At 71.4% G+C, this 57671-nt stretch carries 52 protein-coding genes (1 of these 52 running past the window's edge); 38 read left to right on the top strand and 14 right to left on the bottom strand.

Annotated features, from left to right (window positions below; translation table 11 throughout):
- Together ABTY56_RS20435 and ABTY56_RS20430 are read left to right on the top strand one after the other, a co-directional pair.
- A protein-coding gene (locus ABTY56_RS20435) for a cytochrome P450 family protein (protein WP_350630347.1) crosses the window boundary here: on the top strand, positions 1 to 1033 show its 3' portion. Its footprint begins 161 nt before the window's first position; only the last 1033 of its 1194 coding nucleotides appear in the window; the start codon falls outside the window, past its left edge; the stop codon is at positions 1031 to 1033.
- The gene (locus ABTY56_RS20430) at positions 1033 to 1929 is read left to right on the top strand and encodes an NAD-dependent epimerase/dehydratase family protein (RefSeq protein WP_350630346.1); all 897 of its coding nucleotides are present in this window, start codon (positions 1033 to 1035) and stop codon (positions 1927 to 1929) included. The genes ABTY56_RS20435 and ABTY56_RS20430 overlap by 1 nt, the downstream gene beginning before the upstream one ends.
- 52 nt (positions 1930 to 1981) lie before the next feature.
- Here ABTY56_RS20430 and ABTY56_RS20425 read toward each other — a convergent pair whose 3' ends face one another.
- Positions 1982 to 3325, bottom strand: coding sequence for a helix-turn-helix domain-containing protein (locus ABTY56_RS20425; protein WP_350630345.1), 1344 nt, complete (start codon positions 3323 to 3325; stop codon positions 1982 to 1984).
- Between the two features lie 260 nt (positions 3326 to 3585).
- Here ABTY56_RS20425 and ABTY56_RS20420 point away from each other — a divergent pair, with 260 nt between their 5' ends.
- The gene (locus ABTY56_RS20420) at positions 3586 to 4830 is read left to right on the top strand and encodes a L,D-transpeptidase (RefSeq protein WP_350630344.1); all 1245 of its coding nucleotides are present in this window, start codon (positions 3586 to 3588) and stop codon (positions 4828 to 4830) included.
- Between the two features lie 112 nt (positions 4831 to 4942).
- On the opposite strand, the gene ABTY56_RS20415 is transcribed toward ABTY56_RS20420, so the two are convergent.
- Entirely contained in the window at positions 4943 to 5398 is a 456-nt protein-coding gene (locus tag ABTY56_RS20415) for a MarR family winged helix-turn-helix transcriptional regulator (RefSeq protein ID WP_350630343.1), read from the bottom strand.
- 118 nt (positions 5399 to 5516) lie between these two features.
- On the opposite strand from ABTY56_RS20415, the gene ABTY56_RS20410 reads away from it, so the two are divergent.
- The 5 genes from ABTY56_RS20410 to ABTY56_RS20390 all read left to right on the top strand — a co-directional run bounded on the left by ABTY56_RS20410 (position 5517) and on the right by ABTY56_RS20390 (position 8957).
- On the top strand, positions 5517 to 5909 hold the full coding sequence (locus ABTY56_RS20410) for a nuclear transport factor 2 family protein (RefSeq protein ID WP_350630342.1): 393 nt from the start codon (positions 5517 to 5519) through the stop codon (positions 5907 to 5909).
- Positions 5910 to 6181: 272 nt separating this feature from the next.
- Positions 6182 to 6994 carry a hypothetical protein gene (locus ABTY56_RS20405; protein WP_350630341.1) on the top strand — a complete coding sequence of 271 codons (813 nt, stop codon included), beginning with the start codon at positions 6182 to 6184 and terminating at the stop codon, positions 6992 to 6994.
- Positions 6995 to 7252: 258 nt separating this feature from the next.
- A complete protein-coding gene (locus tag ABTY56_RS20400; protein WP_350630340.1) occupies positions 7253 to 7711 on the top strand; it encodes a hypothetical protein in 459 nt (152 codons plus the stop codon).
- Positions 7712 to 7919: 208 nt separating this feature from the next.
- Positions 7920 to 8492, top strand: coding sequence for a MarR family winged helix-turn-helix transcriptional regulator (locus ABTY56_RS20395; protein WP_350630339.1), 573 nt, complete (start codon positions 7920 to 7922; stop codon positions 8490 to 8492).
- A 246-nt stretch (positions 8493 to 8738) separates the two neighbouring features.
- Positions 8739 to 8957 (top strand): nuclear transport factor 2-like protein, encoded by a 219-nt coding sequence (locus ABTY56_RS20390; RefSeq protein ID WP_350630338.1) that lies wholly within the window; start codon positions 8739 to 8741, stop codon positions 8955 to 8957.
- A 378-nt stretch (positions 8958 to 9335) separates the two neighbouring features.
- Here the strand turns inward: ABTY56_RS20390 and ABTY56_RS20385 are convergent, their stop codons facing one another.
- From ABTY56_RS20385 to ABTY56_RS20370, 4 genes are all read right to left on the bottom strand, one after another.
- Positions 9336 to 9632 (bottom strand): DUF4365 domain-containing protein, encoded by a 297-nt coding sequence (locus ABTY56_RS20385; protein ID WP_350630337.1) that lies wholly within the window; start codon positions 9630 to 9632, stop codon positions 9336 to 9338.
- A gap of 184 nt (positions 9633 to 9816) precedes the next feature.
- Entirely contained in the window at positions 9817 to 10257 is a 441-nt protein-coding gene (locus ABTY56_RS20380) for a peptide deformylase (RefSeq protein WP_350630336.1), read from the bottom strand.
- Between the two features lie 200 nt (positions 10258 to 10457).
- Positions 10458 to 11672, bottom strand: coding sequence for a hypothetical protein (locus tag ABTY56_RS20375; protein WP_350630335.1), 1215 nt, complete (start codon positions 11670 to 11672; stop codon positions 10458 to 10460).
- Between the two features lie 36 nt (positions 11673 to 11708).
- Entirely contained in the window at positions 11709 to 13205 is a 1497-nt protein-coding gene (locus ABTY56_RS20370; protein ID WP_350630334.1) for a helix-turn-helix domain-containing protein, read from the bottom strand.
- A 648-nt stretch (positions 13206 to 13853) separates the two neighbouring features.
- Between ABTY56_RS20370 and ABTY56_RS20365 the strand changes: the two genes are divergently transcribed.
- The 5 genes from ABTY56_RS20365 to ABTY56_RS20345 all read left to right on the top strand — a co-directional run bounded on the left by ABTY56_RS20365 (position 13854) and on the right by ABTY56_RS20345 (position 18818).
- Positions 13854 to 14324: a hypothetical protein gene (locus ABTY56_RS20365; RefSeq protein ID WP_350630333.1), complete on the top strand. Its 471-nt coding sequence runs from the start codon at positions 13854 to 13856 to the stop codon at positions 14322 to 14324.
- Positions 14325 to 14338: 14 nt separating this feature from the next.
- On the top strand, positions 14339 to 16480 hold the full coding sequence (locus tag ABTY56_RS20360; RefSeq protein WP_350630383.1) for a B12-binding domain-containing radical SAM protein: 2142 nt from the start codon (positions 14339 to 14341) through the stop codon (positions 16478 to 16480).
- An 11-nt stretch (positions 16481 to 16491) separates the two neighbouring features.
- A complete protein-coding gene (locus ABTY56_RS20355) occupies positions 16492 to 17580 on the top strand; it encodes an aldo/keto reductase (RefSeq protein ID WP_350630332.1) in 1089 nt (362 codons plus the stop codon).
- Entirely contained in the window at positions 17577 to 18143 is a 567-nt protein-coding gene (cyaB, locus tag ABTY56_RS20350) for a class IV adenylate cyclase (protein WP_350630331.1), read from the top strand. Before ABTY56_RS20355 ends, cyaB begins: the two co-directional genes overlap by 4 nt.
- A 345-nt stretch (positions 18144 to 18488) precedes the next feature.
- Entirely contained in the window at positions 18489 to 18818 is a 330-nt protein-coding gene (locus tag ABTY56_RS20345; RefSeq protein WP_350630330.1) for an aldo/keto reductase, read from the top strand.
- Between the two features lie 72 nt (positions 18819 to 18890).
- Here ABTY56_RS20345 and ABTY56_RS20340 read toward each other — a convergent pair whose 3' ends face one another.
- Positions 18891 to 20162 carry an ATP-binding protein gene (locus tag ABTY56_RS20340; protein ID WP_350630329.1) on the bottom strand — a complete coding sequence of 424 codons (1272 nt, stop codon included), beginning with the start codon at positions 20160 to 20162 and terminating at the stop codon, positions 18891 to 18893.
- A 570-nt stretch (positions 20163 to 20732) separates the two neighbouring features.
- Between ABTY56_RS20340 and ABTY56_RS20335 the strand changes: the two genes are divergently transcribed.
- The 12 genes from ABTY56_RS20335 (at position 20733) to ABTY56_RS20280 (ending at position 36488) form a co-directional block, all read left to right on the top strand.
- Positions 20733 to 22007, top strand: coding sequence for an MFS transporter (locus ABTY56_RS20335; protein WP_350630328.1), 1275 nt, complete (start codon positions 20733 to 20735; stop codon positions 22005 to 22007).
- Positions 22004 to 24124, top strand: coding sequence for an HAD-IIIC family phosphatase (locus ABTY56_RS20330; protein ID WP_350630327.1), 2121 nt, complete (start codon positions 22004 to 22006; stop codon positions 24122 to 24124). Before ABTY56_RS20335 ends, ABTY56_RS20330 begins: the two co-directional genes overlap by 4 nt.
- A gap of 159 nt (positions 24125 to 24283) precedes the next feature.
- Positions 24284 to 25285 (top strand): UDP-glucuronic acid decarboxylase family protein, encoded by a 1002-nt coding sequence (locus tag ABTY56_RS20325; RefSeq protein ID WP_350630326.1) that lies wholly within the window; start codon positions 24284 to 24286, stop codon positions 25283 to 25285.
- Positions 25282 to 26508 carry an aldehyde dehydrogenase family protein gene (locus ABTY56_RS20320; protein ID WP_350630325.1) on the top strand — a complete coding sequence of 409 codons (1227 nt, stop codon included), beginning with the start codon at positions 25282 to 25284 and terminating at the stop codon, positions 26506 to 26508. The genes ABTY56_RS20325 and ABTY56_RS20320 overlap by 4 nt, the downstream gene beginning before the upstream one ends.
- Positions 26505 to 27200 carry a hypothetical protein gene (locus ABTY56_RS20315; protein ID WP_350630324.1) on the top strand — a complete coding sequence of 232 codons (696 nt, stop codon included), beginning with the start codon at positions 26505 to 26507 and terminating at the stop codon, positions 27198 to 27200. Before ABTY56_RS20320 ends, ABTY56_RS20315 begins: the two co-directional genes overlap by 4 nt.
- Positions 27193 to 28971 (top strand): thiamine pyrophosphate-binding protein, encoded by a 1779-nt coding sequence (locus tag ABTY56_RS20310; protein WP_350630323.1) that lies wholly within the window; start codon positions 27193 to 27195, stop codon positions 28969 to 28971. Before ABTY56_RS20315 ends, ABTY56_RS20310 begins: the two co-directional genes overlap by 8 nt.
- Positions 28971 to 30320, top strand: a complete 1350-nt coding sequence (locus tag ABTY56_RS20305; RefSeq protein ID WP_350630322.1) for a class I adenylate-forming enzyme family protein — start codon at positions 28971 to 28973, stop codon at positions 30318 to 30320. Before ABTY56_RS20310 ends, ABTY56_RS20305 begins: the two co-directional genes overlap by 1 nt.
- Positions 30317 to 31549, top strand: coding sequence for a beta-ketoacyl synthase N-terminal-like domain-containing protein (locus ABTY56_RS20300; RefSeq protein WP_350630321.1), 1233 nt, complete (start codon positions 30317 to 30319; stop codon positions 31547 to 31549). The genes ABTY56_RS20305 and ABTY56_RS20300 overlap by 4 nt, the downstream gene beginning before the upstream one ends.
- Positions 31546 to 32529: a ribonucleotide-diphosphate reductase subunit beta gene (locus ABTY56_RS20295; RefSeq protein ID WP_350630320.1), complete on the top strand. Its 984-nt coding sequence runs from the start codon at positions 31546 to 31548 to the stop codon at positions 32527 to 32529. The genes ABTY56_RS20300 and ABTY56_RS20295 overlap by 4 nt, the downstream gene beginning before the upstream one ends.
- Positions 32530 to 32539: 10 nt before the next feature.
- Positions 32540 to 33334 carry a glycosyltransferase gene (locus tag ABTY56_RS20290; protein WP_350630319.1) on the top strand — a complete coding sequence of 265 codons (795 nt, stop codon included), beginning with the start codon at positions 32540 to 32542 and terminating at the stop codon, positions 33332 to 33334.
- Positions 33335 to 33357: 23 nt separating this feature from the next.
- Entirely contained in the window at positions 33358 to 35049 is a 1692-nt protein-coding gene (locus ABTY56_RS20285) for a carbamoyltransferase C-terminal domain-containing protein (RefSeq protein WP_350630318.1), read from the top strand.
- Positions 35050 to 35150: 101 nt separating this feature from the next.
- Complete coding sequence (locus ABTY56_RS20280) at positions 35151 to 36488, top strand: condensation domain-containing protein (protein ID WP_350630317.1); 1338 nt, start codon at positions 35151 to 35153, stop codon at positions 36486 to 36488.
- A 95-nt stretch (positions 36489 to 36583) separates the two neighbouring features.
- On the opposite strand, the gene ABTY56_RS20275 is transcribed toward ABTY56_RS20280, so the two are convergent.
- Positions 36584 to 37747 (bottom strand): agmatine deiminase family protein, encoded by a 1164-nt coding sequence (locus ABTY56_RS20275; RefSeq protein ID WP_350630316.1) that lies wholly within the window; start codon positions 37745 to 37747, stop codon positions 36584 to 36586.
- Between the two features lie 353 nt (positions 37748 to 38100).
- Positions 38101 to 38988, bottom strand: coding sequence for an NAD(P)-dependent oxidoreductase (locus tag ABTY56_RS20270; protein WP_350630315.1), 888 nt, complete (start codon positions 38986 to 38988; stop codon positions 38101 to 38103).
- A gap of 53 nt (positions 38989 to 39041) precedes the next feature.
- Here ABTY56_RS20270 and ABTY56_RS20265 point away from each other — a divergent pair, with 53 nt between their 5' ends.
- A complete protein-coding gene (locus ABTY56_RS20265) occupies positions 39042 to 39410 on the top strand; it encodes a winged helix-turn-helix transcriptional regulator (RefSeq protein ID WP_350630314.1) in 369 nt (122 codons plus the stop codon).
- Between the two features lie 287 nt (positions 39411 to 39697).
- Here the strand turns inward: ABTY56_RS20265 and ABTY56_RS20260 are convergent, their stop codons facing one another.
- Positions 39698 to 40642, bottom strand: a complete 945-nt coding sequence (locus tag ABTY56_RS20260) for a LysR family transcriptional regulator (protein WP_350630313.1) — start codon at positions 40640 to 40642, stop codon at positions 39698 to 39700.
- Between the two features lie 71 nt (positions 40643 to 40713).
- Here ABTY56_RS20260 and ABTY56_RS20255 point away from each other — a divergent pair, with 71 nt between their 5' ends.
- On the top strand, positions 40714 to 41448 hold the full coding sequence (locus tag ABTY56_RS20255; protein WP_350630312.1) for an SDR family oxidoreductase: 735 nt from the start codon (positions 40714 to 40716) through the stop codon (positions 41446 to 41448).
- A gap of 73 nt (positions 41449 to 41521) precedes the next feature.
- Here the strand turns inward: ABTY56_RS20255 and ABTY56_RS20250 are convergent, their stop codons facing one another.
- Complete coding sequence (locus tag ABTY56_RS20250) at positions 41522 to 42109, bottom strand: TetR/AcrR family transcriptional regulator (protein ID WP_350630311.1); 588 nt, start codon at positions 42107 to 42109, stop codon at positions 41522 to 41524.
- 104 nt (positions 42110 to 42213) lie between these two features.
- Between ABTY56_RS20250 and ABTY56_RS20245 the strand changes: the two genes are divergently transcribed.
- From ABTY56_RS20245 to ABTY56_RS20235, 3 genes are all read left to right on the top strand, one after another.
- On the top strand, positions 42214 to 43290 hold the full coding sequence (locus ABTY56_RS20245) for a Gfo/Idh/MocA family protein (RefSeq protein ID WP_350630310.1): 1077 nt from the start codon (positions 42214 to 42216) through the stop codon (positions 43288 to 43290).
- Positions 43291 to 43407: 117 nt separating this feature from the next.
- Positions 43408 to 44106, top strand: a complete 699-nt coding sequence (locus tag ABTY56_RS20240) for a class I SAM-dependent methyltransferase (RefSeq protein ID WP_350630309.1) — start codon at positions 43408 to 43410, stop codon at positions 44104 to 44106.
- A 124-nt stretch (positions 44107 to 44230) separates the two neighbouring features.
- Positions 44231 to 44851: an L-threonylcarbamoyladenylate synthase gene (locus ABTY56_RS20235; RefSeq protein WP_350630308.1), complete on the top strand. Its 621-nt coding sequence runs from the start codon at positions 44231 to 44233 to the stop codon at positions 44849 to 44851.
- Positions 44852 to 44949: 98 nt separating this feature from the next.
- On the opposite strand, the gene ABTY56_RS20230 is transcribed toward ABTY56_RS20235, so the two are convergent.
- Together ABTY56_RS20230 and ABTY56_RS20225 are read right to left on the bottom strand one after the other, a co-directional pair.
- Entirely contained in the window at positions 44950 to 45138 is a 189-nt protein-coding gene (locus ABTY56_RS20230) for a hypothetical protein (protein ID WP_350630307.1), read from the bottom strand.
- Between the two features lie 439 nt (positions 45139 to 45577).
- Positions 45578 to 46309 carry a DUF7873 family protein gene (locus ABTY56_RS20225; protein WP_350630306.1) on the bottom strand — a complete coding sequence of 244 codons (732 nt, stop codon included), beginning with the start codon at positions 46307 to 46309 and terminating at the stop codon, positions 45578 to 45580.
- A gap of 225 nt (positions 46310 to 46534) precedes the next feature.
- Between ABTY56_RS20225 and ABTY56_RS20220 the strand changes: the two genes are divergently transcribed.
- A complete protein-coding gene (locus ABTY56_RS20220) occupies positions 46535 to 46852 on the top strand; it encodes a MazG-like family protein (protein ID WP_350630305.1) in 318 nt (105 codons plus the stop codon).
- Between the two features lie 115 nt (positions 46853 to 46967).
- On the opposite strand, the gene ABTY56_RS20215 is transcribed toward ABTY56_RS20220, so the two are convergent.
- Entirely contained in the window at positions 46968 to 47267 is a 300-nt protein-coding gene (locus ABTY56_RS20215) for a hypothetical protein (protein WP_350630304.1), read from the bottom strand.
- On the opposite strand from ABTY56_RS20215, the gene ABTY56_RS20210 reads away from it, so the two are divergent.
- From ABTY56_RS20210 to ABTY56_RS20180, 7 genes are all read left to right on the top strand, one after another.
- Positions 47245 to 47565: a hypothetical protein gene (locus tag ABTY56_RS20210; protein ID WP_350630303.1), complete on the top strand. Its 321-nt coding sequence runs from the start codon at positions 47245 to 47247 to the stop codon at positions 47563 to 47565. The two genes, ABTY56_RS20215 and ABTY56_RS20210, sit on opposite strands and share 23 nt — an antisense overlap.
- A 336-nt stretch (positions 47566 to 47901) precedes the next feature.
- Positions 47902 to 48099, top strand: coding sequence for a hypothetical protein (locus tag ABTY56_RS20205; protein ID WP_350630302.1), 198 nt, complete (start codon positions 47902 to 47904; stop codon positions 48097 to 48099).
- A 281-nt stretch (positions 48100 to 48380) separates the two neighbouring features.
- Entirely contained in the window at positions 48381 to 49679 is a 1299-nt protein-coding gene (locus ABTY56_RS20200) for an MFS transporter (RefSeq protein ID WP_350630301.1), read from the top strand.
- A gap of 328 nt (positions 49680 to 50007) precedes the next feature.
- Positions 50008 to 51159 carry a tyrosine-type recombinase/integrase gene (locus ABTY56_RS20195; RefSeq protein WP_350630382.1) on the top strand — a complete coding sequence of 384 codons (1152 nt, stop codon included), beginning with the start codon at positions 50008 to 50010 and terminating at the stop codon, positions 51157 to 51159.
- A gap of 35 nt (positions 51160 to 51194) precedes the next feature.
- Positions 51195 to 52742: a hypothetical protein gene (locus ABTY56_RS20190; RefSeq protein ID WP_350630300.1), complete on the top strand. Its 1548-nt coding sequence runs from the start codon at positions 51195 to 51197 to the stop codon at positions 52740 to 52742.
- Between the two features lie 413 nt (positions 52743 to 53155).
- Positions 53156 to 53485, top strand: coding sequence for a trypco2 family protein (locus tag ABTY56_RS20185; protein WP_350630299.1), 330 nt, complete (start codon positions 53156 to 53158; stop codon positions 53483 to 53485).
- A gap of 189 nt (positions 53486 to 53674) precedes the next feature.
- Positions 53675 to 57280 carry a DUF7779 domain-containing protein gene (locus ABTY56_RS20180; RefSeq protein ID WP_350630298.1) on the top strand — a complete coding sequence of 1202 codons (3606 nt, stop codon included), beginning with the start codon at positions 53675 to 53677 and terminating at the stop codon, positions 57278 to 57280.
- Positions 57281 to 57671: the final 391 nt, after the last annotated feature.

Here is a 57671-nt window from a genome sequence, read left to right as displayed (position 1 = left end):
TCGGCGCGACCGGCGGGTCTACTCGGGCAGCCACCCGGTGCTCTTCGCCCTCCTCTGCGCCACCCGCCGCCGCCCGGTGGTCCGGCTCGGCCGCACCGTGCTGGTGCACGACACCGCGGCCTACCGCGAGGCGCTCACCCGGGTGCCACTGGACCGCCGCGCCCCCGGCACCACCGGCGGCGCGGCGGTCGAACTCCTCGACAACGGGCTGCTGTTCGACCAGGAGGGTGCCGAACACCGCAGCGCCCGCCGCGCCCTGGCCGGCGGCCTCGACGCCGCCGCGCAGGAGCGGATCCGCCCGCACTGGCAGGCCGTACTCGACCGGCGGATCCCGGCCGCCCTCGCCCACGGCGGTCTCGAAACCGTCGCACTGGCACGCGAGTTGGCCGGCGTCACGGCCGCCGCCCTGACCGGTGCGACCGGCTGCCCGCACCGGCTCGCCCACGCCGCGGCCGAGGCCGCCGCCCACGCCGCCCGTGACCACCTCCCCGGTCCCCGGCGTCGCGGGCCGGGCGCGGCCGACGCCGCGGCCCGGCTCACCGCCCTGCTGCCCGAGGCGCGCGACGCCATGGTGGCCGTCGCCGCCGTGAACACCACCGTGGCCGCCCTGCCCCGGGCCGTCGCCTGGTGCGCCGACGCCGGGCTCTGGTCGGCCGTCAGCGAGGCGACCGCCCCCGCCCTGGCGGCCGAACTGCTGCGCCTGACCGCACCGGCCCCGCTGCTGCCCAGGGCCGCCGCCGCCGACACGACCCTCGCCGGGCACCCCGTACGGGCCGGCGACCGGCTGATCCTGGTCGCCCGGCACGCCGCCCGGGCCCACCGCCGCACCCCCGCCGACGACCCGGCCGCCACCCAGGCCGTCTTCGGCGCCGGACCGCACGCCTGCCCCGGCGCCGGCCTGGCCCGCGCCCAACTCGCCGCCGTGCTCCTCGCGTTGGCCCCCCACCGGCCGGTCGTCGCCCGCGCCCGGGTCGACCGCCGGTCCGCCCTGCCCGGCTACGCCGAACTCACCCTGCGCCGGAGGCCGTCCTGATGCGCATCGCGATCACCGGAGCCGCCGGCTTCTGCGGAGCCCACCTCGCCCGCACCGCGGCCGCCATGGGCCTGGACGTCACCTGCCACGGCCGGCGCCCCGGCCCGGTCGGCCGCCACTCCCCCTGGGACGCGACCGCGGGCGATCCCGACCTCACCGGCGCCGATCTCGTCGTCCACTGCGCCGCCGCCGTCGCCGACCTGCCCCCGGGCCACCCCGCCGAGACCCACCAGCACGCCGTCAACGTCACGGGCACCGAGCGCGTCCTGCGCGCCGCCGCCGGCCGGCCGCTCGTCCACGTCAGCAGCGCCAGCGTCTACGACCCGCGCCCGACAGCGCGAAGGTCGTCCACCATCACCGAGTCCCACCCCACCGCCGCCGGCCACCTCAACGCCTACGGCCGCACCAAAGCCGCCGCCGAACGGCTCGCCCTCGCGGCCGGCGCCGTCGTCCTGCGCCCCCGAGCCGTCTACGGCCCCGGCGACCCGCACCTCCTCCCACAGCTCCTCGCCCGCGTCCGGCACGGCCTGCTGCCACTGCCCGGCCGCGACGTCCCGCTCAGCCTCACCGCCGTCGCCAACATCACCGACGCCTGCCTGGCCGCTCTCGGCCTCACCGGCACCCCGCCCTGGCCGCCCGGCGCCTACAACATCGCCGACGCCACCCCCTACCGCCGCGACGACGCCCTGCGCCACGTCCTCGCCGCCCACCGCGTCGGCGCCCGCATCGTCCACGTCCCCGCGCCACTCGCCCGCGCCGCCGCCCGCACCGCCCGCGTCCCCGGCCTCACCCCCTACACGGTCGACCTCCTCACCCGCAGCGTCGTCCTCGACCTCACCCGCGCCCGCACCCAGGGCTGGCACCCCACCCACACCCTCGCCGACTACACGCCATGACACCGCGGACCAGGCGCGGCCGAGCTGCCCGCGGTTCGCGCCCGAGGTGCCGTCACTCCTTGTACGGGCCCGGCTCCCAGGCGTGCCCGCCGATCGGGTAGACGAACAGCGGCCGGCCCTTCAGCGCGCTGGTGCGGAACGGCGTGCCGTGGCCGAGATCGACGGGCAGCGTGCCCTTGCGGTTGCCGCTGGACCATTCCAGTTCCAGGTACCAGCTCACGTCGTGGGAGACGGTCTCGGCATTGACCTGGATGACCTCCGGGTCGGTCTCGCTCACCTTGACCGGCAGGCCGGTGCTGCCCTCGCTGACGACCGGTCGGGGGCGGGGCGCGTCGAGGTCGAGGTCGTAGGACTGCTTGTCCACTCCCCCGCCGCAGCCCTCGCCCATGGAGTAGGCGTTCCAGGCGAGGGGGGCCGCGATCCGGGTGACCCGGACGTTGAGGGCCGTCAGCACGACGGTGTCCTTGCCGGTGCCCTGCACGGTCAGCTCGATCGACTGGTAGCGGCCGGGAACGGCGCCGACCTGGGCCGTCCAGGCCGGCACGTCCGCGATGGCGGGCGGTCGGGGGACCTCGGACGGCGGCCGGTTCACGACGTACCGGTCGCAGGCGGTGGTCCATCCGGCCGGGTGGACCGCGACGGTGATCGGGGCGCTCGTGCTCGTGTCCGTCCCTCCGTTGCCGGCTGCGGCGAGGGGTGGGGAGGACTGGGGGGACGGGGAGAGCGAGGAGAGCGGGGAGGACGGGGAGGACGGGGCGTCGTGGACGCCCGGAGCCGGGGATCCGACGGACGACCTGGCGTCCGTGGCCCGGGCGGGGCCGGTGTCGCCGCCCGCTTGTGAGCCCAGGCCGGTGGCGACGACCCCGACGGTCGCCAGGACCACGGTGGCCGTCACCGCCGCGAGGGCGCCCCGGCGTCGGGCACGGCGCTGGGGCGGCACCACGGGGGCGCGGTCCGGGTCGGCGGAGGCGTCAGCGGCAGCTCCCGTGTCCGGTGTCGCTTCCGGTGTCGCTTCTGCTTCCGGTTCCGGTTCCGGGGACGCAGGTGCCGCAGGTGCCGCAGGTGCCGCAGGTGCCGCAGGTGTGGCCGGAACAGCCGGTGCCGTCGGAGCAGCCGGCGGCGCCATCGGTTCGGGTGCGGCCGGCGGCTTGTTCCCCCGCGTCGCGCGGGCGACGATCCACAGCCGGTGCAGCTCGATGCGTTCCTCCGGAGTCGCCTCGCACAGCCGCGCGAAGTGTTCCAGCGGGGCGAACTCCAGCGGCGTCACATCGCCGTTGCAGTAGCGGTGGAGGGCCGACGTGCTCAGGTGCAGCCGCTTCGCCAGCGCGCCGTAACTGAGCCCCGACCGGTTCTTCAGCTCCTGCAGCAGCTGCGCGACCTCGCTCGTCTCCCTCAACTCCCCGATCCCCTCCGGCGCTGTTCCGCCACCCGCGCGTGAGCCCTCCGAGCTGACACGAGCTGACGCGGGCTTCGGCTGACAAGCACGCCGCACGCCGTCCCCGCGGTTCCGCAGTCCCGTGAACGCGTCCCAGGGAGGTTACATCTTCCCAGGTCACAGCGGGTACGACCGTCCCCGCGTCCCTGATCGCACGCTTACCGTTGTGGCTGGGACGAACCGTCGGACAGGCTTTCGGTGAACACCGAGAGGGAGCAACCGTGAGCACTGTTCAGGCGGCCCGCGCCGCGATACGCACCACCGACCGTTTCCACCGTGGTGCGTTGGCACTGACGATGGGTGGGGTCCTGCTGCTGACCGCCGCCTGCAGCGACGGCCAGGGCAAGGGCGGCGACGCAGCCTCGACGGCGGGAGCCGCCGCCTCCGACGGGTCGGCGGCCCCGGCGGCGCCGAAGACGTCGGCCGCCGTGCTGGACGTCCAGCCGAAGGACGGGGCCCAGGGCGTCGCGCCGAACGCGCTCCAGGTCTCCGTCTCCCAGGGCAAGCTCACCGCGGTCGACGTGACCGACAAGAACGGCAAGCCGGTCCAGGGCTCGATCACCCCGGACGGCACCGGCTGGAAGCCCGCCGCCGCGCTCGCACCCGGCACGGCGTACACGGTGAACGCCCGGGCGGCGGACGCCGCCGGCCTCGTGGCCGCGTCCACCACGGCCTTCACCACGCTCACGCCCGGCAAGCAGGTGTCGACCAACGACAACATCGGCGACGGCCAGACCTACGGGGTGGGCATGATCGTCAAGGTGGACTTCAGCACGAAGATCGTGAACAAGGACGCCGTCGCCAAGGCGATCACCTTCGAGACGGACAACGGCACCGAGGTGAAGGGCCACTGGTTCGGCGACGACCGGCTGGACTTCCGCCCGGCCGAGTACTGGAAGCCGGGCACCAAGGTCACCATCCACTACCGGCTGAAGAACGTCGAGGTCGCCCCGGGCGTCTGGGGCGATGTCGACAAGGACGAGCCGTTCACCATCGGCCGCTCCCAGGTCTCCACCGCGGACGCCGCCGCGCACCAGCTCACGATCGTCCGGGACGGCAAGTCCACCACCGTGCCCGCCACGCTCGGGGACGACAAGCACGCGTCGTGGGGCGGCACCATGGTGATCATGTCCAAGGAGAAGGTCGCCCACATGAACTCCCAGACCGTCGGCCTGGGCAACGAGTACGACATCCCGGCCGTCCCGCACGCGATGCGGCTGACCAGGAGCGGCACCTACCTCCACGGCAACTACTGGTACAAGGGCGACCCGTTCGGCAAGGCGAACACCAGCCACGGCTGTGTCGCGCTCAAGGACGTGGAGGGCGGCAGCGACACCTCCGCCGCAGGGGCGTTCTTCAACAGCTCGCTGATCGGGGACGTCGTCACGGTCGTGAACTCGAAGGAGAAGACCGTCGCCCCCGACAACGGCCTCGGCGGCTGGAACCTCCCCTGGGCGAGCTGGTAGGGCGCAGCCGCTCCGAACCGTTCCGCCCGCCGGGTCGGTGACGGTCGGTCGCGGCCGGCGGTCAGCTGTGATCGGCGGCCAGGCGTGGCCGGCGGCCAGGCGCGGCCGCCGGTCAGTCGTGGTCGCCGGCGAAGGGCCCCTCGTCGACGAAGCGGCGCAGGAGGCGCCCGAAGGCCCGGGCGTCGTCCTGCGGCCAGGTGGCGAGGGCGTCCTCGATGCCGGCGGCGAGCCGCTGCCTCGTCGCCTCGATGACGGCGCGGCCGTCGTCGGTGAGGGCGAGCAGGGTGGCGCGGCCGTCGGCCGGGTCGGGGCGGCGCTGGAGCAGGCCGGCCTGTTCCAGGCGGTCGGCGCGGCGGGTGACGGTGGTGCGGTCGAGTCCGATCTCGCGGCCGAGGTCGGCGGCGCTGCACGCGCCGGTGCGGGCCAGGCCGCTGAGGACGGGGTAGGTGAGGTCGTCGATCGCCTCCCCCAGCCCCTCGGTCAGGCGGGTGTAGAGGCGGGCGCGGGTGCTGCGCCGCAGGAGCAGCCCGAGGGCGTCGGCGATGTCGTGTCCGGTCGATTGCGTCACCCCTCCAGATTAGCGTGCGCGGCACACGCTTTTCCGCTACAGTCATAAGCGTGCTTCAGGCACGCATCTCCGCTCGATCCGCAGCGGAACGCTCCCGCACGCAACCGGAGGAATCCCCGTGACCCACACCGACGTCCGCGCCGCCCTCACCGACCTGCTCCTCACCCCGGGCCTCGACCTGGACGAGGCCGCCGACCGGCACTTCGCCCCCGACTACCGCCAGCGCACCGACGGCGAGTGGGCCGACCGCACCGAGTTCCTCACCCACATCGCCCACCTGCGCACCGTCGTCGCCGACGGCACCGTCGAGGTCCACGACGAGCTCGCGGTCGGCGACCGCTACGCCGACCGCCACACCATGACCGTCGTCAAGACCGACGGATCCACCGTCCGCATGGAGGTCTACCTCTTCGGCGAGTTCGCCCCCGACGGCCGCTTCCGCCGCATCGAGGAGACCACCCTCATGCTCGAAGGCACCGACGGCGACCGGAACCTCGGCAGCGCCCGCTGAGCCGCCCCGCCCTCCTCGGTGCGCCTACCGGTCGTCACGGCCGACGAGCACACCGTGGAGGGCGCCACGCCCACGCCGTGGCCGTCACCGCCCGGACAGCCAGGGCACCACAGCACCTTGGGGCCCCGGGGCCGGCCGTCAACGAAGCATCGTCCTGAGAAGCACGTCCCGCCGCCGAAATGATCACTTCCCGGAAAACCTCCTCGTGTCGGGCGGGATCGGCCCGATATGGTCATGCGCGGGCCGGTCGAGCGTGGGGTACGGGGGCGGAGATGGCGGGAATCCGGGTCGTGGCCTGTCTGCCCGCGGCTGCGCGGGATGACCTCGTCACGGCGCTCGGGCAGGCATTGGCACCGTTCGAGATGTACGCCAACCCGCAGTGGCGGTCCATCTGGGACTGGTGGGCGATCCGCGGAGGCAGTGACGGCAGCGGATTCTCGGCACGCCCCGGGTTCCACGACAGCACGGAGCTGATCCACGACGACCCCCGCCATGACGGCACATCACTTCCGAGCCTGCCCGGGATGTGCGCGGGCGGGCCACGGGGGCTACTGGACCTGAGCGACTTCCGCGCACTCTCGAAGCGGGTGACGACCATCCGAGCCCGAGCGGGTGATCCCTGGGATCTGTGGCACCGCCTCGCCCCCGAACATCCACCGATGCTGCCGTGGTCGACGTTCCGCGCCCGTCACCTGGAGGATCCGCGGGGCTATCCGACGGAGCGGATGTGGGCCGACTACACGACACAGCCGCTGCTTCAGGCCTTCGTCGCGGATCCGTTCAGCCAGATCCCCGAGCTCGGTGACATCTCGTGGCTGAACCACCAGATCGGCCTCGTCGCCGCACTCGACGGTGACCGGACGGACTTCGTGCGCCGGGTGACCGCCCGCATCCGGCAACCCGACCTTCTCACGCTCGACGGCTGGTGGATCGAGGACGGAGTTTCGCCCGTCCACGCCCTCTGCGAGGACGGGGAGACCTGCCCACACATGGATGACGGGTGGCACTACCAAGACGACATCGGCGGGTACCTGGACGCGCTTGCCGACGACGTCCTGCTGATCAAGCTCAAGTGCCATGGGTGACCGACCCCTGCCGGTCGCACCGACGGGGCAGGACCGCCCGGCCTCGGACGGCTGACAGCGCTACGGCCACCGCTCGTCGTCGAGCTCGCGGTCGGCACACCGTCCGGGGCGACGGTTCCCCGGTGCCGGATCGGCCCGACCACTCGAACGAGTGGCGGTGAATCGTTCACTCCTACGGCGTTCGTGTGAACGCGGGGATGAAGGGCCTCCGGCGCGGCAATGGAGCCTCGCGACGCATCAGCCGTACGGGAGGTCTTCGTGAAACGCAATCACGCCATCGCCGTCTCGGTCGCAGCGGCGCTCGCCGCCGGATCGGGCATCGCCTACGCGCAGCAGGCCGAGCCCGCTCGGGTCGCCGCCGATCCGATCGAGATCCACGTGGTGGGCGGCTACGTCGTCCTGCAGCCGGGGCAGGAGGCCACGGTCAGGACCGGTCGGTGTCCCTCCGGTGAGCTGGCCGTCAGCGGCGGCGCGTCCGCGGGTGGCGGTCCCGGCGCGTTCACCCTGACCGCCACCACCCCGTGGTGGGACCAGGGCCCCAGGGGGTGGTTCGTCGGCGGGCGGAACAACGGCTCGGAGCCGATCAACATGTACGCGTACGGGTTCTGCACCGCAGCCACGATGCCGAACCCCCTCGCCGTGGGCCAGGACGGTCTCCTGCCCATGCTCCCCCCTGGCCCCGACGCCCTCCCGGGCCGGGCGACGCCCGGGGAATGAAGGGTGCAGCCGCGCCGGCCGGCCCACCGCCGGCCGGACCTGCCGGTTCCGAGTCGCAGGGGTAGCCGGGTCCCGGGTCAAGGAATGCCGGCCGGATCCGGCAGCAGACGCAGCGTCAGAACGGCGACACCGCCTGCGTCTGGTCCCGCGCGGGGGTGAGCCGCCCCCTGGCGCTACCGCCACCGCCGAAGTAGAGTACTGCTTCATTATGAAGCACGTATATAATTCTGGTCTGGCCCACGACGCCGACGGCTTCCGCTACGACCCCGGCGTCAGGGACTCCATGCAGGCGTTCGCGGCGGGCGGCGACACCTTCGCGCTGGAGACCGCCGCAGCCATCCGGTCGGCCTCGCAGGCGGTCGACCGGCTGCGTTCGCAAGGTGCGGAGGGACGCGGGCTGAGCGCGGGGGCGCTCGACGTCCTCGCGCGACTGAGTGCGGCCACGGACGAGGGGCTGAGCATCGGCGAACTGGCCCGCGCGGCGGGGGTGAGTTCCCGCAACGTCACCGGCCTGGTCGACACGCTTGAGCGTGACGGGCTGGCGCAGCGGGTCCAGGACCAGCGCGACCGCCGGTCGGTACGAGCCAGGATCACACCGGCCGGCCGCGACTGGCTGGACTCCTTCCGGCAGCCGACTCAGCGCGCCATGTCCGCCGTCTTCCGGGACTTCACCGAGGACGAACTCGCCCGGTTCCGCGACCTGTGCCTGCGTGTGGTCGAGAACCAGCAACGCATCGACCAGTACCTGCACACGGCCGGGCCCGACCAGCCGACTCCCTGAACCGACGACGACGGAGCACCGCATGACCACCGATACAGCCGACTCGGCGCCGACTCAGCCGACTCGGCCACCGCAGCCGCCCGACGTACGGTCAGGGCCTACCACGAGGCAAGGTTCCGTGGAGACGTCACCACGGCCGCGGCCCGGATCGGCGAGGGCTTCCGCTTCTGCAGCCCGTTCATCACCTCCGACAGCCCGACCGGCCACCTCGACGGCCTGGACGGGCTCCTGAGTGTCGTCACCGGCGTGGAGCTGATCAGCGAGCTGTACGGCGAGACCGAGGCCACCCTGGTGTACGACGTCCACACCGCCCCTGCCGTCGGCATCACCCAGCACACGGCCGAGCACTTCCGGCTCCGCGACGGCCGGATCACCTCGATCACGCTCGTCTTCGACTCCGCCCCGTGGCAGGCCGTCATGGCCGCCGCCGGCCCGACCCGCGACGAGGCCGCCACCGGGGCGTGACCGGCCGCGGGTGGGCGTCGCACGAGGGCGTTTGTCGACTGCGCCGACTGCGCCGCCGAGGACGGCCTCGCCAGTCAGGGGCCGGAGTCCGCCGAAGGCGCTGAGCATCGAGGCGACGGTGGAGGCCGGGCCTGCGGTGTTCAGCGGGTCCTGCCGGCTCGGACCAATCTCGATGACCTTGGCCCACGTCCCGGTGAGCACCGGGTCGGCGCTGGGCGCGATGGGCGTCAGGACCGCGCCCGGCAGGTGGGCGAGCAGCAAGCGCTGGAACGCCCGTACACGCCCCGGCTGCCCACCGGGTTCTGACCACGAGGTCAGGGCACGCGCCCCGGACGCGAGGGAACCGGGCCGGAGGCCGCCGCCCCCCCGGCCGGGGGATCACAGGCGGGCGTGGGTGCCGATGTCGGTGTGGAAGTCCTCGATCATGGCGGCCGTGACCGTCGGGCGGCTGGCGCCGATCGCGGCGAGGTGGTCGGCGGTGGTCGCCCTCTTCACCTGCACGGCGAAGTAGTGGCCGGTCCGTCGACCTCCCCGCGTCACGTTGATGAAGAGATCTTCGCCGTGGTCGTTGCCGCCGTCGATCTCCTGCACGATGTGCTCGTGATCCTCAAGCAGCGTGCGGACGGCGTTGACGCCCGCCCTCTCAATGCGGCGGCTGGGACGAATGGTCGCCACGACTCTCCTTCTCGCACTTGGCCCAACGAACGATAGCGATAGCCACTGACACACATGGCGCGTCCCCAGAGAAACTGGCTGCGTGATGACGTGGGCCGGCTTGCTTTGACGGAAAATCGTTCGTGCGCTCGGTTCCTCGTCCAGGTACGCCTACACCGGCTCGCACAGGGTGACGCTACGGTCATCAGTACGTCCAGGACGTCCCGGCGCCCCGGTACTCCTCCACGGGGATCGGGTGGACGCCCTGGCGCATCCGGTCGGTGTACAGCAGGCCGTCGAGGTGGTCGATCTCATGGGCGATGAGGCGAGCCAGGCCAAACTCGTAGGTCACCGTGGTGACGGTGCCATCGAGAACAGCGGCAGTGACATCCATTCGCAGCGGCCGCGGGACCATGCCGCGAACGTCGAAGAAGCTCAAGCAGCCCTCGTACTGCTCATCCGTCTCGTCCGAGACGGCGGTGACCTTGGGGTTGAGCAGGATGATCGGGTCGGCGCCGGCCGTCGGCGGCAGCACGATGGCGGCGGCCCGCGGGATGCCGATCTGCGGGGCGGCGATGCCCATGCCCTTCGCGAAGGAGTGAACGCGTCCGATTCGCTCAATGGCGCCGAACAGCTCGTCGATCACAGCCTGAGCGGCGGCGGCTTCCGCTGGCAGATCGAACGGCTAGGCGGGCCGATTGAGGATGGGGGTGCCCTGCTGGATGACGCCGAGCGACTGCATCTGCTGGCTGGGCCGCACGAGGGTCACCTGATCTCCTGGGTCTGCTGCGGGTTGGGGCAGCGGCGCGGAAGCGCCACTTGAGGCGGTAGCGGGGGTGCAGCGGTTCAGGCGCCGAGCGTGCCGACAGCTCCGTCGAGGATCACCTTGCGGTGCTGCCAGGCGAGCTGAAGCAGTGCCGCCCCGGCCGGCTGCATCGGTTCGCGACTGGTCAGGCGCTCGATCTGATCGGCGGTGAAGGGAATCCCCACGGCCTGCCCGGTGCCGTCTTCGAGCTGCACCCGGTGGCCTTCGTCGTTGGTCGAGACGATCCGCGCGAAGGTGGCGTCGAACAGCTCGGCGTCGAATACCGCGACGGTCAGCATGTCGGTGACGAACGTGAGCGGGTCCATGCCCAGCCCCAGCCAGTACACCCGCAGCGTCCCAGCTACTCGGGCTGCGCTCAGGGCCTGATTGAACGGCCAGGCGTCGTAGGCGATGGGGGCGGTGTCGCTGCCGTAGTCCTCGCTGCTGCCGAGCAGTTCCTCGCTCAGCTCGCGGGCGATCGCCCGCCACAGGTCGAAGTCGTTGGCCTCGTTCCATGGCGCGTCGTGGGAGGCCTGGAACATCCCCACCGGCATGACCTGGAAGAGCCCGCCGCCGCTCGCGACCTTGGCCGGGTCGCGCCAGTGTAGGACGAACTCGGCTGACCCCGTCCGTCGGTCATAGCGGATGGCGAGCGTGCTGACAGCTGTCATGACCGGTCGGCGATCGAGGTCTGTCGGGTCGTCGATGACAGCCCGAAACGGCGTGGCGCCCGGGTCCGTCACAGGTTGGCCGGACGCGGCCAGGGCTGCGGCAGCGTACTCGTGAGCTGCGGCTTCACAGACGTTGATGACGTCGAAGTAGTGACCGCGGCCGAAGGTCAGCGTTGGCTCAGCCGCGTCTTCCGCCACCTCCAGCAGCCGGTAGCAGCCGCGGTTCTCGAACAACCGCGGCTTGGCCAGGTTGCGGACAGCGTCGGCGTAGAAGGTGTACGGGGTGCCGTCGGTCCGCCGGGCGCGGGTGGCGTCCAGCTCCGCGCCGCTGCCGTCGATCGGGGCCGGAGGCGTTTGCTCCTGCCACCGCAACCTGACCTGCTCCAGGGGCACTGGTGTCTCGGGAATCCAGTGTTTGCGCGCCAGCACCCGCCCACCGGGAGCGAACTCATGGGCGGGCCGACCAGCCATGGCCGTCTGGGTCAGCTCAAACCGACTGCGGTTCAAGTAGTCCCGGACCTGTCGCCACGCGGCCTGACTCGCTTCCGACGTGATGGCCGACTCCGGACGGGGGGTGGTGGACACTGCGCTCCTTCGAGGGTACGGCGGCTTGTCAGCGGCCTACGAGCCGAGCAACAAGGCGCGGTGCTTCCAGGCCAAAGCCAAGCATGCCGCGCCCGGAGGAGCCATGGGTTCGCTCGTCAGGAACCGAGTGATGTTCTGCTCGGTGAACGGGATCCCGGCGGTGGTGTCTTGACCATTCCAGCGGGTGACCGTCACGCCTTCGGCGTTGGTCTGCACCACCTCGCCGAACAGCTCGTCGAAGACGTCGTCGGCGATGACCATGGCGCTGGGGATCGTGGCGGCCAGCGTCAAGGCGTCGCAGCCGACCCCGAAGCAGTACGCCCGCAAGCGCCCTGCCGCACGAGCTCGTTGGAGCGACCGGTACAAGGGCCAGCGCTCGTAGTCCAGCGGCCGGCTGCCAGAGCCGTCGTACTCCGGTGCGCCCAGGAGCTCCTCGTTCAGCTCGCGGACAATGTTGCGCCACAGGTCGAAGTCGGGGCCGGCAGGATCACCCATGACCGTGCTGGGCTGGAACTCGCCGGCAGGGATGGTGTCGTACAGGCCCCCGGCGGTCGCGACCTTGCCAGGGTCGCGCCAGTGGAGCAGGAACGTGGCCTCGCCGGACGGCCGGACGCGAAGCAGCAGCGTGGTGATGGCCGGCACCACGGCCCGCAGGTCCAGATCAAACGGGTCGTTGATCAGCCGGCGCAGCGGGAGCGCGCCCCAACTCACCGCCGACTCGGTGCACTGGGCGGCCGCCGCAAACTCGTGCCCAATGGCTTCGGAGACGTCGAGCTTGTCGAAGTAGGTGGCCAGGCCGAAGGACAACTCTCCGCTGCCGTCCGCCCTCCATTCGATGCCGGTTAGCCGGTAACTGGGGCGGTTCTCGAACAGGGACGGGGCGGCGATGTAGCGCACGGCCTGGGTGTAGCGGTCGAAGCGGCGGCTGGGTGCGCGCAGCGGCAGGGCCTGGCCAGCCTCGGGCTCGCTGCCATCGAACAGCGGGAGCTTGGGACTGCCGGTCCACGTCAGCCGAACCTGGTCAAGCAACACTGGTTCGGGTGGACACCACAGGGCCGTGGTCAGCAGTGGCGCGCTCGCCAGACGCGCGTTCGCTGGGTAGAGCTGGCTCGCAACGGCCGCCAGTTGGGCGCGGTGGGTGTTGAGGTATCGGCGGGTGGTCCGCCAGGCGGCCTGGCTGCGGTGCACGTCGGGCGAAACAGCCCGCCGTTCGTCGTCAACCGTCCCTGCCTGCACCTGCGGCGCGGGCAGGGCCTCCGGCAAGCTGAACCACAGCCACCCGGCCGGCATCCCCAGAACACGAGCGTAGTGGACCAGGTTGACCAGGTCAGTCACCGGTGGTCCGGTCTCAATGCGGCTGATCTGCGCCTGAGTTAGCCCCAGCCACTGGCCGAGCAGGCTCTGAGGGACGCCCCGCGGACCGTGACGTCCTGTGTGGTGTGAGTGGGCGCGGTAATGGCGCAACACGCGTCCCATGTGGCGGGCTGCGAAGGCGTCGCGCAGGGGCTCGGTGTTCCAGAACTCGGCCGTCACAACGGGTGGCTGAGGAGCCGGGGTTGACCGGCCCAGGGACTGGCACGGCGAACACAGATGGCCTGCGTGATCGGCCGCGAGCCGGGCTCCGCACCGGTGACACTGCCGCACCGCTGCTGTGTTCGCCGTCGCCACTGTCGGCCGCCCGATCCCCGCCATGTCGGTCCCGAAGTCACTCTTGACCAGCAGTATATGAACCATTGCGGACCGTGTCCGCCGATCCATACATCCCGTGTATATGAGGCACCTCCTTTCGACATGGCCCTACCCGGATGCTCCCGACCAAAGTTGTTCCGCTCACCACGGACGCGGTCGCGATGCCGTGGGTGAGCCCAGCTCCCTCCTGCCGTCTCAGGGAGGCACCCCCGTGCCCATGCCACTTAGCTCCAGGCTCTGCCAGCTTGCGCTGGCCGACACCCCCAACTCCGTGCCGTGGGCCCGGCAGCACGTGGTTGACGTGCTTCGCCCCCCCGAGCACATCGACACCGCCGAGTTGCTGGTGTCCGAGCTGACCACCAACACGGCATCTTCTTGGTCGCCGCCATGAGCACGCGCTGGGGTCACTACTACCCCCAGCTGGCGGACGGCAAGGTCGTCTGGGTCGCGCCGGTGTTGTGGCCCGGACCCTTGTTGGGTGCGGGGCTGTAGATGATCACTGCGGTCGCCGCGCCGGTAACCCGGGTTCGCCTGACACAGCCGGGCTACCTCTGCCACTTCGAGCTGACCCGCGCCAGCGGCGAGCTCGTCGTGGGTGGCCGCCCGCGGCACGCCGTGCCGGAGACACCGGGCCAGGCCGTGCGGTGGCTGCGCCGGGCGGCTCGTCGGCTGGCCCCGGTGCTGGATCAGACGGTGGCACCGCTTGTCGCCGCGTGGCTGGACGACGCCCCCGGCTACCACCTGGCTGTTGGAGGACTGCGGCGAGGCGAGGCCTTCCTGCTCGCGGTGTCCTCGCCCGGCCTGATCTTTCGGCTTGAAGCCCGACCGGTGATGCGGCTGAAGGTGAAGGTGCAGCCGCTCCACCAGATCCAACCCTCTGGGCCCACCCCACCCGTCCCACACCGTCGCCGCGGTGACTTCGCCGGCGTCGACGCGCGCATCCGACCTGACCACCAGAAATGAGGGTCCCCTTGAGCATGTGCACTGCCCGTCCCGCCTCACCCGCGGCTGACCGGCTTCAGGAAGCCCTGCGCACCAACTGGCACCACGCGCGGACCACCGCTGCCGAGCTGGACCGGCTGCTCGTCTCGCCGCCGGCCTTGCGGACCTACCTCGAACAGCGCCTCGCCGGCGCCGCCGGCCGGATCCGCGTCACCGGCACGCTGGACCGGCGACTGGTCCTCATCGAGCGGCCGGACAATCGCTGGCTGGCAGCCGACCTGTCGGGCCTGGCCCACGATTCGCGGCAGTGGCCGGCCTGGACGAACGGCCACGTCGAGGTGGAAGCGCCGGAGAGCTGGCTGTCGCTGGCCAGGCTGGACGACCACGCCAGCGAGCGGTTCAGCCGGCCTCACCTGCTGCTGGCAGCGCTGTACCACCCGGAGTACTTCCCGCTGCCCCGGTTTCCCCTGGGCATCTCCGATGTCGCTCGGGCCGCCCGGTCGACGCTCATCGGCGAGGTGACGTTGGCCGACATGCAGCTGGGCGTCACGTTGCCGGACCTGGTCCGCCGCGTTGGCGATGAGCCGCCGGACATCTTGGGGATCTCGGCCACCTTTGGTCAGCACGACCTCATGACCGAGCTGTTGGACGCCGCCTTCTCCCTGCCAGAGCCACCGCTGGTGGTGGCTGGCGGCAGCCTGACCGCCCGCAACGAGAGCCTGCTGCTGGAGCAGTACCCGCAGCTGCTCATCGCCCGCGGGGCCGGTGAGGCGACCATCCAGCAGGTGCTGGCCTTCTGGCATGGCGACGTCGGCCGCGAACAGATCCCGGGGCTGGGCTACAACGGCGGCGCGCGCGGTGCCGGCACCCTGACCATCCGGCGGCATACGGCTAGGCCGGTCACCAGTGCTCAGAGCGACATCTTGCCCGAGCTCGACCTGCTGCCGGCGACCTTCGCCCACCGCGGTGTCGCCCAACTGGAAGCCTCTCGGGGCTGCACCAACTTCTGTTCCTTCTGCCCCCGCGGGCACAAGGGCCAGTGGTCGGGCGCGGGCCCGGACGGCTTCCCCTGGATCCTGGCCGAGATGGGCCGGGTGTTCGACCAACACCCGACCATCTCCCGGACGCTCTACCTGGTGGACGAGGAGTTCATCGGGCGGGGCCAGGACGCCGTGCCGCGGGCGCTGGCGATGGCCGACACCCTTCATGCGGCCGGGTTCACCTGGGAGACCAGCTGCCGCATCGACCAGGTGACCCGGCCCGACCACGACCGTGACTGGCACCACCAGCGGGCGGCCATGTGGCGCGGGCTGGTCGAGCGGGGTTTACGCCGCTGCTTGTTCGGCGTCGAGTCGGGCGTCGACTCGGTCCTGGAGCGGTTCAACAAGGAGACGCTGGGCGAGCAGAACGCCGTGGCCATCCGCACGCTGTCCGCACTCGGGGTACCGACCCGGTTCACCTACATCACCTTCGACCAGCTCATGACGTTCGAGGAGTTGGAGGCGACGTACGCCTACCAGGGCCGCACCGACCTGTTGCTGCAGCCGCTGCCCGAGGTGCCGGTGGCTGAGATCGTGGCCGGTGTACAAGATCCGGACTGGGTAGCTGCTCACAGCACCGGCCGCCCGTTTCACTCAGGCATCTCCTACATGCTCGTCTCAATGGAGTGCCTGATCGGGGCGGCCTACACCAAGCGCGTTCAGGCCGCCGGGCTCACCGGCGACGCTCAGCCGTCCATGGGCCGGGTCGACGCCCGCTTCGCCGACTGGCGCATCGGGGTGGCCAGTCGCTGGGCGCAGCTGTGGGTAGACCGCAACTTCGCGCTCGACTACATGTTCAAGTCGCTGGAGAAGATCCTGGACGGCGAGCCGCGCCGGGCCGTGCGGGCCGCCCGGGTGGTGCTCAAAGACGCCGCCTACACCGTCTTCGGGCACATGATCGGAGCCATTGCGGCGACGCCGGCCGCCGTGGAGCAGACCGAGCACCTGGATGCGCAGCTGCGCCGCACGCTGGACGCCGAGCTGGCCGTCCTGACCGACCGCATGGGCGGCGTGGCCCGCGAGGTCAGCCGGGCCCTGCCCGCCGATCACCAGCAGCTGCTGCGCCGTGAGTACGGCCGCTGGACCCAGACCGACGGCTGGCGGTCGATTAACGCCGCCGACCCCTGTGGCACATGATGAGGAGCCGCGTGGAACAGCGACGGTTGCCCGGCCTGAACCGGGAAGTCTCCGCCCTGGGGGCGGGGTGCTGGACAATTGGCGGCCTGGCGATCAACCGGGGCGTCCCGATCGGCTGGGCGGGGGTGGACGCCGACGCGGCCTTCGCCGGTCTGGTTCGGGCCCACGACCTCGGCGTCACCTTGTACGACACGGCCGACGTCTACGGCCTCGGCCGATCGGAGCGGCTGGTCGGCCGCCTGCTCGGGGAGGTCAACCGCAGCCGACTGACGATCTCCAGCAAGGTTGGCTACTTCGCCGGCACGGCGGCCCACCCCTACCAGGCGGCTCAGATCCGGCGGCAGTTCGAGACCACCCTGGACAACCTGGGTACCGACTACCTGGACATCTACTTCCTGCACGTCAGCGACTTCGGGCCGGGCGACCGGTACCTGGAGGAAGCAGTTGAGACGGTCCAGCAGCTCAAGCGCCGCGGTCTGATCCGCGCCATTGGGATGCGGGCACCGCACGAGTTCGCCCGCGAGTGGGCGACGGACCTTGGCCACCCGCGGGCGGCGGAAGCCGCCCGCTTCCTGACGCTCTTGGCCCGGGTCCAGCCCGACGTCCTGACCGCCCGCTACAACCTGCTGAGTCCGATTTACGCGCCCGATGAGACGGACATCTTCGACCTGGCCCGCGACCGGGGCATCGGGATGCTGGTCAAGCAGGTACTCGGCAAAGGCCTGCTCATCGGTACCCATGATCCACTGGCGGCGCCCAGCTTCCCGTCAGGCGACCACCGCGGCCAGGACCACCGCTTTACGGCCCCCGCCCTCCAGGCCATCCAGTCGGGCTTGAGCGTCCTACGGCAGCGCTTTGGCCCCACGCGCGCTGATCTGACCCGGGTGGCGCTGCGGTACGCGCTCCAGCGCGACCCGGCGGTGGCTGTCCTGGTGGGCTTTCGCACTTCCCAACAGATCACGAGCAACCTCACCTGTCTGGGTGAGCCCTTGAGTTCGGACGACATTGGCGCGATTGGGCTCACCATGTCGTCCGTCCGGGACATGCTTACCGCGTCCCGACCCGCCAACCCCAACTCCCAACAGGAGCACAGCGCATGAAGTACATCGAAGTCGAGCAGAAGTTCCAGCTGCTCAGCTCGCCGGAGGACCTCAAGGCCACCCTGACGGCCCGCGGGGCCAAGTCGGGCGCGGCCTCCCGTCAGGTCGACACCTACTACAACGCCCCGCACCGGGACTTCCTGGCGGGCTCGGTCATCTCCGAGTGGCTGCGGGTCCGAATCGAGGACGAGGCGGCCTCGCTGAACTTCAAGCGGTGGTACCCGCTGGAGGAGCCGGTCAAGACGCACTGCGACGAGTTCGAGACGACCGTCGCCGACGCCGAGGCGGTCACGCGCCTCCTGGGGGCGCTCGACTTCACCCACCTGACCACGGTCGACAAGGTGCGCGAGGAGTGGATCGTGGACGGCGTCGCGGTGGCGTTCGACAACGTCGCCGGCCTGGGCGAGTTCATCGAGTTCGAGTTCAAGGGCGAGGCCGACACCATCCAGGAGGCCACGACCAAGATCGAGGAGTTCATCGCCGGGCTGGGCATCCAGCTGGGTGACCGAATCCACGCCGGTTACCCGCACCTGACGCTGGGGATTGCGTCGGCGAGCGCCTGACCGGCGGCTGGTCCGGGCAGGTGCCTGCCTGCCCGGACCAGCCAAACCATGAATCGGCCCGGCGGCGCAGGCGGCGTTCGGCCAGGTCGGGCAGCATGAGGCGTCGGCGGACTTGGACCGCGGAAGCAGTGCGCGTGCCGCCGGTGGAGAGAGTGCCGTAGGCGCTGCGGAGCCGGCTGAGCAGGCGGTCGGGCCTGCTGCTCGCGACGGCGATGCGGCCCACGGCGTGCCACCGCGGTTCGCTGGTTTTCCGGTCGGCTATGGCCATGTTGACCGGCTTGGCGTCGTAGATCACCCACTGGTTGAGGAGGCCCTCACCGACCAGGGGGTGGGCAGCCTGGTGTGGTGCCCGCTCGCCTCCGGGCGGCTCGCCCGCCCGTACGGGCGGGCGACGGTCCGCTCGGCGGGGATCCGGTCGCCGGGCGGTTCTTCGGGGGCACCGACCGGCCGATCGTGAACGCCGTGCAGGCCGTCGCGCAGGGCCGGGGTCTGCCGATGGCGCAGGTCGCACTCGGCTGGGTGCTGGGCAACCCGGTCGTCACCGCCCCGGTCGCCGGCGCGACCCGCCCGGGCCACCTCGACGACGCGGCGGCCGCGCTGGACGCCCGGGTGACCGGCGACGAACGCGCGGCGCTGGAACGCCCGTACACGCCCCGGCTGCCCACCGGGTTCTGACCACGAGGTCAGGGCACGCGCCCCGGACGCGAGGGAACCGGGCCGGAGGCCGCCGCCCCCCCGGCCGGGGGATCACAGGCGGGCGTGGGTGCCGATGTCGGTGTGGAAGTCCTCGATCATGGCGGCCGTGACCGTCGGGCGGCTGGCGCCGATCGCGGCGAGGTGGTCGGCGGTGGTCGCCCCCGGGACGGCGTCGTCGCGCTCGAAGGCGGTCTGGGCCGCCAGGCGTGCGGCGTGCTCGATGTCGGCGGGCGAGAAGCGCTCGCTCGCGGCCACCAGGGCGGGGATGTCCACGTCGACGCGGTCGGTGTCGAGGGCGTAGCGCGACCAGATCGCGGCGCGGGCGTCCGGGTCGGGGGTGCCGATCGGGATGACGTAGTCGAACCGGCCGGTGCGCAGGAACGCCGGGTCGAGCGAGCGGACGGAGTTGGTCGCGCAGACCAGCAGCCGGCCGTCCCGCTCGCGGAAGCCGGGGATCAGCTTGAGCAGTTCGTTGGTCACCCCGTGCATCGCGCCGGTGCGACCGGCCTCGCCGCGCACGGGGGCGATCTCCTCCACCTCGTCGATGAAGACCAGCACCCGCTCCAGCTCGCCGATCCGGGCGAACGCGCTGCGCAGCGCGGCGGCGAGGTTGCCCTCGTCGGCGAGGCGGGAGGGCAGCAGCTCGACGAACGGCCAGCCGAGGCGGGAGGCGATGGCGCGGGCGAAGGTCGTCTTGCCGGTGCCGGGCGGACCGAACAGGGTGATCGCGCGCGGCGGCCGGACGCCGTGCCGGGCCGCCCGTTCGGGCTGCGCGAGCGGCAGCACGACCCGCCGTTCGATCAGCTCCTTCTCGGCGGTCATCCCGGCCACCCCGTCCCACAGGTCTCCGCTCAGCACACGCCCGCCGAGTTCGTCCAGCGTGCCGGCGGCGGGCCCGGCGGCGGGCTCGGTCTTCTCGAAGTACGCGGCGGCGGGCCGCCGTTCGTAGCCGGCGTTGCGCAGCCCCTCGCCGAGCAGTTCCTCCTCCGGCAGCACGTAGGCGATTCGCCGCACCCGGGCCTCGACCAGCCGTCGCTCCAGTTCCCGCAGCAGCGCGCTGGCCAGGCCGCGCCCGCGCCAGGCCGGGGCGATGGCCACGCGCATCACCCACGCCCGTTCGCCCGCCGCCGCGACCTGCGCGAGCGCCGCCCCGATCGGCGCGCCGTCGTGCACCGCGACGACCGCGGGCTGGCGCGCGGTGAGCGCGGCGATGCACTCGGCGAGCGAGAACACGGACTCCTGCCCGAGGTCGGCGGTGCTGTCGATCAGATGGACGACGGCGGCCAGGTCGTCCTCGCGGTAGTCGTGGATCAGCCAGTTCACGTGCATCGCTCCTGAGGTCGCCGGTCGTGCGGATTGCGGTGGACGGTGAACCTAGGCGCGCCGGGCCGGGCCCGGCATGCGCCGTTCAGGACAACGCGGCGTGGACGAACCGTACGCGACAGCGACTTGCCTCCGAGCGCGGCGGCCCGCACCCGGCCCGCACCCGGCCCCCCACCCGGCCCCCACGCCTGACCTCCGGCACGCGACCGCCGGCCGCTCGCTCGGTCGCTCGCTCGCACCCGATGTCGCAGCTTGTCCGATTCTGACGAAATGTCAGTCGTGGTGCCGCAGGATGGAGATGGCCACGTCACAGGGCGAACCCCGTTGCAAACGATCATTGCTGAGCCCATGTCAGCCGTCAAGCGATCCGATGGTGTCGCCGGATCGCTGCTTCGGTTTTCGTCGTTTCAGCCCTTCTGCACTGCCGATCTCGTCAGTTGACGGCTCGTCGAGGCCGATCATGGAGATCCATACCCGGAAAGTTCTTGACTGAAATTTCAGATAGGGACATGCTCGCCACCATCGCAATGGGGCCGAGACGAAGGCAGGGTTTCGATGAACGGCGGCGCTGTGTCCGCACAACCACGGTCGCGGGGGCTCGCGGCGCTCGTCGGCAGCCTGTTCCTGGTCGACCTGGGCGCCGCGATGTGCAACATCGCGCTGCCGCTGTTACTGGTCCAGGACTACGGCTTCTCCGTGGCGGTGGGCCTGACACTGGCGCTCCAGGTGGTGCCGAGCGTCCTGTTCGGGCCCATCGCGGGCAGCATGATCGACCGGTTCGAACCACGGCGACTCGCCGTCGTGAGCGCGGTGGGCTCCGGGCTCCTGGTCGCCGTCATCCCGTTCGCCGACGCGCTCTGGCAGCTGCAGGTGCTGGGCGTCGCCGTCGGCATCGCGAACATGATCGAGGGCCCGGTCCGGCTGGTGCTGCGGTCGTCGGTGATCGAGGAGGGCGACGAACTGCGCGGCAACGGCCTGATCGTGACCGCGGAACGGGTCCCCTCCGTGCTGGGCCCGCTGCTGGTCGCCCTGGTCTTCGCCCTCGGCGAGGTCCGCGTCGTGTTCTTCGTCGGCGCGCTCCTCGGGCTGCTGGCCGGCGCCCTGATGTACTTCGTGCCCGGTCCCGGCGCGCAACCGGACGCACAACCGGGCGCGGACCCCGACGCACGAGCGGGCGCAAACCCCGACGCCGCACCGGAGAGCGACCCGGAGCGCCCCACCGGATGGCGGGCCCTCGCCCGCGAGGCGTACGTCGACAACACCCGGAGCCTGCTGCGCACCATCGGCAAGGACCGCTTCATGCGCGGCCTCACCCTCACCGCCTTCACCTACGTCTGCGCGGTGTCCGTGGGCCGGTTCGCCCTGATCCAGCTCGGCGCGGTGGAGTTCCACGCCGTTCCCGGCTTCTACGGCTACCTCGCCGGGGCGATGGCGCTCGGCGGCGTCGTCGGCGGGCTGGTCGCCGGGCGCCTGACCCGGTTCCGCAACGGCTCCCTCTACATCGCCGGGAACATCCTCGAAGCCGTCGCCTGGATCGCGGTCGCCACCACCGGCTCCACCGTCCTGGCCCTGCTGATGATGTGCGCGGCCGGCGTCCTGGAGTCGATCGCGACGACGGTGTTCTTCGCCGAGGCGCAGACCAGGGTGCCCGAGGAGGTCGCCGGCTACTACTACGCGGCGCTGATCCCGCTCACCGAGGCCTTCGGCTTCGCCGGGGCCGGCCTGGGTGCGGCGGTCGCCGCCTGGTCCGGGTCCGCCGCGGCGGTCTGCGCCGCGGCCCTCATCGCCGTCCCGGTGCTGCTCACCGCGCGCTGGTACCTGGCTCCCGCGAGGGCAGCCCTGTGAACAAGCTCAGCAGCTACGCGACCTTCAGCCGCTTCGCCGGGCTCACGGTCGTCTCCCACGCGGTCAGCGCCGCCCGGATCTCGCTGCCGGGGCCGGTCGCGGAGCGGCTCCACGCCTTCGCGGGCCGGGAGTTCACCGACGACGAGTTCATCCGTACCGACGAGTTCGCCCATGCCGACGAGTCCAGCCGTGCCCGCGAGTCCGGCCGTGCCGACGAGTTCGGCCGGGACGACGAGCGCGCCGGGCTGCTGCGGCTCCTGCGTTCCCGCCACCTCGTCGTCGACGCGGACGAGGACGAGCACGGCCGCTGGGAGCTCTTCCTCCGGGACGGCCTCCCCGAGGAGGGCCCGTACGACCGGTCGACGTTCTGGAGCGCACGCCCGCTCGACGCGCCGACGCTGGCCCGGCTGGGGCGTACGGACTCCCGTGCCGTCCGCCCCGTGCGGGTGGTCGGCCTCGGCGGCTGCGTGCTCGACTTCGCACGCGACGAACTCCTCCACGAGGGGTACGCCCGCGGGCTCGACATCTCCTTCGAGACGGTCTGGCCGGACAGCACGGCCCGGCTGCGGAGCGTCGAAGCCGATCTCGTGATCCTGCAGTTGGGGATCTTCCCGCACCTCACCCGGCTCTGGGACGCGGCGCCGGCCCAGGACGCGGCGCAGCGCGGGATCGCGCTCACCCGGATCAAGAAGCTGTTCACCCGCTGGGTGACGTCGCTCGCCGAGAGCCTTCCCGACTCGGGCCTCGCCGTCGTGCACAACGTCGGCCCGTCGGCGCTGTCCCCCTACGGCAGGTTCGAGCACGCGGTCGACCTCAACACCCGCCAGGTGCTGGCGGAGCTCAACGGGCATGTGGACGAGCTGGTGCGCGCCGATCCCCGGCTGCTGCTGCTGGACGAGGAGCGGCTCGTCGCCCGGCACGGCGCGCTGACGCTGTTCGACGACCACCTGGTGCCGTTCGGGCACCACGGCGGGGATCAGGACCCGCGGATCGAGATCGCCAATCAACGCCCGGCGCTGGGGCGGGTGTTGGCGGCCGAGTACCTGGACCTGTACGAGGCGGCGACCCGGCAGGGCGAGATCAAGTGCGTGGTGACCGACCTCGACGGCACGCTGTGGCCCGGGATCGCGGCCGACGACGGGTTCGGCTGGACGGACTCCGACTCGACGAGCAGCTGGGTCCACTTCGGACTGCACCAGGCCCTGCGGCTGCTCAAGTCCCGGGGGCTGCTGCTGGCGACGTGCAGCAAGGGCACCGAGCGGTACACCCTCGATGCGTGGCGGGCCGCGGAGCACCCGATGCTGCTCGGCCCGGACGACTTCGTCACGCACCGCATCAACTGGAGCCGCAAGTCGGCGAACGTCGCCGACATCGCGGCGGAGCTCGGGTTCGCCCCCGGTGCGCTGCTGTTCCTGGACGACAATCCGGTGGAGCGCTGGGAGGTGGCACGCGCCCTGCCGGACGTCCGGATCCTCGACGGCGAGCCGCACACCTTCCGCCGGCGGCTCCTCGACTCGCCGCTGCTGGACCGTCCCCCGGCCGGCGCGGAGGCGCGGAACCGTTCGGAGACCACCCGGGCGATGCTCGCCCGCCGCAGCGTCGAGGCCGCCGACCCGGTCGAGTTCATCCGGGAGCTGGACGTGGAGGTCGAGGTGCGGGAGGCGGTCGCCGCCGACCTGCCCCGGCTGGCCGAGCTGTTCAACCGCACCAACCAGTACACGACGACGGCCTGGCGGCCGGGTGCGCGGGAGTTGGAGGCGCTGCTCGGCGGCCCGGACGGCGCGCTGTTCGTCTGCCGGGTACGGGACCGCTTCGCCGACTACGGGCTGACCGGCGTGCTGGCCCTCACCGGTGACGACGTCACCTGCCTGGCGGTGAGCTGCCGGGTCATCGGGCTCGACATCGGACCGGTGTTCCTGGCCGCGGCCCTGCACCGGTCGGGCCGCGCACGCCCCGGGGTCGGCGGCCGGTTCGTCCCGACCGGGCGGAACGCGGCGGCCGGTGACGTCTTCCTGCGTGCGGGCCTGCGACCGGGGCCCGACGGCCGGTTCGCCCTGGTCGAGGGCGGCGACCTGGTGGAGACGGACGCCTTCCCGCACCGGCTCTCCCGTCCGTAGGACGACCCCGGCAGCCGCCGCAACGACAGCCGCCGCAACGAAAGCCCGTGCGACAAGAGCCACGGCAAGACCCACTGCAGGACCCACTGCAACGACCACAGCAACGGCCAGGTCCGGTGCCGCCGAGGCACACGGTCCGAACTGGAGACAAGGAGGATCATGCGTACACGTATCGTCGTGCTCGGCGGTGCCGGTTTCCTCGGTTCCCATCTGTGTGACCGCCTGGTCGGTGACCGGCACGAGGTGGTCTGCGTCGACAACCTCTCCACCGGCTCCCCGACCAACATCGAACACCTGCTGGGAGCCGCCGACTTCACCTTCGTCGAGGCCGACGTCGCCCTTCCGCTGGAGATCGCCGGCCGGGTCGACGCCGTCCTGCACCTCGCCTCGCCCGCGTCCCCCGCCGACTACCTGCGACTCCCGCTGGAGACGCTGCGGGCGGGATCGCTCGGCACCTTCCACGGCCTGGAGCTGGCGCTGCGGAAGGACGCGCGGTTCGTCCTCGCGTCGACCTCCGAGGTCTACGGGGACCCGACGGAGCATCCGCAGCCGGAGTCCTACTGGGGGAACGTCAACCCCGTCGGCCCCCGGTCCTGCTACGACGAGGCGAAACGGTTCGCCGAGGCCGCCACCACGGCGTACCGGGGGGCGCTCGGCGGCAACACCTGCATCGTGCGGATCTTCAACACCTACGGCCCGCGGATGCGCCCCGGCGACGGCCGGGCGATCCCCAACTTCATCCACCAGGCGCTGCGCGGCGAACCGCTCACCGTGGCGGGGGACGGCCGGCAGACCCGCTCGTTCTGCTACGTCGACGACCTGGTCGACGGGCTCGTCCGGGCCGTGCACGGCACCACCGCCGGGCCGGTCAACCTCGGCAACCCCGTCGAGACCACGATCATCGAACTCGCCGAGCTCGTCCGCCGGATCACCGGAACGGCCTCGGGGATCGCGTTCGTCCCCCGGCCCCAGGACGACCCGTACGTCCGACGGCCCGACATCTCCCGGGCCCGGGCGGAGTTCGGCTGGCAGCCCGGGGTGGACCTCGAAGCGGGACTGGCCGCGACGGTCGCCTGGGTCGAGCAGTCCCTGGCTCGGGCCGCCGTCCCGGCCGGGGCGCCCGACCGGCCGACCACACCCCGGGGAGGGGAGCTCCGTTGACCGCGACCGCCGCGACCACCACGGCCTGCACGGCCCGCACGGCCCGCACGGCCCGCACGGCCCGCACGGCCGATGTCGCCGCATTCACCCACGCCTTCCTCGGCGCCCGCCACGAACTGGCGGACGTGCTGACGGACCTCGCGGTCCGGCAGAGCGCCGAGGACGAGATCTTCCGCTCGGTGCGGGCGCTGTCCGGCGCCGCCTGGGAACTCCAGCAGTACGCGCCCCGGCGGCTGAACCGGCTGGCGACCTTCCTGCCATCCAACAACGTGCTCTACTCCTACGTCCTCTTCGGGATCATTCCGTCCCTCTACACCGACGAGGTACTCATCCGGCCGTCGGCCCGGACCGGCGAGACCGCCGCGGCCGTCCACGAGATCCTGCGCCCCCACCTGGCGCGGCTCGCCGGCCGGGTCGAGCTCACCGGGGCGTCCCAGCGGGCGTTCACCGGCGAATGCGCCCGGTCGGACCTGGTGGTCTTCACCGGGCAGCCGGACAACGCCGAGGCGGTGGGCTCCGCGCTGGGCCCCGGCACGACCCTGCTGGCCTTCGGCTCGGGCCCCAATCCGATCGTCCTCGGCCCGCGGGCCGACCTCGAACGCGGATGCCGCGCGGTGCTGGAGGCCAGGACGTACAACTCCGGGCAGGACTGCCTCGCCCCCGACCTGGTCTTCGTGCACCGGTCGATCGCCCGGGAGGTGACGGAGCGGCTCGGCACCGCCCTGGCCGAACTGCCGTTCGGCGACCGCCGGGATCCGGCGGTGGCCGTCGCCCCGCTGGTGTACCCCGACGCCGTCGCCGGAGCCGCGGAGTTCCTCGACGCCCACCGGGAGCACGTCCTGCGCGGCGGCCGCGTCGACACCGCCACCGGTACGGTCGAGCCGACGCTGGTGCACCTGCCGTGGCAGGACGCCTTCCACCCGCCGGAGCTGTTCTCCCCGGTCCTGGTCCTCATGGAGTACGACCGGGCCGAGCAGGTCGAGGCCTGGCTGAACTCGCCCGTCGAACTGGCCCGGGGCATGTACGTGTCCGTCTTCGGGGAACCCGGGCTGCGCGGGGAGCGCATCGGGACCTCGGTGACCTGCCACGAGCGGACGACCTTCGACATCGAGGACGGCAACCAGCCGTTCGGCGGGTACGGCCGGCAGGCCAACAGCGTCCGGCGCGGGGGCCGGGTCGAGACGAGGCCGCTCCTGGTGTCGGCGGAAACGGGCCGACGATGACCCTCCGCGCGACCTCCCTGTTCACCGCCGCTCCGGGCCACGCGTGCGCGACCGGCCCGTTCGAGGTGCCCGCGGCCGTCCGGCTCGGCATCGTCGACCCGGCCGCCGCCCGGACCCTGGCCTGCGCACTGACCCGCGCGTTCCACGGCACGGCCGACAGCGCGGTGCCCGTCATCGTGGCCCTGACCGAGTACGCCCGGTCCTCGGCCGACCGCTTCACCGGCCGGCACGACGACCCCGGGCACCGGATGCGGCCCTCCGACTCCACCGGGCTCGAACCGTCCGGAGTGCTCCAGCCGTTCCTGACGGCCTCCGGCTGGCAGGGCCGCTGCCACCTGGTCACCAGTCCGGACGACGCCGCCGGGCAGGCGCTGCGCTGGGCGACCGCCCTGGTCGGGTCCGGACGGGCACCCTCGGTCGTCGTCTGCGACCTGCCCCGGAACGAGCACGGGGCCTACTGGGCGGTCGCGCTCCGGCTGTGGGGCGCCGCAGCCGCAGCGGCGCCTCCCACGACGCTTCCCACGGCGCCGGACTCCTGCGCGACCGCCTGCGCGCCGGACTCCTGCGCCCCGGGCGCAGAGCCCCCGGACAGCGCGCTGACGGCATTCGCCGCCACAGCCGGCACCCCGACGGCACCCGCCGCCGATCCACACCTGACGACCCGAACGATGAAGGAGGCCGGTCATGGCTGACCGCAGCCAGTGGGACACGGTCGCCGCCGTGCTGGCCGACGCGGGCTGCTCGCTGGTGACGGGACTGCCGTCCGACGAACCCGGCCTGCTGGACGCCGCCGGGCGCCGACCGGGGCTGACCGCCCTGCCCGTACGGGACCAGCGGGTCGCCGCGTGCGCCGCGATCGGCCATGCGACGGCCTCCGGCCGCCCGGCCGTCGTCGCCGTGGACTCGGGGCCGAGCTTCAGCAACGCGCTCACCGGGCTGCTCGAAGCCTCGTCCCTGTGCTGTCCGGTCGTCGTGGTGACGACGCGGATCCCCGTCGCCGGGCTCGGCCGGGGCGGGTTCCAGCAGCTCGACCAGGCCACCATGGCGGGCCCGCTGGTCAAGTGGTCGGTCCTCGTGGAGAGCGCGGAACAGCTGCGCTGGGCGCTGCGGCGGGCCGTCCACCTGTCGGTCAACGGGACGCCGGGCGTCGTCCTGGTGGAGATCGCCGCCGAGGTGCTCGCCGGGGACCCGGTGGACCCCGCGCCGACGGGCGAGCCCGTCGCCCGGGTGCGTTCGGTCGCCGACGACGCGTCGCTGGAACGGGCCGCGGCGCTGCTGGCCTCGGCGAGCGCGCCGGTGGTGGTCGCCGGCGGCGGGGCGAAGGCGGCGGGCGCGCAGCTGCGCGCGCTGGCGGAGCGGCTCGGTGCCCCCGTGTTCACCACGGCGTCCGGCCGGGGGGTGATCGACGAGGAGCACCCGCTGGCCCACGGGCTCGTCGGGCTCTACGCCGGCCCGGCGGCCCTGCGGATCCTGGACGCCGCGGACGTGGTGCTGCTGGTCGGCTCCCGGCTGGAGGAGACGGCCAGGACGGGCTGGACCGGCCTGGACGACAAGCGGTTCATCCAGGTGGACTGCGAGTCGGCGGTCTTCTCGACCGTGGTCGAACCGGCGGTGCCGCTGCTCGGCGACGCGGCCCTCACGCTCGGCCGGCTCGGTGAACTCGCCGCGGCGGCAGGGCCGGTGGCCCCGCCCTGCTGGGCCGGACCGGCCGAGCCGGCCCTCCCCTGGTCGGACGGACCCTGGTCGGGCGAACCCTGGTCGGACGGATCCCGGTCGGACGGATCCCGGTCGGACGGATCCCGGTCGGACGGATCCCGGTCGGACGGGCCGCAGCAGCTCACCGCGAGGCACGCGTTCGGCGCCCTCACCCAGGTCTTCGGACGGGATCTGACGCTGGTGCAGGAGAACGGCCTGCACGACATCTGGGGCTACCAGTACCCGGTCCTGACGGTCAGCGACCGCACCACCCTGGTCGTGCCGGGCGAGCAGACCATGGTCGGCTTCGGCCTCGGCGCGGCCCTCGGGGCGGCGGTGGCCCGGCCGCAGCGGCCGACGGTCCTGGTCTGCGGTGACGGCGCCTTCGAGATGAGCCTCGCCGCGCTGCCGACGATCGCCGAGAACGGGTACGGCCTCACCGTGCTCGTGTTCGACAACCGGGGGTTCGGCTGGCCGCGCTACCTGCGCGACCTCGATGGCGCCCCGACCGACGTCACCCGGTTCCCGGCCCCGTCCCACGCCGCCGCGACGGTTGCCGCGCTCGGCGGCTGGACGGCGCGCCCGACGACGCCGGCCGAACTGGTCGGCGCCCTCGAAGAGGCCCGCCGGCACAACGCCGAGGGACGGATGGCCCTGCTGACGATCGGAGTCGACGACGGCGACGTGCCCACCTCCGTCCGCCGGGTCTTCGGCTCGGTCGTCGGCGCGGTCGTAAGCACGGCCTCCGGCTCCCCGGAGCGGCCGTGATGACGTTCTTCCCGCTGACCGTCGACGGCGTCGACGTCCCGCGCGCCCACCTGGTGGCGCTCACCGACCGGCTGACGGCGGAACTGGAGGGCCACGGCGTGGGCACCGGACGGGCGGCACTGGCGGCCACCGGCGATCCGGTGACCACCGTGGCGGCCATGCTGGCCACCGAACGCCTGGACGCCCCATTGCTGCTGGGCGGCAACGCCGCGACGGACGCGGAGCCCGCCTGGGCGGTGGTGGACGCGGCGCGGGTGCGCGCCGGCCGCGACCGGCCCGGCGGCCCACTGCCCGCCGGGACCGCCGCGGTGCTGTGGACGTCCGGCACCTCCGGCCACCCCAAGGCCGTCGCCCTGTCACGGCCGGCGCTGGCCTACCAGGGCGACGCGACCGCGGCCCACCTCGGCATCTCGGCCCGGGACCGGCTCCTGCTGCCCCTGCCGCTGCACCACTCCTACGCCTACAGCGTGCTTCAGGTGTGCCGGAGCACCGGCGCCCACCTGTACGTCGAGACCGGCTTCCAGGTGCGCCGGATCATCCGGCGGATCGCGGACGCCCGCATCACCTCGATGGACGGCGTGCCGTCCATGTACCGCGCCCTCGCGGCCGACGCGGCCGCCCACCCGGAGACCCGGGCGGCCCTGGCGGGCCTGCGGATCCGCGGCTGCGGCGGCGACGTGCTCGCCCCCGGCCTGCACGAGCGGTTCGTCAGCCGTACCGGGGTCGGGCTGCACGACGGCTACGGGCTCACCGAGGCCGGGCCGAACGTGGCGATCAACGTGCCGGGCCGGATCCGGCCCGGTTCGGTCGGCAGCCTCCTCGCCGGGACGAGGGCGCGGGTGCACGGCCCGGACCGCGAGGTCCAGGTCAGCAGCCCCAGCCTGATGACCGGGTACGTGGACCCGGCCACCGGAGCGCTGCTCCCGGCGCCGTTCACCGAGGACGGCTGGCTCCCCACCGGGGACACCGGAGCCGTGTCGCCGGACGGCTACCTCACCATCACCGGCCGGATCAAGGAGGTCCTCATCGTGCACGGCGAGACCGTCGCGCCCGCGCTCCTCGAAGACGTCATCCGCACCGTCCCCGGCGTGGCCGAAGCCGTCGTGCTCGGCCGGCCCGGGCGGGCACGCGGGGACGAGATCCACGCGTTCGTCCAGCCCGACGACGGCGCCACGGACCGGGCGGCGCTCCGGGCGCGGGTGCTGGCCGCCTGCCGCGGCGCGCTGCCGCCGCAACTGCGGCCCCGGGCCGTCCACCTGGCGGCCGAACTCCCGCGCACCCGCTCGGGGAAGGTCGAACGGCGCGGGCTGCGCGCCCTGTACGCGGACGTGCTCGGAGACGGGTCGTGACCGGGGTCGCCCTCACCGGGCTGGGACTCGTCACCCCGTTCGGGGTGGGGCCGGGCGCGTTCCGGGCGGGGCTCCTCGCCGGGGCGTCCGCGATCGGCCCGCTGACCCGCTTCGCCGATCCGGCCCGGGCCGGAGACCCGCGCGAGCGCGTCGCCGCACAGATCGACGCGTCGGTGTGCGGCGCACCCGTCGGGGGGCGCAAGCACTGGCTGACCGAGACGGTCGTCGCCCAGGCACTGCGCCGGGCCCGGCTGCCGCGGCTCCCGGCCGGCGCCCTCACCGTGGTCGCCGGGCAGACCCCGGTCAGCGCCTCCCCCGCCGCCTTCGCCCGGGATTTCGAGAGCCCGCGGCCCGGCGCGGCACCCGGCCCGGTCGTCCAGGTGCCGCACGCCTGCGCGTCCTCCGCGTTCGGCCTGGCGCTCGCCCGGGACTGGCTGCTGTCGGGCGGCGCCGACGTGGCCCTGGTCGTCGGGGTGGTCACGCTCAACCCCTACGACTTCTCCAGCATGGATCTGGTCCGGGCGCAGAGCGGGCGCGGCGCGGCGCCCTTCGACCTGCGCCGGGAGGGCATGACCCTGGGCGAGGGCGGCGGGGCCGTGGTCCTGGAGACCTTCGCGCACGCCCGGGCCAGGGGGCTCGACCCCGCCGTCGCGCTGACCGGCGCGGCCTGCCTGATCAGCGGCGGGAGCGTGGCCGACTCGCAGGCGGAGGCCATCGGCGCGTGCGTCGCCGAGTCGCTCGACCAGGCCGGGACGACGGAGGTGGACTACGTCCACGCCCATGCCACCGGGACGCCGCAGGGCGACGCCGCGGAGCTCGCCGCGCTCGATGCCACCGCGGCGCGCCTGGGCTGGTCCGGCGTGCCGGTCGGCTCGCACAAGGGGGCGATCGGGCACCTGCTGCACGCCTCGACCATGCCCGCCGTCGCGGCGGCGGTGGGCTTCCTGCGGACCGGGATCGCCCCCGGCACACCGGGACTCACCGAGCCCATCGCCGCCGAGCGCATGCACGTGGCGGTCGGTCCGGTGCGTACCGACCGGGCGCGGCACGTGCTGGTCGACGGTTTCGGGTTCTACGGGAACTACGCCTCCCTGGTGATCAGCAAGGTCCCGGCCAGCACGGGGCCGGCCGGCACGACGCCCGTCGGCAAGGTCCCGGCCGGCACGGCGCCCGGTGGGCGGCACGACCCCGAGGGGGACGACGAATCGAGAGAGGGGGAGTGGTCATGACCCGTTGGAGTCCGATGCTGCTCGACGAGGCCGAGCTGGGGACGATGCCGGACCTGCCGCTGCCCGCGGTGCTCCGGCACGCCGACTCGGTGATCGACACCCGCCCGAGCAGCCGTGCCCTGTACCGGAGTTGGGAGCGCCAGCACTGGGCCGCCGACGAGGTGGAGCTGGAGCGGGACGCGGCGAACTGGTCGCGGCTGCCCGACCCCGTCCGGCAGCGGGTGCACAAGCTGATCGTCAACTTCCTGATCGGGGAGTACACCGGCCTGGAGCTCCTCGGACCGATCCTGACCGGCTGCCCCGACGAGGACTCCCTGGTGTACGTCGGCACCCAGCTCGCCGACGAGTCCCGGCACACCCACCTCGTCAAGCGGATCGCCGTCGACGTGCTCGGCATGCCCGCCGACCTGGAGGCCTCCCTCCCCGAGGGCTGGAGTCAGCTCTCGCCGGCCCAACGGCAGTTGAGCACACTGGAAGCCGAACTGATCGGCCGGATCGCCCGGCCGATGCCCGACTACGAGGACTGGCTGCGCGCCGTCACCGTCTTCCACCTGGTGACCGAGGGCATCCTCGCCCTGCACGCGCAGCGCACGCTCGTCGGCTCGCTGCGGGCGGGCGGCACGCTCCCGGGGATCCGGGCGGGCTTCGTCGCGATGACCCGCGACGAGTCCCGCCACGTGGCCTTCGGGATGCAGGCCCTGCGGGAGGGCCTGAGCCACGGCCACGAGGAGGCCATCACCGACGTCCTCATCACCGCGATGCCGCTCGCCGTCTGCGTCGAAGCCGAGGAGCCGATGCCGCCCGAGCAGCGCGCGCAGGTCGTCGCGGTCGCGGAACTCCTACGCGCCGAGGCGGTCCTGCGGATGCGCCAGATCGGCATGACCCGGGCCGCCGTGGCCCGGGTGCTCCGGGCCACCGACCGGGCGATCTCCCACCTGCGCGCACCCGGCGCGCAGGCGACCACCCCCACCCAGCACTGAGGACCGCACCATGACCCTCCCCGAAGTCTCCGTCGTCACGCTCACCCGCGACCGTCCCGACGCCCTCCTGCGGGCAGTACGCTCCGTCGCCGCCCAGACCGGGGTCGCGGTCGAGCAGATCGTGGTCGGGGACAACGCCGACCACCTGCGCGACCCCGACCACCTGGAGCAGCTGCGGGCGGTCCTGCCCGGCATCGTGATCGAGAACGTCGCCAGGCCCGCCGCGCCCGAGTACCGCTCCGCCCGGCTGGGGCGCCTGCGCAACCGCGGAATCGCCCTGGCCACCGGGGAGTTCGTGGGCCAGCTCGACGACGACAACACCTTCGCGCCCGACCACCTGAGCAGCCTGGTCCGGGCGTTGACGGACAACCCGCACGTCGAGGTGGCGCACAGCTGGCGGCTGCTGGTCGACCCGGCTGGGCAGCCCTACATCCCGGACGGCGAGGACCCCTGGCACCCGGACCCCGACCCGGAACGGCGCGCGATCAGCTACCGCTACCTATGCGAGCACGGCGTCTTCACGCCCGGCTCGAACGTCGTCCGGGACAGGTTCACCTCCGGCGGGACGGTGCTGGCCCGGATCGACACCAGCGAGTACCTCGTGCGCCGCCGCTTCCACGCCGGGACGGGCTTCCCGGAGACCTTCTCGCCGGCCCGCCAGAAGCTGGAGTGGACGGAGGACTTTGTCTTCGCCCTGCAGCTCGCGCGGGCCGGCGTCGAGGTGGTCTGCACCGAACGCGCGACCGTGAACTACACCATGGGTGGCTTCTCCAACAGCCACTCCCTCCAGGGCGACGTCGGTTAGGGGCGGCCATGTGGATCCTCGGCGTGAACGCGCCCCCGACGGGCTCGCACGACGCTGCGGCGTGCCTGGTCAACGACTCCGGTGAGGTCGTCGCCTTCTGCGAGGAGGAACGGCTCAACCGGCGCCGTCACTCGATCTACCGCAAGCCCCGGCTGGCCGCCGAGTCCTGCCTCGCCCGGGCCGGCATCACCGCCGCCGACCTGGACGTGGTGGCGATCGGCTGGGACACCGAACAGCTCTTCCCCGGACGGTTCCGGGACGACCGGGAGTTCCTGGAGCACACCGTCGGACTCGCCTTCGGCGACCGGCTCCCGGAGGTCGTCCGGGTGCCGCACCACCTCGCGCACGCGACCTCGGCGTTCCACGCGTCGCCCTACGAGAAGGCCGCGGTCCTGGTCGTCGACGGCAACGGGGAGAACGAGTCGTCGAGCGTGTGGACCTTCGCGCGCGACGCCCCGCCGCGCCTGGAGCGGGCCTGGCCGCGCAGCGCGTCCCTCGGCTACCTGTACGACGCTGCGAGCACCTGGCTGGGGTTCTCGTTCCTGAACGCGGGCAAGACCATGGGGCTGGCCGCGTACGGGCGGGCGGCGGGGCTGTCCACGGCCTCGCTGGCCGAGGTCGACGGCGACGGGTTCCGCCTGGCGCTCCCCGGCTCGCTCGGGAGCTCCGGCCCGCTCGGGAGCTCCGGCCCGCTCGGGAGCTCCGGCAAGGCCACCGCCGCCGGCCGGGCCACCGCCGCGCAGATCCGTGCCGAGTACGAGACGACCGTCGCCGCGTGGCGCGGGCTGTACTCCCGGATCGCGGGCGCCACCGGGCCGGACCGCCCCGAGGAGCGGCTGGCCGAGGACCCCCGCGCGGTGCTGGTCGCCTACACCGCCCAGCGCGCCGTCGAGGAGTGCGTGGTGGCGCTGGCGGCGCTGGCCCGCAAGGCGGCGGGCGTGGAGGAGCTGTGCCTGGCCGGGGGCGTGGCGCTCAACTGCTCCACCAACGGCCTGCTGCCCGGGCCGGTGTTCGTGCCGCCCGTGCCGCACGACGCCGGTGTCGCGCTCGGCGCCGCCTGGAGCGTGCGGCCGCCCGCTGCCGCCCCCGCCCCGCTCGACCCGTACCTCGGCAGCCCGGTGTGCGACCCGCGCGGCCCCGCGCCGGCCGCGTACGGCCTGGTCCGTTCGGAGCTGTCCGTCGAGCAGGTCGCGGGCCTGCTGCTGGACGGGCAGGTGGGCGCGATCGCCGAGGGCCGGGCGGAGGTCGGCCCGCGTGCGCTGTGCCACCGCTCCATCCTCGCCGTGCCCCGGGACGCGGGTGTCGCGGACCGGGTGAACCGGATCAAGGACCGGGAGCGGTGGCGGCCGTTCGCCGGAGTCACCCGGGCCGCCCACGGCCCGCGCTTCTGGGGGGACGTCGGACACCTCTCCCGGTACATGCTCGGCGCGGCCCCCGTGACGCCCGAGTGCCGCGCGACGGCGGCCGGGGTGGTCCACGTGGACGGCACCACCAGGCCGCAACTGCTCACCGGCGGCGAGGCGCCGGTGGTCGGGGCGCTGCTGGACGAGCTGGACCGGCAGGGTGCGCCGCCGGTGCTGCTCAACACGTCGTTCAACGGCAAGGGCGAGCCCATCGTCGACACCGGGGACGACGCGCTCCGGGCGTTCCGGGCCATGGATCTCGACTTCCTGATCCTGGAGGACTCCGTCTACCGCAAGCCCTACCGCCGTTGACCGCCGTCGACCGCCGTCGGTACCCACGCTGACCGCTGCTGACCGACCTGCCCGCTCTGACCGCTCTGACCGCTCTGACCGCCGTTGAACAGGAAGACCACGTGAACAGAACGCTCCTCAGCGCCGAATTCGCCGCCGAACGGGCCGTCCGGGCGCCGGCGACCTGGGGGCAGCTGGAGTTCTGGCTCTGCATCCAGAAGACCGCCCCCCACGACGCGGCGTTCAACAACCACTCCGTCCTGGCGCTCGACGGGGTCGACGCCCGGACCTGCGTCGAGGCGCTGGCCTTCTTCACCGCCCGCCACGAGTCCCTGCGGACGACCTTCGAGACCGACCCCGACGGCACCCTCCTGCAGCGCGCCCCGCAGACCGGCGTGGTGACCGCCGTACGGGTGGACGTCCCGGGGGAGGAGGTCCCGGCCGCCACGGACCGCCTGGTCGACGAGTTCATGCGGGAGAGCTTCGACTACCACGACGAACTCCCCGTCCGCTGCGGCCTGGTGGTGGCGGACGGGGGCGTCCGGTCGATGGTGCTGGTGATCTCGCACATGTCCATCGACGGCGCCGGTTGGGTCCCGCTCATGGACGAGTTCACGGCCTACCTGACCGAAGGCCCGGAGGCGGTGCCGCCCCTGCCCGAAGACGCCTGGCAGCCGGCCGAGTTGGCGGCCTGGGAGGCCACCGGGGAAGCCGCCGAGGTCACCGCGAGGACCGTCGCCTACGCGTCGGGCCTGCTGCGGTCGGCCGACCTGCAGAAGCTCCCCGACAATCCCGACGGACCCGAGTCGCCGAGGTTCCTCGGCGCCAGGCTCCGCTCCCGGGCCGCGTACCACGCCGTGGGCCTGATCTCCCGTCGGACCGGCCTGAGCACGACCACGGTGATCCTGGGCACGGTCTGCAGGCTCATCGGCCCGCTCGCCGGATCCGAGGTCGTCTCGCTCTCCCTGATCTCCAGGCGACGCCTCAACCGCCGGACCCGCCGGATGGTGGGCAACCAGTTCCAGGAGGCCTTCTTCGCCCTCGACCTCGCCGACGCGAGCCCCCTGGAGGTGCTCGACCGCACCTGGAAGGCGACGGTCCGCGCCTACTCCCACTGCGGCGGCCATCCGATCGCCCTGGACCGGATGTTCCTGGACCACGGCAGGAAGCGGGAGGAAACCTTCCGCTACTGCTTCAACGACCGCCGGTACGACCACCGACCGGCCCCCGACAGCGTCCCTGCCGAAGGTCTGCAAGCCCTGCCCGACAGCAGCGAGCTGTCCTGGCCCGAGCAGCCGGACGGCCAGTTCGACGCGTTCTTCCTGTGCCTGGAGGACGCCGACGGCGCCATCGACTTCCGCCTCACCGCGGACACCCTCCACTTCAGCCGCACGGCGATCGCGGCGTTCCTCCACGACCTGGAGGCCCTCCTGGTCGCCACCGCGGCCGATCGGCCCTGACCTCGTCGGCGGTGGGTGCCCGCCCGACCGGCCGGACAGCCCGACCGGACAGCCTGAGCCGTCCGGTCAGGCCGTCCGGTCGGGCCAGGCGCGGGTCAGACCGCCACGGGCACGACCGGCTGGGACTGGGTCGCGCAGTGGATGCCGCCTCCGCCGGCGGCGATGGCGTTGATGGTCACCGGGACGACCACGCGGCCCGGGTACTCGGCCGCCAGGATGGCGCGCGCCGCCTCGTCGGCGGCCGCGTCCCCGAACTGCGGCATGAGGACGGCGCCGTTGGCGGTGTAGTGGTTGGTGTAGCTCGCCAGGAACGCGGAGCCGGTTCCCGAGATCTTGTTGTGGTCGGGGCCGGGCAGCTCGATGATCGTCAGCGGGCGGCCCTTGGCGTCGGTGGCGGTCTGCAGCACCTGCTTGGCCTGGTTGTACACGGTGACCCACATCCCCGTGGAGCCCGGTCCGGGCTTGTCCAGGATGACCCGCCCGGGCGCGCTGAACCGGGCCACGCAGTCGATGTGGCTGTCCGTGATGTCCTGGCCCGCCAGGCCGGCCAGCCAGATCACCTTCTCCACGCCGAGCGAGGACTTGAGCCGCTGCTCGACGTCGCTCTGGCTCAGCCCGGGGTTGCGGTTGGGGTTGACCAGCGAACTGACGGTGGCGAGCAGCGTGCCCTGCCCGTCGGTCTCCAGCGAGCCGCCCTCTCCGGTGAACGGCGCCTGGACGCGGTCGATCCGGTACTGGGCGAGCAGCGCGGCGGCCGCCTTGGCGTCGTTGGCGAAGGCCTGCTCGTAGGGGGTGCCGGTCTTGCCCCAGCCGTTGAAGTTGGTGTCCAGGCCGGCGATGGCTCCCGGGCCGACCAGGAAGGTCGGGCCGAAGTCCCGGATCCACAGGTCGTCGTTGGAGATCGGGAGGAACGTGATGCCCCGGGAGGAGGGGATCGCGCTGGTGTCGCAGAGCGGGGTGGCGGCTGCCACCGACTCCGGGTTGATCACCATCACGACCGGCTCCCAGCGGGAGATCTCCTTCGCGAGGTTCGCGATGTCCCGCTGCACGGCGGGGAGTTGGGCTCCCCAGGCGGAGGTCGGCTCGGGCCAGGCCATGAAGGTACGGGTGTGCGGGTCGGTCTCGGCCGGCATGCGCAGCGCCGGCGCGGGGCTCGCGGCCCGGGCGACGCCGGAGAGCAGCGGGCCGGACGCCACCAGGGGTACGGCCGCGGCGCCGTAGCGCAGGAGTCGGCGTCGGGTGATTGCGGGCTTGTCCATCTGTGCCTCGTGCGGGGTCGGGTCGCCCCGGACGGTCGGATGCGGCCGATCGGGACGTACCGTCGGCGCGCGCGCCGGGGCAGGGCGGGCGGGACGCCCACATCCTGCCCCGGACTGAAAATTCAGTCAATACGGGCTGTCTCCTGGTCGAGGTGTCCGCAATCGTCGCGGTTTCCCACCGCGACCAGGGGAGAACCGGGCCTGCCCCGCCTTCGCAGCGGGGCCGCGCCGACCCGCTCCAGGCCCAAGGCGGCGGTCGTAGCGGGTGCCGACGACCGCCGCGATCGGCCGGGCCCGTCGCAGGTTTGGGTCCGGAGCCCTTGCGGTTGCTGTTCGCGCGGGTGTGCCGGTGTTCAGCGTCGGCCCAGCACCTCGGCGAGGCGGCTCACCCCGTCCTCGCCGTGGCCGAGAGCGATGGTCCGGCGGACCAGACCCTCGGCCGCGCGCATTACCCCGGACTCGATGCCGTGCGACTCGGCGGTGTGCACGACGTGGGCCATGGTGGAGACCCCCGAGGTGAGCGGGTTGATCGCGCCCGAATAGCTGCCGCCGTCGAAGTCCTCGGCGAACGCCGCGAACAGCGGGGGCAGGATCGCACCGATCCCCCGGGCGAACGGCGCCAGCTCCCGCCCGCTGATCCCCTCTGCCTTGGCCAGCGCCAGCGCGTGCACGTACCCGGCCATCGCCGTCCAGAAGATGTCCAGCAGCGCGATGTCGAAGCCTGCCGCCCGGCCGATCTCCTCGCCGAGGTGGGTGTGGGTACCGCCGAGCACCGCCAGCACCGGCGCGTGCCGCTCGTAGAGGTCGACCGGCCCGCTGTGGATGAAGACCGCCTCCGGCGTGCCGATGCTCGGGGCCGGCGTCATGATGGCGCCGTCGAGGTACTCGACGCCGTGCTCCGCCGCCCAAGCGGCCGTGGACCGGGCCCGGTCCGGCGAGTCGGCGGTCAGGTTGACCACCGCCCGGCCCTTGAGCGCGGCCCCGACTTCCTCACGGTGCAGCACGGCGTCCGAGGCGTCGTAGTTCACCACGCAGATGACGGTCAGCTCGCTCGCCGCCACGGCCTCCTCTGCCGTGGTCGCGCTCACCGCGCCCTGGGCGACCAGCGCGGCGTCCCGGCCTGGGGTGCGGTTCCAGACCGTGGTACGGACGCCGGCGTGCACGAAGGCACCGGCCAGGGCGCGTCCCATCGGCCCGAGGCCGAGCACGGTGACGGTGGGCTGGGTGTGGTTGGTGGGCATACTTCATCTCCTGTAGACATGGTGGTGGACAACGGCGACCCCGGGGAGAAGAGATGACGCGCAGTCAGGCCGTGAACCCGAACGTGTGCGGGGTGACCGCCGCGATTGCCGTGATCGACGGCAAGTGGAAGACATCCCTGCTCTGGCTACTCGAGGCCGGCCCGCATCGCCCCGCCGAACTCCGCCGACGGCTGCCCGGCCTCAGTGAGAAGGTCCTCACCCAGGCCCTGCGCGAGATGGAGTCCGACGGCCTGGTGCACCGCGAGGTGCACGACGTCCTTCCGCTGAAGACGGTCTACTCCCTGACCGACTTCGGCCGCCGCCTCTCTGACGCCCTCGGACCGGTTTCCGACCTGGGCCACGAGCGCCTCGACCGCATGACGGCCGAGCAGGCCGGACAGGTCGAGCCGTCGGCCTCCTGACCTGCTGTCATCTCCCTTCGCCCTTCTGGGTACCAGTCTCGTCGCGCCGCACGTCGCTGCCCAGTACGCACAAAAAGGTGGCTACTGGGCAGGGACGCGATGGTCACCAGGTGACGGGCCGAGCCGCCGACATGATGGCCGGCCGGCCGGACAGGCAAGGGGCCGATCCCCCCTGGGCCGGCAGCCCTCCGACGGTTGACTGCGATCTGGCACAACACCGACCGACAAGGAGCAGTCTGTGGGAGACCCGGAGTTCGCGGTCCTGCCTTGAGTCACCGGTATTGGGCTTAGGCCAGTGCGGTCAGGTGGTCGGGTCGGTGGGCGGCGACGTCGTGGGCGGCCTGGACGAAGGCGGCGACGGCCGCGGATCGCGAGGTCTCCGGCCAGGCGACCACGACCGCGCTGGGGCTGAGGCCGGTGACCGGCCGGTAGGCGATGTCCGGGCGCTGGTGCCGCTCGGTGGTGGAGAGTGACAGGAACGCCACCGCCTGGCCCAGCGCGACCACCTCCAGGAGTTGCTCGACGCTGGCCACGAGCGGCCCCTCAGGAGCGTCGGCCGGCGCCGAGCCCGTGCGGCCATCGCCTGCTTCCGCTCCGTCGCATCCTGTGTAGTAGGCGGTGGCGGAGGGGGCGGCCCCTTTCCAGCGCGGGATCGGTTCGCCCTCGAGGTCGGTCAGCCGCAGTCGCCGGCGTCCGGCCAGGCGGTGCGCGGCGGGGAGAACGGCCAGTCGCGGCTCGACCACGAGCGTCTGGGAGTCCAGCCCTTGACCGTCGAACGGGCTGCGCAGCAGCGCCACGTCGGCACGGCCGTCCCGCAGCATGGCGATCGGCTCTCCGCTGCCGCCGACGACGACTTCGGGCGGCGGCAGGTGCGAACCCGTTCCCCGGTAGGCGGCGAGGATCTCCGGCAGCAGCCCGGCATCGCCTCCCGGTTTGACCGCCACGACGAGCTGGGGTGTCGGCTGACCGGCCCGACGTGCACGCCGGGCCGCCGCGTGCACCGCGTCGACCGCGATCCGGGCCTGGTCGAGCAGCACCCGACCGGCGTCGGTCAGCCTCACCTGCCGGGTGGTGCGCTCCAGCAGGCGCACCCCGAGCCGGGACTCCATCCGAGCGATCGCCTTCGACAGCGGGGGCTGCGCCATCCCCAGGCGCTGCGCGGCCCGACTGAAGTTCAGTTCCTCGGCGACCGCGATGAAGTACCTCAGCTCCCGCACCTCCAGCTCACTCATATCCGTGGACTATAGATCCAGAGTCATCCGGTCTTTCCCTGCCGCCCGTGGGTGAGGGGAGGCTGGGTGCCATGACGACTTCGCAGCAGACTGCTCTGATCACCGGCGCGAACAAGGGCATCGGTAAGGAAACGGCACGCAGGCTCGCAGCCCTCGGCATCACCGTGCTGATCGGCGCCCGCGACGCCGAGCGTGGCGAGGCGGCGGCCGAGGAGCTTCGCGCCGACGGCGCCGACGTCCGGTTCGTACCGCTGGACGTCACCGACGAGACCTCGGTCCAGGCCGCCGCCAAGCACATCGACGCCACGTTCGGCCGCCTCGACATCCTCGTCAACAACGCCGCGATCGCCGCCGCACCGCAGAAGCCGAGTGAAACCCCCGCCGCCACCGTCCGACAGGTCTACGAGACCAACGTGTTCGGCGTCATCGCGGTGACCCACGCCATGCTCCCCCTGCTCCGCCGCTCCGCCGCCGGACGCATCGTCAACATGTCCAGCGAACTCGGCTCCCTCACCCACCAGGCCGACCCGGGCAGCCCGTGGTCCGCCTACTCCTCGGTCCTCCTCCCTTACTGCACCTCGAAGAGCGCCCTGAACGCGATCACCGTGCTCTACGCCAATGAACTGCGCGCCGAAGGGATCCTGGTCAACGCCGTGAGTCCCGGCTACTGCGCGACCGACCTCAACCGCCACACCGGGATACGCACGCCGGAGGAGGGCGCGGCCGTCGCGGTCGACCTGGCGACCGTGGGCGAGGACGGCCCGACGGGCGCCCTTCTGGCCGAGGACGGGCCGATTCCCTGGTGAGGGGCGCCGGCCCTGGTGTTGCGTGACGCGCCCCGCTCTCGGGGGCCGCGGAGCGGGCTTCAGGCGAGCCCGATCAGCTCGGCGACTGGAACAGCGTGCGCAGCGCCAGGTCGGCCACCCGGTGCAGCTGGTCGCGGGTGTAACCGCTCGCCGCCTGCACGGCGATGCCGTCGGTGACGGTGTACACCAGCTGGGCGAGGACGCGCGGATCGGCGTCGGCCGGCAGGTCGGCCGCCCGCTCGAAGCGCCGGCGGAGCGCGGCTTCGCCGGCCATCCGGCGGGCGATCACCTCCCGGCGGACCGGTTCGGAGTCCGGACCGCAGGCGTGCACGCTGTTGACGCTCAGGCATCCGTGGGGCGTGTGCGGCCCGGTGGTCAGGTCGACGGCCCCGCGGATCAGGTGCTCGACGACGCCCCGCGTGGTGGGCGCCTCCAGGGCCTCGGTGGCGAAGGCTCCGGGGCTGGTGAAGTAGCGGTCGAGCACCTTGTGGAACAGCTGCTCCTTGTTGCCGAAGGCCGCGTACAGACTGGGCCGGTTGATGTCCATGGCCGCGGTCAGGTCGGCGAGGGACGTCCCCTCGTAGCCCTGCCGCCAGAAGACCTCGAGCGCCCGGTCGAGCGCGACCTCGGCATCGAAGGCGCGCGGGCGACCGCCTGGCATGCCGTACCTCCTCAAGTTTTTTACCTGTCGGTACATTACCCCTTGAACTCCCGCTCCCGCCCCCTCTAGTTTTGTATCGATCGGTACGAAACCAGGGAGGTCGCATGATCAAGGTCGGGGTCGTCGGAGCCAGTGGCTGGGCCGGCGCGTCACACCTGCCCGCACTCGCCGGACTCGCCGGGTTCGAGGTGACCGCGGTCGCGACGACCAAGCAGGCCACCGCCGACAAGGCGGCGGCCGCCCACGGCGTCCCACTCGCCTTCGCCGACGCCGGGGCCCTCGCCGCCCACCCCGACGTGGACCTCGTCGTGGTGTCGGTCAAGGCCTCCAAGCACGCCGAGGTGATCAGGGCCGCGCTGAAGGCGGGCAAGCACGTGCTCTCCGAATGGCCGCTGGGCGTGGACGCCGCCGAAGCGGACGACCTCGCCCGGGAGGCAGCCGACGCCGGCGTCGTCCACGCCGTGAACCTTCAGGGGTACCAGTCCCCCGACGCCCGGTACGTGGCCGACCTGATCGCCGCAGGCAGGATCGGCCGGCTCGAATCGGCCGTACTGGTCGCCTCGGGCGCCCCGTTGGGCGGCGCCCGCATCGCGCCGGACCTGGCGTGGACCACCGACCCGGCCGCGGGCACCTCGCTCCTGACCATCATGGCCGGCCACTTCCTGGCCGCACTGGACCGGATGGCGGGCAGGCTGGTCGAGGTCTCCGCGCGGCTGCCCCGCCCGTACGACCGCGTCGAAGTCGGGGGAACCGGCCGGACGGTGCCCAACGGGGTGCCCGCACAGGTGCTGCTCCACGGCGTCCTGGAGAACGGCGCCACCGCGTCCGTCGCCGTGCACGGAGGCAGCGGGAGCCCGGACGGGTTCCTGGTCAAACTCGTCGGCTCCGAGGGCACGTTGACGGTGGCTCCCACCCGGCCGGGCACGTACATGCACTGGACCGACTGGGACATCCGGGTCGACGGCGAGCGGGTGGAGGTGCCCGGCGACTACCGGACCGTCCCCTTCGACCCCGCCGCCGGACCGGTCGCCAACGTGGCGGCCGTCTACGAGGAGATCGCCCGATCGATCGCCGAAGGGCGCCCGCCCCGCCCCGACTTCCACACCGCCGCCGCCCTACACCGGGTGCTCGCAGCCGTCGAACGCGCCGCGGAGAGCGGCGCCACGGAGCAGGTCCACTGACGGTTCCGGCTACTGTCGGCGCCCGTCCGGACGGCGTGCCGTCGTCCGGGCGGCGGCCGTTCGCGGGGGCCTCGCGGGTCCGACGGTGTGTCAGTGCCGACTGCGAGGATGCGGGTCATGAGTGACCACACCAGTCGCCACCGGCGCGCTGCCATCGCCGAATACTGGGACGCCGCCGCAGCGGGCTTCGACGAGGAGCCCGACCACGGGCTGCGGGCCGGGCACACGCGGTCCGCGTGGGCCCGGCTGCTGCGGACGTGGGTGGCGTCGGGCCCGCCCGACGTACCCGACGTACCCGACGTCCTCGACGTCCTCGACGTCGGATGTGGGACCGGTTCGCTGTCCCTGCTGCTGGCGGAGGCCGGGCATCGGGTGACCGGGGTGGACCTGGCGCCGCGGATGGTCGAGCAGGCCCGGAGGAAGCTGTCCGACGCCGGCCTGTCCGGCCGCTTCCTGGTGGGTGACGCGGCCGCGCCGCCGACCGGCGGCGAGGCCTTCGACGTCGTGCTGTCGCGCCATCTGGTGTGGACGCTTCCCGACCCCGGGGCCGCGCTGCGGGAGTGGGTGCACCGGCTGCGGCCCGGCGGTCGGCTGGTGCTGGTCGAGGGCCGGTGGCGCGAGTCCGGGCAGAGCGGCGTGCCGTACGTGGCCGGGGCGGAACTCCTGCCGTGGAACGGCGGGGTGGCCGCGGACGAGCTGGCCTCCGCGGTGCGCCCGCTCGTCGCCGATCTGCGGATCGAGCCGCTCAGCGCGTACGCCGACCTGTGGGGCGGCCCGGTGGACGACGAACGCTACGCCCTGATCGCCCGGCTCTGACCGAGCCGGATCCCGGGGCTTCCCGAGCCGGTCGTACGCGATGACACAGCCCGGCCCGGCCGCCGGACACCGCACCGGTGTCGGATACGGTGCCACGGCCGGGCGGATCCCGTAGGGTCGGCGGATGGCGAAGTACTTCGACGTGCACCCGCAGACCCCGCAGGCCCGCACCATCAGCACCGTGGCGGACAGCCTCCGTACCGGGGCCCTCATCGCGTACCCGACCGACTCCTGTTTCGCCCTGGGCTGCCAGATGGGCAACCACGACGGCATCGAGCGGATCCGGACGATCCGGCGGCTCGACGACCGCCACCACTTCACCCTGATGTGCGAGAACTTCGCCCAGCTGGGGCAGTTCGTCCAGATCGACAACGCCGTCTTCCGCGCCGTCAAGGCGGCGACTCCGGGCAACTACACCTTCATCCTCCCCGCCACCAAGGAGGTGCCGCGCCGGCTGCTGCACCCCAAGAAGAAGACGGTGGGCGTCCGGATCCCCGACCACGTCGTCACCCGGGCCCTGCTCGCCGAACTCGGCGAGCCGCTCGTCTCCAGCACCCTGATCCTCCCCGGCGAGGACGAGCCGATGACCCAGGGGTGGGAGATCAAGGAACGGCTGGACCACGTGCTGGACGCCGTGGTCGACTCCGGCGACTGCGGGACGGAGCCGACGACGGTCGTCGACTTCTCCGGCGGTACGGCGGAGATCGTCCGGATCGGCGCCGGTGATCCGACGCGCTTCGAGTGACCGACGCGGTCGCCCTGCGCTCCGTCGTCCCCACCGGCCGCTGGGGACGACGGGCCGGCGGCATCCCGGACGGGGCCGAGGTGTGATCGCCGCGCGCATCAGGACCAGGCGACCAGTTCGCCGTTCATGGTGAACCCCAGGAAGAGGGAGAGGGTGATCCGGCGACCGCCTTCGAAGTCCTGCACCTGGTGGAAGTTGCGGCAGTCGAAAAGGACGCCGTCGCCGGGCTCGGCCGGCTCGACGACCCGCCCATCGTCCAGCTCGGGACCGGGGCCGGGAAGCGGCACGAAAGCTAGAGGACCCGGGAGCGTAGCCTGCTCCCGGGCCCCTGTTTGCCGCCCAATTGCTCACACCGACACGTTTAAGGGTCGCGGATCAGGTTGAAATCGACGCGTTCTACCTTTGAACTACCGTGCCACGGAGCGGCACAGACAGGACTTGAACCCGCATTCGTCGATATTCGTCCGCACCCGGTCGATCCGGTGTTCGGCGGCGAATGCTGAGACTGGAGCGAGAGTCTGAGATTCACGGGGCCTGCCTCTGCCGCTTGGGCTACCCCGGCCTGTGGCGCCGGGGGAGGGATTCGAACCCCCACTGTGACCCCTGGTCAGCTTCAACATCAGTGTCAGCTTTTCGCACCGTGCAGCGCACCCGCCCGGTTCCCCGGACGAGGTCCTCAGCGCGCTCGGCGCACCCGCCCGGCTCCCCGGGCGGGCGATCATGGGGCTACCGGAACAGGTAGCCGAAGACGGCGTCACCCACCCGCTGGTCGGTGACCTCGACGGCGTTGGCCTCCTCGCGGGCGAACTTGACCGCCTGCTGGAGCTTCTCGACCCGCTCGGCGAGCTCGTTCACCCGGCGGGCCGGCAGCGCGCCGGAGAACTTGACCGTGGTCCAGTAGCCGACCGCGATGTCCTCGTAGTAGACCTCGACCTGGGCCGGGTGCTTCTCGGTGGCCTCGGCCTTGACGTGGTTGCGCGGCACCTTCTTGGTCCGGATGGTGCGCACCGGCTCCGTCTTCCAGGAGTCGGTGGACGGGTCCAGGTTCCAGGACTCGGAGGCGTCCAGCACCGGGAGCTTCTTCACGAAGGTGAACAGGTCGGTGAGCTGCTTCTCCAGGAAGAGCAGGTACGGCACCGGCACCCGGGCGAGGAGCACCTGGCCGTCCACCACCACGTCCGCGCAGGCCCCGATGTTGGCCCAGTCCTTGGTGGCCGTCACGTCGAACAGCCGGGTGAGGGTCTGCGCGGTGGACCGCAGGATGTCCTCGGCCTTCAGCTGGACCCGGGTCGATTCCGGGGGCAGCTGCTCGCCCTCCTCGTCCTTGGGCTGGTACGTCCGGGAGATGCCGGCCAGCAGCGCGGGCTTCTGCAGGTCCTGGTGGGCCTGCGTCAGCTCCTGGAAGGACTTGGACTTGACGCCCTTTTCAACGGCGATGATCTGGTTCAGCTTTGCCACGTCGGGGACGCTACCAGTCTCGAACTGACCGGTGATACTCAATTTCTCGATCGAATATCCGACCCCTTCGGATGGGATGCCAACCACCCGGGCCTGGCCTGCCCCGGGCGTGGACGGCGGCGCTCCCCCGACCCCCTCGGAATCGAAAACGGGCCGTTCGACCCGGGCTCGCCCGGAACCTCCGAGGTTGGACGAGCCGATCGAACAGAGGCAGGATCCGACGTCGTGACGGATACCTGGATGATCATCAACTCCCTTGCCGAAAGCATCGGTTCACTCTCGGACTACCCGCCCGAACAGGTGATGCTCGGACAGGCGCTGAAGCTCGCGGAGGAGAGCGGCGAGGTCGCCGAGGCCGTCATCGGCGTGCTCGGCATGAACCCGCGCAAGGGCCACTCCCACACCTTGGAGCAGGTCCACGCCGAGGCCTGCGACGCGGCCGTGACCGCCCTGATCCTCATCGCCCGCACCGGCGCCGACCCCGAGGCCGTCTTCACCCGGCACCTCCGGTACCTCTCCGGGCGGCACCTCACCGGCGGTTGAGGGGAGGTGCCGGCCCCGGCAAGGGGCACGGCGTCCTGACGGGTCTCGGGTCCGTCCTCGTCGACCTGCGGGGGCCTTCCGACACACCGCGGCCGGGGTGGATCCGTCGATCGGGTCAGTACCGCTGGGCCTGGGCGACCCTGGCGACCAGCGCCTTGTCCCGGTCGATCGGGCTGAACGCGGTCGGGGTGGCCTTCGCGCCCGCGGCGAGGTCCGTGACGCCCAGGTAGGAGGTGTCCACCACCTTGCCGGTCTCGTCGAGGAACTCCACCTTGATCGCGTACGACGCCGTCGAGCTCGTACCGTTCACCACCGTCACCAGCGCGGCGTTGAACCCCGCCGCCTGCGCCTTGGGCAGACCGGTGAGCGTCACGTCCGACAGGGCGTTGCCCGTGCCCTCGGTCTTCGCCAGCACCGCCTGCGCCTGCGCCCGGCCCGCGGCCACCTGGGCCGAGACCGACGCCTCGAACGAGGACGCCGCCGCCGACAGCGAGGCCATGGCCGCGGAGGCGGCGGCCGACGCGGCGGAGGCAGCCGCCGAGGCCGACCCCAGCAACGAGGACTTGGCCGAGGCGACCGAGGAGGGGAGCTCGCCCGAGAACGAGCTCGCGTTCGGCGAGAACGAGCGCGACGGCGAGCTGGAGGACGTCGAACTCGACGAGCTGCAGCCGGCGGCCACCAGCACCGTGCAGCCCAGCACCACGGCGGCGTAACCGACCTGCCGGTTCGTACGGCCCGCACGGTCCGCACGGCTCGCACGGCTCGTACGGCTCGTACGGCCCGCACGGCCCGACGTGCTCCTCGGCCTTCCGAGGAAACGTGACATCTTCGTCCGCCTTCACCTCACGGCCGAACACCCAGCGGCCCGGTCCTTCTCCGCACCAGCCTCTGCCCCGGCGCACCGATCCGACCACCGGGCCTACTGCGAACAGGTTGCGCTCCGACACTCCGGGTGACGGCCCCGGCGGAGGCGGCTGGGCGCCGGATGCCGACCCCGGCAGGCTCCGCACTATGATCGCCGGACGTCGGCACGGCAAAGGGGGGCGGGGATGCCGGACGGTTCGTTCCTGGTGGTCTGGTCGGTGCCGGTGATCGCGGTGGCGCTGGTCTGCTCCGCCGCTCTGCGGGAGCACGGTACGCCGGTCTCCAGGCGCGCCGCTCGGGTGCTCGTCGGCATCGCGACGCTGCCGGCGCTGTTCCTGGCGTGGGTCGTGATCGAGGTCGTCGCGGCGCTCGCAGCAGGCTGACGGGCACCGGCGGAATCACGGACCCCCGGTCACCCGCCCGTCCCCTTCCCGCCCCGTCTCGCGGTGACTCCTCGTCGCCCTTGGCGACTCCTCCGACCGCCCCCATCCTGCGGCCCCGGTCGGCCGGACGATCGGACGATTACCCGTGCCCCGCGCCCGCCCCTACCGTCGGGGAGTCACCCGCAGGTCGCTGTCGCCTGGTCGGGCCGGTCACGGGAGGCGGGCGCCCGGACCGGCTCCGCAGAGGGGCGTGCACCGTGTCCGTGACCGGGAACTTCCGCATGGCGAAGCAGCTGACGGGCGGCCGGGTGCTGCTCTGGTCGCTGCTCGGGCGGCTGCCGAGCGCGATGAGCCCGATCGGCACCCTGCTGCTGGTCAGCCGGAACACCGGCAGCGTGTGGTCCGGTTCTCTGGTCGCCGGGGCGCTGGCAGGTGGTCAGGCGATCGGCGGCCCGATCGTCGGCCGGCTCGCGGACCGCCGTGGGCAGCGGACGGTGGGGCTGGCCGCCGCCCTGGCCAACGCGGCGGCCCTGGTCATGCTGGTCGCCGCCTCCGAGCGCGAGCTCGCACTCGGCTGGCAGATCGCGCCCGCCGCGCTGACCGGCCTGTCGGTCCCGCTGGTCGGCCCGCTGTCGCGCAGCCGCTGGGTCCGACTGGCCACCGGCGACGCGGAGTTGACCTCCGCCATGCTGTCACTGGACGGAATCGTCGACGAGGTCGCCTTCACCGCCGGACCGGCCCTCGTCGGCGTGCTCGCCGGCGCCGCCTCCCCCGCCGTCGGCCTGCTCACCGCGGCCGTGCTCTCCGGCATCTGCGCCGGCCTGTTCGCGCTGCACCCCACCGCCGCACCGGGCGTCCCGGCGTCGTCCCACCCCCATGACCCCTCCGCCAGGCGGCTGTTGAGCACGCCGTACGTCCTCCTCCTGGCCGGGACGGCGCTGCTGGGCGCCTGCTTCGGCTCGGTCCAGGTCGGCGTCACCGCGACCACCGAGGCGCTCGGCCGACCGGGCGCCGCCGGGTTGGTGTACGGCTTCCTGGGCTGCACCAGCTCCCTCGCGGGCGTCGTCATCGCCTCGATGCCCGCTCGCCAGGGCCTGCCGGCCCGACTCCGGGCGGGCGCGGCACTGCTCTTCGCCGCCTCCTGCGTCCTGCTCCTCACGAACGGCGGCCTCACGAACGGCGGCCTCGCAAGCGGCGGCCTCGCGAACGGCGGGCTCGCGAACGGCAGCCTCGCGACGCTCACCGCGGCCATCGGCCTCCTCGGCGTCGCCGTCGCGCCGCAGATCATCACCATCTTCGGCCTGGTCGAGCGCACGGTGCCCGCCACCCGGCTCGGCGAGGCCATGGCGGCCCTGGTCAGCGCCCTGATCCTGGCGCAATCGGCGGGCACCTTCCTCGCCGGGTGGGCGGCCGACCACTTCACCCCCGGCGCCCCCTTCGCCGTCACCTCCGCGGCCGCGGCAGCCGCCCTCGTCCTCGCCGCCTGCACCGCGACCGACCGCCGCTACCGCCGCCGCAACGACCCGGCCCGGACACCCACGCCCGGCGAAGCCCGCACCGCCGACCGCGCCGGCTCGTGACCGACCCGCCGGGTTCCCGGCTCGCCTCAGGATCCGCCACGGACAGGCCGTCTCGACGGCGGTGTGCGGAAGGTGCGCCGTGGGGAGGTTTCCCGGTATGACGGGTTCTGCGCACTCGCTCAACGCGTTGACTCACTCGTACCGCTCGCCGATGGAACGCTCAGTGAGTCGACCATGCTGACGGTAGGTTGACCGACTGGCTCATAGCGGGACAGCGCGCCGAATATGTACGAGATTGGGGCTCCTACCATGTTGTGGTGCTGGATGTCCTGAGATTCCCTCTTCCAGGAGTCTGCCCCGGCAGTGCACGTACTGTTCCGGTGTGGTCATGCTGGCGCCGATGCACGCGGAGATCGTGCGCGTCCCGGTGAGCGATGAGCTCGCCTACTGGACGGTCCTGGCTGGGCCAACCCTGGCCGTGGTCGGCGATATCGACGACCATCTTCGTCACCTGCGATTCGGCCGGGCACGCGAGGAGTCGACGACCAAGACCTACGCCGGCCACCTGAAGCGGCTTCACGTCTGGTGTGACGAGCGCGGACTCTCCAGGAGCGAAGCGGCTTTGCGGCTGTCGACGTACGTGATGCACCTGCGGACCACACCCCGGGCGACCAGTGGCCGCGGGTACGGAAGGCGACCGGAGGAGTCGACACTTGCGCCGGCTCTGGCCGCGATCCACGGGTTCTACCTGCACCTGGCCGACCTCGGACGCGTCGATGCCGCGGCCGTCGACGCGCTGTTCACAACCGTCCCTGCTCAGGGCGGCGGCGGGACCGTCGTAGTCAGGCCGCGCATCCGCGTCGACCCGCGGCCCAGTCACGCCACGGCGCGGCGGCCGGCAGCGACGCACGAGGAGTTCACCAGTGTCCTGCAGGCGGCAGAGACAGCGCGGGACCGGTGCATGGTGGCGATCACGGCCTGCTGCGCACTGCGGGTGGGGCAGCTGGTGTCGCTCAGGCGCGAAGACATCCACTTCGTCCCGGCGGGCCGAACGGTGCCGGGGTGCCCCTACGCCCAGGGTCCGCACCTGCACCTGCGCAAGCGGGGCGGGCATCCGAAGGGCGCGGCCAACAAGAACCGCGGCACCGTCATCCTGCCGGTGCCCAACCCGGTGGAGATGCTCTACGCCGACTGGCTGCGGGAGCGGATCGGCATCCGGCGAGCGGCCGACAGCCCGTGGGCCTTCGTCACCTTCCCCGGCCCTACCGGCGATCCAGGCGGCGAAGCACTCAGCGCCCGGCGGGTCCAGGACCTGCTGGCCGACCTCTCCGTCCAGGCCGGCCTGCGGCACCTCCACCCGCACATGCTCCGGCATACCTTCGGCGAGACGGCCGCTGACCTCGACATCGCGCGAGACGTCCTCCAGCGCCTGCTCGGCCACAGCGACGTCGCCAGCCAGGACGTCTACCGCACCGTCGGCGACGCGAAGACCGTAATCGCCGCCAACGCCGTCTCCGACCAGTTCTTCGGACCGTCATGACCTCACCGGCCTCCAACCCGCTCCCCAGTGCTCCGGTGCCCGAGCCGGACTGGCCGTACCTGGTCGACCACGGACTGGATCGCGCGACCCTTGAACTGCACTTCCCGCTCGGCGCCGACTGGCACACCCTGCGCGCATGCGCCCACCCCGCCTGCGACCGCCCCGCGGACAAGCACCCCTGGCTGTGCTGGCAGTGCTGCACGGCGTGGCGGAAGGCCGGCGCGCCCGGCGACGTCGCGTCCTGGTGCGCCGCCGCTCCCGCGCCTCCCGCCCGCCGGGTGTACGGCGAGAAGCGGTGCGCGGTCGGCTGCACGCGGCCGGCGGAAGCGAGCGGGCTGTGCAAGAGCTGCGCCAGTGCCCGCAAGGCGACGGGACTATCGGTGGAGGAGTACCTGGCCACCGGCCCGGCTCCGCGTCCGGGCCTGGGCGAGTGCGTGGTACGGGTGTGCTCGCGCTGGGCAGTGCAGAAGGGCAGGCGTTTGTGCTTGCCGCACCAGCGGCAGTGGGCCGATGCGGGCAGGCCCGACCTGACCCGGTGGGCGCTGACGGCTCCGGCGGTCGGCTGCCCGGTGTACTACCGGTGCTTCTCCTGCAAGTTCTTCACCACCGACTTCACCCAGCTCCCCGAACTTCGCCAGCTGCGCGACACCAAAGCCGAGCAGCTCGTCCGCTTGGAGGCCGCCTACGGAAGTCTGCTCGTGCCGGGGCCGCTGAGCCGGGCGAACATGGAGCTTCTACGCCAGGAGCTCGTCCAGATCGACGAGCTCATCAGCAAGTGCGAGACCGACCTCGGCTCGCTGACCGAGGAGGACAAGGCCACGGTCGAGGCGTGGCTCCACAGCCGGGACCGGTTCCTTACCGTGATCCCCGTCGCCGCCGTCCTGGCAGGCCGCCAGCAGCTGGCCCAGCCTACCGTCGACCCGATCCTGCTGACCGGGGAGGGGGGGGTGACCGGCGGCCGCAGCCCGCAGTGGCAGGTATCGAAGGGCCTGGCCCCCGAGCGTGTGGCCGCCTTGGACGCGGGCCGGCAGGCCGCCGCGGCTCGGCGCCGTGCGGACAGCGAAGCGTGCCGACAGCGCGTGCTGGACGTCATCGCCGGTATGCGCAAGACCCGCAAGCCTGTCTCCGACGCAGAAATCACCCGGCGTGCCGAGGTCAATCCCCAGTATTTGCAACGGCACCGGGACCTCAAGGCCGAGGCGGAAGCCGTCCGCGCGCACCTCGCCGGCGACCGGCCTCGTGCCGCGGCCGCCGCAGCGGCTCGCCAGGACGCGGGGCTGGCGGTGGAGAACCGCATGCTGCTCGAACAGAACACGGCATTGCGCCGGGACCTTGAAGCAGCGAGAGCCGAGCTCCGCGCCATCCGCGTACGCGACCTCGCTGCCGATGTACTGGGCGACCTCACGTCGACACCGAGCCGGGACGCCGAGGTCGAGGCTCTGCGCGGAGAACGGGACCAGGCCCTGGCCGCAGTGCGACGCGCGGACATGGAACTGATGGCACTGCGCAACGTTGTTCAACGCCTCATGGTGGAGAACACCCGGCTGCTCGGCCACGGGCATCAGCCGTCCGGTGACAACTGAGCCGGGCCTGATCCAGGGTTCAGGGCGAGCCCCCCTCTGCCCGCACTGTTCAGCGTGCCTGCCGATCGAGCCGACGGCTCACGACCATACTCATCGACCACCAGATCACCAGGTTCGAGTTGTCGGTGCGGTAGTCGCGGGCGAGCGCTCCATCAGCCACCTTTTGGGAAGCGCGGCGAACCTGACCACGCCAACGCAGCGTTTGACCACGCCCAGGGCGATCTGCAGAACGTCGCGGGCGAAGCCCTCCATGCGCCCGGTATCGCCGCCATCGGGTCGTACCAGTGTGATGCGACAGTGCCGCTCGCGCAGCCCCGGCCGCCTCGGATGCCGGCTGAGCACCGTAGCTCTGACCGTGGGCCCACGATGCTGTGGCAAGGCGGCTGGTGAAGATGCCTGGTATAGATGTGAGCATGGCAGAGACAGCAGTGGGATTAGCGGACGCGGTCGCGGCTCTGCGGGAAGAGTTGTTGTACGCGATGCAGGAGGGCAACAGCACCAGGATGCGATTCCGGCTGGCGCCAATTGAACTGTCGATGCGGGTGACAATCTCTAAAGAGGCCAGTGGAAAGATCGGATGGTACGTGCTTGGCTTGGGCGGCAAATATAACTCCGCGACGACGCAGACGCTGACGCTCCGGCTGGAGCCGGTATGGCAGACAAGTAGCGGCTCTTACACGAGTGACTTCGCGATTGCCGACCAAGTGCCAGAGCCGCCTCGGGTGGGGCCAAGCACCGAATAGTTGCATCATGCTCCTAGGGACTCGCGTAGGCCCTGAGTGTGGGTGATATAGATGACGGCCGATACTTGGAATGGAATCCCGTCTGATCGGGTAGTCGCAGTCGTCTGCGAACTCGATACCGGGCTGGTTCAGGTCGGATCCGGCTATATGGTCACAGAGCACCTAGTTCTCACAGCTTTGCATTGCACATTGGACAAGAAGACCGGCCGGCCCCCCAATTCACTAAGCGTGATCCGGCGCTCTGACGGTGCGCGAGCAACTGCCAGAAGAATCTCCGCAGAATTGGATGTGGCGGTCCTCACTGTTACTCAAGGAGCCGAGTGGACGAAGGCGCTGGAACCCCCCACATTTGGGCGCGTAGGCCGTGATCACGCCGCAGAGCTACACGACTGCGAAGCTGTGGGGTTTCCATTGTGGCAAATGGATCCGCACGATGAGCAGCGAAATGCCGCTGAGCTACACGGCACGATCCGAGTAACGGAGGATATGGAGTCGGGTCTCCTAGTGATGAGAGATTCACTGCTTGCCGACGTCAGTATTCCCGATGGTGATTCTGACGACCGAGCAATGAACTCGCCATGGGGAGGACTATCGGGTGCGCTGGTTTTTCATAATGGCATTGCTCTCGGGGTCGTCATCGAGCACCATCCGCGGCAGGGTGGGGCAGCAGTTCGGATCATGCCGATTGAGCGTCTCGCAGCGGTGTCTGCCAGAGCCGACGGCCCCGAAATGTCTGTGGCTTCTGCTCTGGGACTTGCTACCGCAGAGGAGCTACCGCGAGTTGAAGTGGCTCTCCACTTGGGCCGCCACAAGCCGCGCAAGATATGGAGGGTACCGTTTCCAGTAGATCCAGACTTCATTGGCCGTGATGAAGAATTGTCATTGCTATCGGCGTCCCTCATTCCTGGGGTTCGAGCGGTAGTCACCCAAGCCATATCTGGACTCGGAGGCATCGGCAAAACCCAACTGGCCGCCCACGTGGCCCATGCAGTTGCGAGCCGATTTCATATTATCTGGTGGGTTGAGGCAGATCAGCGCCTGACGATCGAAGCGTCTCTTCGTGCGCTGGGGAAAACGATGGGGCTAGGGGCAGACTCGACGAGCATGGACGTGTTGTCAGAGCTCTCAGCCCTCGACTCGTCAGTCAATTGGATGCTGATATACGATAACGTCGAGTCGCCTGAATCCCTTCATGGGGTGTTGCCCACACGCGGTTTCGGAGTGGTCCTCATTACGACCCAATGCCAGGACTGGCCAACCTGGGCATCAGTCACCGATCTCCAGCCGCTTGGCGAGGATGCGGCTACGACGCTCTTGTCTAAATCATCGGGGCGCGATAGGGAAATCGCGCGAAGAGTTGCTAACTCGTTTGGCCGTCTCCCTTTGTTCGTGGCGCAAGCGGCAGCGCAGATTCGTTCAGGGATATCGCTCTCGCAATATGAAGAACTGCTTAAGGCACGATTCATTGACGCCATTGGGGCCAAAGTGTCCCTCCCCGGATATGAGCGACCCGCACTTGATGTCGTTCTTCTGGCGCGCGACGCCGCTGTCGCCGCCGCCAGCGCCGCACAGCGACTTCTAACGCTCCTGGCATTGATGGATCCCGATGGCGTGGAAGACACGCTGCTGCAGAGAATTCCCGAAGGGGATCCTCTCGCCGATCCACTTGATCGCAGTGCTGCACTCGCAGCACTGAAGCGCTTCTCCCTAGTTCGGGAGATTGAGGGTGATTCAAGGGCTTACGCCATGCACAGGGTTGTGCAGGAAATCATACGACAAACCTGCGCTGAAGATCTGGAAGATATTTCCAGACTTGCCCTACATACAGTAAAGAACTATATTCAAGGCGGCGATTGGATATCGCGGCATAATTTCCAATGGCGGGCCGCAAATCAACTAAAGCAGTTCCTGGAAACTGCCGAGACGTTCCATCCACGCGAAACTGTTGCGATCCTCAACCGACTTTCTTATGGATCACAGATCGACGCTGGCCTGGATGGCACTTCGGTGTGGGCGGCGCGGGCGGCGCTCGAGATTGTAGAACGCAACTCGGAATTCTCCGAAGATGACCTCGTTGCCGCACTTCTCCGTGTCCATAACGCTGAAAAGCATGGTCGCATGGATCACAGTCAGCGGGATACTGCTGCGATCCGCCGGGCCTTGGCCATACAGCGGAAGAGTGGATCGCAGGATCCACTGACTGTTGCGGCCCTGGAGTTGGAGCTGGCCCGCACATTGGCTGGGCAATTCCATTGGTGGGTTGAATTCGACTTCCCGGAGGCGGACCTGCTCGAGGCCGAAGTTCTCGCTGATTCAGCGATATCGGCGCTGCAACGAGACGAGAGTGCTCGCCTTAACCTCGCATCCGCTCGAGCACTCCGCGCCGGGATTGTTGGGCATCTGCGTCGGGCAGATGAGGCGGTTGCCGAGTATTGCGGCGCGATCGCTCTGGCAGAGGCGGACGGCTCTGCTTGGTGGGGGAGGGTGAGCGCGGGATATGCGCTTTCGAAATTTGGGCGAATCGCCGCCGCTCGACAGACAGTGACTCCTCTCCTTTGTCGCCTCAATGATGATTCAGAGGACCCGGTCAAGCGAGCAACCTTCGAGGAAACACTGCACCGCATTTACTCCTCTTGCCTCTGGGAGCAGCGAGACTGGCGCGGATATCTGCAGTACGCCGAAGCGAAACGCGAGCGGGCCCGCCGCAGAAGCCGAAGAGGATCGATCGAGAGTGATTTGATAGGCACTTACTACGAACTGCTTCCTTTGCGTACCGCATATGAAGCCCTGGGTCGTTCGGTCGAGGCCGACGAGTGCGATCACCAAATTGAGTCAATCGCTATTACACATATAGTAAGCGAGTTGAATCGGCGCGAAATGGGGCCTCTGAGGCAAAAGCCGAACCCAGACGAAATGGTCGCGATGCTGGAGAGCGCGTCCAAGGGCAAGGATTTGCCGGTAGGGGTCGATTGGCTATACGACTTGCGGTCATTTAAAAGCCGGCCAGATCTCAGAATTAGAGTTGCTCAAGCCGAACGGGCTACTAGGGAGCTTCAGGCTGCTCAGAAGTCATCCTCGAATCCAAGCAGGGTGCATTCAGATCTTATATTTTATAGTATCGCGAGAGAGGCGAGCCAGCTCGCTGAAACGAACTGGGATGTGGCCGTTTCAACTCTAGGGCAAGCGCGATCGATGGTGGATCGTGGAGAAGCAAGCATCCCCAAAGATGAACTTGCGCGTGCGTATGTGGAGGTAGCTTCGGCGGCGGCGCAGCCGGAGTCACTTATCCTCGCTGAAACGGCAGTTGCATTGCTGACATCAGATGCGGGATACGATAGCGACCACTCCATCCTCTCGTCCTGCACCGTCCCGACCCTCCTCAGTCGTGCTGGCGAAATAATGGCTGAACTTGATCGAGACTTCAAGAGGGCCAGGAACCTCGAGCTTACGGCAGTCGCACTTGAAGAGAGGGTGCATGGCCGAATCTCTCCCGGCGTGTCGATGTACCTTTTCAATGCTGGCCAGTACGCGGCGAGCGCCAACGAGTTCGTTGGCCCAATCGGGGCGATTTCCCTGTTGGAGGAATCTCTCGATATAGCTTCTACCTGCTTTGGTCGGGAGTGCCCCCGCTGGGCGACACGTGCCGCTGAATTGGCAGCAGTGGTGCGCGATATTAATCGGGGGCGGGCGAGGTCGCTGCTGCTGCATGCTGCCGCAATATTCACGGAATACTATGGGCCAGATCATCAATTGGTCACGGAATGCGAAACCGCGATAAATGGCCTCAATGGATAGGCGGCGGCATGCTGGGCTTGTTGGTGTTTCTGATATCGATACCGACGACTTCCGGCCGGTCACCGACCATACGGCCGTGAACGAACCACGCCGATCCCCGTCGGACATCGGCAGTCAAGCACGAGAGGACGCTCGCTGACGGGCGCGTCGTTCCTGTTTCGGGGGCGTCACTGCGGCCTGTAGTGCGATCCCGCCCATTCCTTTGAAGTTTCGGCGGAGGCCGTGTACTCGGTTCGGACCATTCGGTGCTGGATGAATCGGGTTGCCAAGCCGCCCAGGGGCGTTTCAAAGTCCCGGCGAGCTCGTGAGTTCGCAGGTCACGGCGATGCAGGTGTCCGGATCGGACCGTCACGAACACATCGAAGCTCCAGTTGAACGGGGTGACCTTCCC

Source organism: Kitasatospora sp. NPDC097691, assembly GCF_040302665.1.
Taxonomy (GTDB): Bacteria; Actinomycetota; Actinomycetes; order Streptomycetales; family Streptomycetaceae; genus Kitasatospora.
The sequence above is the reverse complement of the archived record's forward strand: the minus strand, read 5'-3'. Positions and strand labels throughout refer to the sequence as shown.

What these genes read in the sequence shown, in the direction of transcription:
- ABTY56_RS20430 (WP_350630346.1), top strand. Translation starts at nt 1,033, where the DNA reads ATGCGCATCGCGATCACCGGAGCCGCCGGCTTCTGCGGAGCCCACCTC.
- ABTY56_RS20405 (WP_350630341.1), top strand. Translation starts at nt 6,182, where the DNA reads ATGGCGGGAATCCGGGTCGTGGCCTGTCTGCCCGCGGCTGCGCGGGAT.
- ABTY56_RS20395 (WP_350630339.1), top strand. Translation starts at nt 7,920, where the DNA reads ATGAAGCACGTATATAATTCTGGTCTGGCCCACGACGCCGACGGCTTC.
- ABTY56_RS20365 (WP_350630333.1), top strand. Translation starts at nt 13,854, where the DNA reads ATGATCACTGCGGTCGCCGCGCCGGTAACCCGGGTTCGCCTGACACAG.
- ABTY56_RS20360 (WP_350630383.1), top strand. Translation starts at nt 14,339, where the DNA reads ATGTGCACTGCCCGTCCCGCCTCACCCGCGGCTGACCGGCTTCAGGAA.
- cyaB (WP_350630331.1), top strand. Translation starts at nt 17,577, where the DNA reads ATGAAGTACATCGAAGTCGAGCAGAAGTTCCAGCTGCTCAGCTCGCCG.
- ABTY56_RS20325 (WP_350630326.1), top strand. Translation starts at nt 24,284, where the DNA reads ATGCGTACACGTATCGTCGTGCTCGGCGGTGCCGGTTTCCTCGGTTCC.
- ABTY56_RS20315 (WP_350630324.1), top strand. Translation starts at nt 26,505, where the DNA reads ATGACCCTCCGCGCGACCTCCCTGTTCACCGCCGCTCCGGGCCACGCG.
- ABTY56_RS20310 (WP_350630323.1), top strand. Translation starts at nt 27,193, where the DNA reads ATGGCTGACCGCAGCCAGTGGGACACGGTCGCCGCCGTGCTGGCCGAC.
- ABTY56_RS20305 (WP_350630322.1), top strand. Translation starts at nt 28,971, where the DNA reads ATGACGTTCTTCCCGCTGACCGTCGACGGCGTCGACGTCCCGCGCGCC.
- ABTY56_RS20295 (WP_350630320.1), top strand. Translation starts at nt 31,546, where the DNA reads ATGACCCGTTGGAGTCCGATGCTGCTCGACGAGGCCGAGCTGGGGACG.
- ABTY56_RS20290 (WP_350630319.1), top strand. Translation starts at nt 32,540, where the DNA reads ATGACCCTCCCCGAAGTCTCCGTCGTCACGCTCACCCGCGACCGTCCC.
- ABTY56_RS20275 (WP_350630316.1), bottom strand. Translation starts at nt 37,747, where the DNA reads ATGGACAAGCCCGCAATCACCCGACGCCGACTCCTGCGCTACGGCGCC.
- ABTY56_RS20270 (WP_350630315.1), bottom strand. Translation starts at nt 38,988, where the DNA reads ATGCCCACCAACCACACCCAGCCCACCGTCACCGTGCTCGGCCTCGGG.
- ABTY56_RS20265 (WP_350630314.1), top strand. Translation starts at nt 39,042, where the DNA reads ATGACGCGCAGTCAGGCCGTGAACCCGAACGTGTGCGGGGTGACCGCC.
- ABTY56_RS20260 (WP_350630313.1), bottom strand. Translation starts at nt 40,642, where the DNA reads ATGAGTGAGCTGGAGGTGCGGGAGCTGAGGTACTTCATCGCGGTCGCC.
- ABTY56_RS20255 (WP_350630312.1), top strand. Translation starts at nt 40,714, where the DNA reads ATGACGACTTCGCAGCAGACTGCTCTGATCACCGGCGCGAACAAGGGC.
- ABTY56_RS20250 (WP_350630311.1), bottom strand. Translation starts at nt 42,109, where the DNA reads ATGCCAGGCGGTCGCCCGCGCGCCTTCGATGCCGAGGTCGCGCTCGAC.
- ABTY56_RS20245 (WP_350630310.1), top strand. Translation starts at nt 42,214, where the DNA reads ATGATCAAGGTCGGGGTCGTCGGAGCCAGTGGCTGGGCCGGCGCGTCA.
- ABTY56_RS20240 (WP_350630309.1), top strand. Translation starts at nt 43,408, where the DNA reads ATGAGTGACCACACCAGTCGCCACCGGCGCGCTGCCATCGCCGAATAC.
- ABTY56_RS20235 (WP_350630308.1), top strand. Translation starts at nt 44,231, where the DNA reads ATGGCGAAGTACTTCGACGTGCACCCGCAGACCCCGCAGGCCCGCACC.
- ABTY56_RS20205 (WP_350630302.1), top strand. Translation starts at nt 47,902, where the DNA reads ATGCCGGACGGTTCGTTCCTGGTGGTCTGGTCGGTGCCGGTGATCGCG.
- ABTY56_RS20200 (WP_350630301.1), top strand. Translation starts at nt 48,381, where the DNA reads ATGGCGAAGCAGCTGACGGGCGGCCGGGTGCTGCTCTGGTCGCTGCTC.
- ABTY56_RS20195 (WP_350630382.1), top strand. Translation starts at nt 50,008, where the DNA reads ATGCTGGCGCCGATGCACGCGGAGATCGTGCGCGTCCCGGTGAGCGAT.
- ABTY56_RS20185 (WP_350630299.1), top strand. Translation starts at nt 53,156, where the DNA reads ATGGCAGAGACAGCAGTGGGATTAGCGGACGCGGTCGCGGCTCTGCGG.